Source organism: Gammaproteobacteria bacterium, from assembly GCA_013003425.1.
Classification (GTDB): domain Bacteria; phylum Pseudomonadota; class Gammaproteobacteria; order Steroidobacterales; family JABDKV01; genus JABDJB01.
In genome coordinates this window covers 1-50,738 of sequence record JABDJB010000026.1, presented here as the reverse complement: position 1 = coordinate 50,738, position 50,738 = coordinate 1, and the positions used below count along the sequence as shown (strand labels likewise).

General features: G+C 59.9%; 54 protein-coding genes. 28 read left to right on the top strand and 26 right to left on the bottom strand.

Features of this window, described 5'->3' with window-relative positions; genetic code table 11:
* Together HKN06_04480 and HKN06_04475 are read left to right on the top strand one after the other, a co-directional pair.
* Nucleotides 1-711: GDP-mannose 4,6-dehydratase (locus HKN06_04480; protein NNF60571.1), on the top strand; the 711-nt coding region annotated here is incomplete at its 5' end.
* A complete protein-coding gene (locus tag HKN06_04475; GenBank protein NNF60570.1) occupies nt 708-1,640 on the top strand; it encodes a GDP-L-fucose synthase in 933 nt (310 codons plus the stop codon). The genes HKN06_04480 and HKN06_04475, both read left to right, overlap by 4 nt.
* Here the strand turns inward: HKN06_04475 and aceK are convergent.
* From aceK to HKN06_04450, 5 genes are all read right to left on the bottom strand, one after another.
* Nucleotides 1,637-3,391 carry a bifunctional isocitrate dehydrogenase kinase/phosphatase gene (gene aceK / locus HKN06_04470; protein ID NNF60569.1) on the bottom strand — a complete coding sequence of 585 codons (1,755 nt, stop codon included), beginning with the start codon at nt 3,389-3,391 and terminating at the stop codon, nt 1,637-1,639. The genes HKN06_04475 and aceK overlap by 4 nt on opposite strands.
* 4 nt (nt 3,392-3,395) lie before the next feature.
* Nucleotides 3,396-4,694, bottom strand: a complete 1,299-nt coding sequence (gene icd, locus HKN06_04465; GenBank protein ID NNF60568.1) for an NADP-dependent isocitrate dehydrogenase — start codon at nt 4,692-4,694, stop codon at nt 3,396-3,398.
* Nucleotides 4,695-4,763: 69 nt separating this feature from the next.
* Nucleotides 4,764-5,126: an acyl-CoA thioesterase gene (locus HKN06_04460; GenBank protein NNF60567.1), complete on the bottom strand. Its 363-nt coding sequence runs from the start codon at nt 5,124-5,126 to the stop codon at nt 4,764-4,766.
* 110 nt (nt 5,127-5,236) lie between these two features.
* A complete protein-coding gene (locus HKN06_04455; protein ID NNF60566.1) occupies nt 5,237-5,518 on the bottom strand; it encodes a hypothetical protein in 282 nt (93 codons plus the stop codon).
* Nucleotides 5,519-5,571: 53 nt separating this feature from the next.
* A complete protein-coding gene (locus HKN06_04450; protein ID NNF60565.1) occupies nt 5,572-6,231 on the bottom strand; it encodes a serine/threonine protein kinase in 660 nt (219 codons plus the stop codon).
* Between the two features lie 78 nt (nt 6,232-6,309).
* Between HKN06_04450 and HKN06_04445 the strand changes: the two genes are divergently transcribed.
* From HKN06_04445 to HKN06_04400, 10 genes are all read left to right on the top strand, one after another.
* Complete coding sequence (locus HKN06_04445; protein NNF60564.1) at nt 6,310-7,230, top strand: universal stress protein; 921 nt, start codon at nt 6,310-6,312, stop codon at nt 7,228-7,230.
* Between the two features lie 71 nt (nt 7,231-7,301).
* Entirely contained in the window at nt 7,302-8,288 is a 987-nt protein-coding gene (locus tag HKN06_04440) for a GGDEF domain-containing protein (protein ID NNF60563.1), read from the top strand.
* Nucleotides 8,289-8,382: 94 nt separating this feature from the next.
* Nucleotides 8,383-8,712 carry a cytochrome c gene (locus HKN06_04435; protein NNF60562.1) on the top strand — a complete coding sequence of 110 codons (330 nt, stop codon included), beginning with the start codon at nt 8,383-8,385 and terminating at the stop codon, nt 8,710-8,712.
* A complete protein-coding gene (locus HKN06_04430) occupies nt 8,709-9,038 on the top strand; it encodes a c-type cytochrome (protein ID NNF60561.1) in 330 nt (109 codons plus the stop codon). The genes HKN06_04435 and HKN06_04430 overlap by 4 nt, the downstream gene beginning before the upstream one ends.
* Before the next feature lie 31 nt (nt 9,039-9,069).
* Complete coding sequence (locus HKN06_04425) at nt 9,070-10,203, top strand: MlaE family lipid ABC transporter permease subunit (protein NNF60560.1); 1,134 nt, start codon at nt 9,070-9,072, stop codon at nt 10,201-10,203.
* Nucleotides 10,203-10,994, top strand: coding sequence for an ATP-binding cassette domain-containing protein (locus tag HKN06_04420; protein NNF60559.1), 792 nt, complete (start codon nt 10,203-10,205; stop codon nt 10,992-10,994). Before HKN06_04425 ends, HKN06_04420 begins: the two co-directional genes overlap by 1 nt.
* A complete protein-coding gene (locus HKN06_04415; GenBank protein NNF60558.1) occupies nt 10,991-11,935 on the top strand; it encodes an MCE family protein in 945 nt (314 codons plus the stop codon). Before HKN06_04420 ends, HKN06_04415 begins: the two co-directional genes overlap by 4 nt.
* Entirely contained in the window at nt 11,932-12,564 is a 633-nt protein-coding gene (locus HKN06_04410; GenBank protein ID NNF60557.1) for a hypothetical protein, read from the top strand. Before HKN06_04415 ends, HKN06_04410 begins: the two co-directional genes overlap by 4 nt.
* Nucleotides 12,476-12,931 carry a phage holin family protein gene (locus tag HKN06_04405; protein ID NNF60556.1) on the top strand — a complete coding sequence of 152 codons (456 nt, stop codon included), beginning with the start codon at nt 12,476-12,478 and terminating at the stop codon, nt 12,929-12,931. The genes HKN06_04410 and HKN06_04405 overlap by 89 nt, the downstream gene beginning before the upstream one ends.
* 80 nt (nt 12,932-13,011) lie before the next feature.
* Nucleotides 13,012-13,611, top strand: a complete 600-nt coding sequence (locus HKN06_04400; GenBank protein NNF60555.1) for a hypothetical protein — start codon at nt 13,012-13,014, stop codon at nt 13,609-13,611.
* A gap of 39 nt (nt 13,612-13,650) precedes the next feature.
* On the opposite strand, the gene HKN06_04395 is transcribed toward HKN06_04400, so the two are convergent.
* On the bottom strand, nt 13,651-14,016 hold the full coding sequence (locus HKN06_04395) for a DUF2845 domain-containing protein (protein ID NNF60554.1): 366 nt from the start codon (nt 14,014-14,016) through the stop codon (nt 13,651-13,653).
* 80 nt (nt 14,017-14,096) lie between these two features.
* On the opposite strand from HKN06_04395, the gene HKN06_04390 reads away from it, so the two are divergent.
* From HKN06_04390 to HKN06_04380, 3 genes are read left to right on the top strand one after another with little or no spacing between them, the layout of a single operon-like run.
* Entirely contained in the window at nt 14,097-14,585 is a 489-nt protein-coding gene (locus tag HKN06_04390) for a DUF4442 domain-containing protein (GenBank protein ID NNF60553.1), read from the top strand.
* Nucleotides 14,585-15,238, top strand: coding sequence for a 2-hydroxychromene-2-carboxylate isomerase (locus tag HKN06_04385; GenBank protein NNF60552.1), 654 nt, complete (start codon nt 14,585-14,587; stop codon nt 15,236-15,238). The genes HKN06_04390 and HKN06_04385 overlap by 1 nt, the downstream gene beginning before the upstream one ends.
* Nucleotides 15,235-16,560: an MATE family efflux transporter gene (locus HKN06_04380; protein ID NNF60551.1), complete on the top strand. Its 1,326-nt coding sequence runs from the start codon at nt 15,235-15,237 to the stop codon at nt 16,558-16,560. Before HKN06_04385 ends, HKN06_04380 begins: the two co-directional genes overlap by 4 nt.
* A gap of 9 nt (nt 16,561-16,569) precedes the next feature.
* On the opposite strand, the gene HKN06_04375 is transcribed toward HKN06_04380, so the two are convergent.
* Nucleotides 16,570-17,244, bottom strand: coding sequence for an arginine N-succinyltransferase (locus HKN06_04375; GenBank protein NNF60550.1), 675 nt, complete (start codon nt 17,242-17,244; stop codon nt 16,570-16,572).
* Nucleotides 17,245-17,367: 123 nt separating this feature from the next.
* On the opposite strand from HKN06_04375, the gene HKN06_04370 reads away from it, so the two are divergent.
* The 8 genes from HKN06_04370 to HKN06_04335 all read left to right on the top strand — a co-directional run bounded on the left by HKN06_04370 (nt 17,368) and on the right by HKN06_04335 (nt 22,274).
* Entirely contained in the window at nt 17,368-17,820 is a 453-nt protein-coding gene (locus HKN06_04370) for an OsmC family peroxiredoxin (protein ID NNF60549.1), read from the top strand.
* Entirely contained in the window at nt 17,820-18,659 is an 840-nt protein-coding gene (locus HKN06_04365; protein ID NNF60548.1) for a zinc-dependent peptidase, read from the top strand. The genes HKN06_04370 and HKN06_04365 overlap by 1 nt, the downstream gene beginning before the upstream one ends.
* Nucleotides 18,660-18,684: 25 nt before the next feature.
* Nucleotides 18,685-19,416, top strand: a complete 732-nt coding sequence (locus tag HKN06_04360) for a DUF1538 domain-containing protein (GenBank protein NNF60547.1) — start codon at nt 18,685-18,687, stop codon at nt 19,414-19,416.
* A complete protein-coding gene (locus tag HKN06_04355) occupies nt 19,413-20,216 on the top strand; it encodes a DUF1538 domain-containing protein (protein NNF60546.1) in 804 nt (267 codons plus the stop codon). Before HKN06_04360 ends, HKN06_04355 begins: the two co-directional genes overlap by 4 nt.
* 13 nt (nt 20,217-20,229) lie before the next feature.
* Nucleotides 20,230-20,583 (top strand): P-II family nitrogen regulator, encoded by a 354-nt coding sequence (locus tag HKN06_04350; GenBank protein NNF60545.1) that lies wholly within the window; start codon nt 20,230-20,232, stop codon nt 20,581-20,583.
* Nucleotides 20,576-20,986: a CBS domain-containing protein gene (locus HKN06_04345; GenBank protein ID NNF60544.1), complete on the top strand. Its 411-nt coding sequence runs from the start codon at nt 20,576-20,578 to the stop codon at nt 20,984-20,986. The genes HKN06_04350 and HKN06_04345 overlap by 8 nt, the downstream gene beginning before the upstream one ends.
* Before the next feature lie 76 nt (nt 20,987-21,062).
* Nucleotides 21,063-21,413 (top strand): TraR/DksA family transcriptional regulator, encoded by a 351-nt coding sequence (locus tag HKN06_04340; GenBank protein NNF60543.1) that lies wholly within the window; start codon nt 21,063-21,065, stop codon nt 21,411-21,413.
* Nucleotides 21,414-22,274 (top strand): MBL fold metallo-hydrolase, encoded by an 861-nt coding sequence (locus HKN06_04335; protein NNF60542.1) that lies wholly within the window; start codon nt 21,414-21,416, stop codon nt 22,272-22,274. It abuts the gene before it with no gap.
* 11 nt (nt 22,275-22,285) lie between these two features.
* Here HKN06_04335 and HKN06_04330 read toward each other — a convergent pair whose 3' ends face one another.
* The 11 genes from HKN06_04330 to HKN06_04280 all read right to left on the bottom strand — a co-directional run bounded on the left by HKN06_04330 (nt 22,286) and on the right by HKN06_04280 (nt 36,068).
* Nucleotides 22,286-24,481 (bottom strand): BamA/TamA family outer membrane protein, encoded by a 2,196-nt coding sequence (locus HKN06_04330; protein ID NNF60541.1) that lies wholly within the window; start codon nt 24,479-24,481, stop codon nt 22,286-22,288.
* A gap of 96 nt (nt 24,482-24,577) precedes the next feature.
* Entirely contained in the window at nt 24,578-24,988 is a 411-nt protein-coding gene (locus HKN06_04325; GenBank protein ID NNF60540.1) for a prepilin-type N-terminal cleavage/methylation domain-containing protein, read from the bottom strand.
* A 56-nt stretch (nt 24,989-25,044) separates the two neighbouring features.
* Entirely contained in the window at nt 25,045-28,419 is a 3,375-nt protein-coding gene (locus HKN06_04320; protein NNF60539.1) for a hypothetical protein, read from the bottom strand.
* A gap of 27 nt (nt 28,420-28,446) precedes the next feature.
* Nucleotides 28,447-28,767: a hypothetical protein gene (locus tag HKN06_04315; GenBank protein NNF60538.1), complete on the bottom strand. Its 321-nt coding sequence runs from the start codon at nt 28,765-28,767 to the stop codon at nt 28,447-28,449.
* 24 nt (nt 28,768-28,791) lie between these two features.
* On the bottom strand, nt 28,792-29,259 hold the full coding sequence (locus HKN06_04310; GenBank protein NNF60537.1) for a hypothetical protein: 468 nt from the start codon (nt 29,257-29,259) through the stop codon (nt 28,792-28,794).
* Nucleotides 29,256-30,215, bottom strand: coding sequence for a prepilin-type N-terminal cleavage/methylation domain-containing protein (locus HKN06_04305; GenBank protein ID NNF60536.1), 960 nt, complete (start codon nt 30,213-30,215; stop codon nt 29,256-29,258). Before HKN06_04305 ends, HKN06_04310 begins: the two co-directional genes overlap by 4 nt.
* Before the next feature lie 8 nt (nt 30,216-30,223).
* Nucleotides 30,224-30,697 (bottom strand): type IV pilus modification protein PilV, encoded by a 474-nt coding sequence (gene pilV, locus HKN06_04300; GenBank protein NNF60535.1) that lies wholly within the window; start codon nt 30,695-30,697, stop codon nt 30,224-30,226.
* Between the two features lie 11 nt (nt 30,698-30,708).
* Nucleotides 30,709-31,269: a prepilin-type N-terminal cleavage/methylation domain-containing protein gene (locus tag HKN06_04295; protein NNF60534.1), complete on the bottom strand. Its 561-nt coding sequence runs from the start codon at nt 31,267-31,269 to the stop codon at nt 30,709-30,711.
* A 285-nt stretch (nt 31,270-31,554) separates the two neighbouring features.
* On the bottom strand, nt 31,555-34,323 hold the full coding sequence (locus HKN06_04290; GenBank protein NNF60533.1) for a hypothetical protein: 2,769 nt from the start codon (nt 34,321-34,323) through the stop codon (nt 31,555-31,557).
* 212 nt (nt 34,324-34,535) lie between these two features.
* A complete protein-coding gene (locus HKN06_04285; GenBank protein NNF60532.1) occupies nt 34,536-35,378 on the bottom strand; it encodes a sterol desaturase family protein in 843 nt (280 codons plus the stop codon).
* A gap of 45 nt (nt 35,379-35,423) precedes the next feature.
* Nucleotides 35,424-36,068 carry a hypothetical protein gene (locus HKN06_04280; protein ID NNF60531.1) on the bottom strand — a complete coding sequence of 215 codons (645 nt, stop codon included), beginning with the start codon at nt 36,066-36,068 and terminating at the stop codon, nt 35,424-35,426.
* Nucleotides 36,069-36,274: 206 nt separating this feature from the next.
* On the opposite strand from HKN06_04280, the gene HKN06_04275 reads away from it, so the two are divergent.
* The 3 genes from HKN06_04275 to HKN06_04265 all read left to right on the top strand — a co-directional run bounded on the left by HKN06_04275 (nt 36,275) and on the right by HKN06_04265 (nt 39,509).
* Nucleotides 36,275-36,928, top strand: coding sequence for a DUF502 domain-containing protein (locus HKN06_04275; GenBank protein ID NNF60530.1), 654 nt, complete (start codon nt 36,275-36,277; stop codon nt 36,926-36,928).
* Between the two features lie 138 nt (nt 36,929-37,066).
* The gene (locus HKN06_04270; GenBank protein NNF60529.1) at nt 37,067-38,665 is read left to right on the top strand and encodes a CRTAC1 family protein; all 1,599 of its coding nucleotides are present in this window, start codon (nt 37,067-37,069) and stop codon (nt 38,663-38,665) included.
* Nucleotides 38,666-38,828: 163 nt separating this feature from the next.
* A complete protein-coding gene (locus tag HKN06_04265; GenBank protein NNF60528.1) occupies nt 38,829-39,509 on the top strand; it encodes a hypothetical protein in 681 nt (226 codons plus the stop codon).
* 2 nt (nt 39,510-39,511) lie between these two features.
* Here the strand turns inward: HKN06_04265 and HKN06_04260 are convergent, their stop codons facing one another.
* Complete coding sequence (locus HKN06_04260; GenBank protein ID NNF60527.1) at nt 39,512-40,294, bottom strand: hypothetical protein; 783 nt, start codon at nt 40,292-40,294, stop codon at nt 39,512-39,514.
* Nucleotides 40,295-40,456: 162 nt separating this feature from the next.
* On the opposite strand from HKN06_04260, the gene HKN06_04255 reads away from it, so the two are divergent.
* Nucleotides 40,457-41,218, top strand: a complete 762-nt coding sequence (locus HKN06_04255) for a VPLPA-CTERM sorting domain-containing protein (GenBank protein ID NNF60526.1) — start codon at nt 40,457-40,459, stop codon at nt 41,216-41,218.
* A gap of 73 nt (nt 41,219-41,291) precedes the next feature.
* On the opposite strand, the gene HKN06_04250 is transcribed toward HKN06_04255, so the two are convergent.
* The 6 genes from HKN06_04250 to HKN06_04225 all read right to left on the bottom strand — a co-directional run bounded on the left by HKN06_04250 (nt 41,292) and on the right by HKN06_04225 (nt 48,016).
* Nucleotides 41,292-41,825, bottom strand: a complete 534-nt coding sequence (locus HKN06_04250) for a hypothetical protein (GenBank protein ID NNF60525.1) — start codon at nt 41,823-41,825, stop codon at nt 41,292-41,294.
* A gap of 60 nt (nt 41,826-41,885) precedes the next feature.
* Nucleotides 41,886-42,449, bottom strand: a complete 564-nt coding sequence (locus HKN06_04245) for an NnrU protein (protein ID NNF60524.1) — start codon at nt 42,447-42,449, stop codon at nt 41,886-41,888.
* Between the two features lie 45 nt (nt 42,450-42,494).
* Nucleotides 42,495-43,478, bottom strand: coding sequence for a glycosyltransferase (locus tag HKN06_04240; GenBank protein NNF60523.1), 984 nt, complete (start codon nt 43,476-43,478; stop codon nt 42,495-42,497).
* A 1-nt stretch (nt 43,479) separates the two neighbouring features.
* On the bottom strand, nt 43,480-44,448 hold the full coding sequence (locus HKN06_04235; protein NNF60522.1) for a glycosyltransferase family 2 protein: 969 nt from the start codon (nt 44,446-44,448) through the stop codon (nt 43,480-43,482).
* Nucleotides 44,449-44,732: 284 nt separating this feature from the next.
* Complete coding sequence (locus HKN06_04230) at nt 44,733-47,555, bottom strand: exo-alpha-sialidase (GenBank protein NNF60521.1); 2,823 nt, start codon at nt 47,553-47,555, stop codon at nt 44,733-44,735.
* Nucleotides 47,552-48,016 carry a hypothetical protein gene (locus HKN06_04225; GenBank protein NNF60520.1) on the bottom strand — a complete coding sequence of 155 codons (465 nt, stop codon included), beginning with the start codon at nt 48,014-48,016 and terminating at the stop codon, nt 47,552-47,554. The genes HKN06_04230 and HKN06_04225 overlap by 4 nt, the downstream gene beginning before the upstream one ends.
* A 144-nt stretch (nt 48,017-48,160) precedes the next feature.
* On the opposite strand from HKN06_04225, the gene HKN06_04220 reads away from it, so the two are divergent.
* Nucleotides 48,161-48,601 carry a hypothetical protein gene (locus HKN06_04220; GenBank protein NNF60519.1) on the top strand — a complete coding sequence of 147 codons (441 nt, stop codon included), beginning with the start codon at nt 48,161-48,163 and terminating at the stop codon, nt 48,599-48,601.
* A 7-nt stretch (nt 48,602-48,608) separates the two neighbouring features.
* Here HKN06_04220 and HKN06_04215 read toward each other — a convergent pair whose 3' ends face one another.
* Entirely contained in the window at nt 48,609-49,889 is a 1,281-nt protein-coding gene (locus HKN06_04215) for a hypothetical protein (GenBank protein NNF60518.1), read from the bottom strand.
* Between the last annotated feature and the right edge of the window lie 849 nt (nt 49,890-50,738).

The following is a 50,738-nucleotide window of genomic DNA, read 5'->3' as shown; positions in this document are numbered from 1 at the left end:
GAGCTGTACGGCAAGGTCGTCGAGACGCCGCAGTCGGAAACCACACCGTTTTATCCGCGCAGTCCCTATGGCGTGGCCAAGCTGTATGCCTACTGGATCACGGTGAACTACCGTGAGGCCTACGGCTTGTTTGCCTGTAACGGCATCCTGTTCAACCATGAATCGCCACTGCGCGGTGAGACTTTCGTTACGCGCAAGATTACCCGCGGCTTGTCACGTATTGCCTACGGGCTCGATGAAGGTCTGTGGCTTGGAAACCTCGACGCGAAACGCGACTGGGGTCATGCCCGTGACTACGTCGAGATGATGTGGCTCATGCTGCAGCAGGATGAGCCGGATGACTTTGTAATTGCCACCGGCGAGCAATACAGCGTGCGTGATTTCATCAACGCTGCCGCAAAAGAGCTCAATCTCGAGCTGGAATGGCGTGGCAGCGGTGTCGAAGAATATGCAGTAGTCGCCGCCGACAACGATTATCCGGGTTTTACCAGGGGCAACACCATCGTGAGGGTCGAGCCGCGTTATTTCCGGCCCGCCGAGGTCGAGAGCCTGCTCGGTGACCCGGGCAAGGCGGAACGGAAGCTTGGCTGGAAACCACGCACCAGTTTCGACGAGCTGGTCGCGGACATGGTGCAGGGCGACCTGGAGCTGGCACGCCGTGACCGCGTGCTGACGGATGAAGGTCTGCAGGTCTACAAGTACCACGAATGAGCGCTGCAAAAGGCCAGAAGATTTTTGTTGCCGGACACCGTGGCCTGGTAGGTTCTGCGCTTTTGCGGCGACTGGGCGAGGGCGGCTATACAAATATCATTACCCGCACGCGGGATGAGCTCGATTTGCTCGACCAGCGGGCGGTGCATGATTTCATGCAGGCGGAGCGGCCTGACTACAACTTCATGGCGGCAGCCCGTGTCGGCGGCATACTTGCCAACAACACGCAGCGTGCCGATTTCATCTATGAGAACCTTGCGATAGCGACGCACGTGGTCCATGCGGCTTTCGCAGCCGGGCTGAAGCGCATGCTGTTTCTCGGCTCCAGCTGTATCTACCCGCGTGACTGCCCGCAGCCGATGCATGAGGACTATCTGCTGACCGGCCCGCTGGAGCAGACCAACGAGCCTTATGCCGTTGCAAAAATTGCCGGCATAAAACTGTGTGAGGCCTTCAACAGCCAGTACGGCACGCAGTTTGTCTCGGCCATGCCGACAAACCTGTATGGTCCCAACGACAATTTTGACCTGGAAACCAGCCATGTGCTGCCGGCACTGGTGCGCAAGATCGATACCGCGGCTCGCGACAACGCCCCGGAGGTAGTGATCTGGGGGACCGGCAAGCCGCGACGCGAATTTCTCTATGTCGACGACCTGGCTGATGGTTGCGTGCACCTGATGGAAGCCAGTGTCGATGGCGGCATCTACAACATCGGGACCGGGACCGATGTAACGATCAAAGAGCTGGCCGATACTATCGCCGACGTGGTCGGCTATCGCGGCGAGTTTGTCTACGACTCTGACAAACCGGACGGCACGCCACGCAAGCTGCTTGATGTAAGCCGGATGAGCGAGCTTGGCTGGACGGCCGGCACTTCGTTGCGTGACGGGATCCGCCAGACCTGGCAGTGGTACCGGGAGCAGGGCTAGGGAGTATCTCCCGGCTGCGTGGCGTACTGATACGCCGGACGGCGGTACGGCAGTATCTCGAATACCTCGCCCGCCAGGATTCTTTCCTTGATGTCACGCCAGTAGCCGGCCGTCAGCAGTTCGCCGTGGGCGTCGCGGAACAGCGTTGCCAGCTCGTCTTTCAGTCCGAGGAAGTTCAGAAACTGCTCGGGAAACACATCGTTTTCAGCAACGTAATACCAGTCGGGCGATCCCATTTCTTCCTCCATGGTCTGCGCCTGTGGCATTTCCCTGAAGTTGCAGTCGGTCACCCGGCACAGTTCGTCGTAGTCATAAAAGATAACCCGGCAGTGGCGGGTGACACCAAAATTTTTCAGTAGCAGGTCGCCGGGAAAAATATTTGAGGTAGCGAGATCACGAATGGCCTGACCGTAGTCGAGTACTGCGCGGCGCTGTTCGGATTCACTGGCCTGCTGCAGGAAAACATTCAGCGGCGTCAGTTGCCGTTCGACGTAAACATGATCCAGAATGACATAGTCGTCCTCGAAGCGGACCGTCTTTTTTGCCTCCCTCGCGAGTTCGTCCAGTACATCATCGCTGAAGCGCAGACGTTTGAATTTCAGCCCGCGAAATTCCTGGGCATCGACCAGCCGGCCGGCCCGGTCGTGCTTGAAAACCAGTCGATAACGCTCTTCCACCTCACGTCGCGCGACAGTTTTTGAACTGGAGAAGCGGTCGCGGATCACCTTCAATATGACCGGCTGATCGGTCGGGGTAAACACGATCATTACCATGCCCTTGTCGTAGGCAGCATCGACAAAACGGTCGCCGGTATTCTTCAGGTGGCTGATGAGCGTGCGAAAACGCTCTGTCTTGCCCTGCTTGGCGCGCCCCAGCGCGGTAAAGACCTCACCGATCGGTTTAGCCGGCAGCAATGACTTGAGGAACAGCACTGCATCACGCACCGGGTCGAGGTCGACGTGCAGGTAGGAGCGTGCAAACCCGATAAGAATGCTCAGCTCCTTGCGATCGGAAATAATTCCATCGACCAGCAGGCCCCTGTCACCGTGCTTGATGGCGATCACCAGTGGCGTGTCGGCACGCGGCCCGACCATCCGGCCGATCAGGTAGGCACGATAGTCACGGTAAAAGACCGGCCGCAGGAACTCCACGCCCTGCAGCGCATAGCGTTCACCTTGTTGCGCCATGGCGGCTTCGATGGCGGCGACCGTGCGATCCACGCTGCCGCTGAAGTTGTCCCATTCAAGCTGGAAAGGGAATGCCCGCAGACACTCTTCCATGAGACTCCAGACAGAGCCGCGATAACGATGGCTGCGAATAATTGCGGAGTGTTTTGGCGCTTCGTCCGCGAGCTCCTGCGCTTCGGTGAACTCTACCTCAGGGTCAACGCCCACAGTGCCAAATATGCGGCGCGTTACGGAGTTGAAAAAAGTCTCGTGAAAAGCGCGATCGAGATAGTTGCGGGTGCGCTGCCGGTAACTGGCTTTTGCCGCCACCCATCGCTCGCGCTCGGTCGCGGCATCACCCAGCAGTGACCGCAGACGCCGCACCAGGCGGTTTACTGCACGGTCATACAGTTCGATGCGCTGTACCGCATCGCGCTGACTGCCGTGCCAGTCGCAACTGGCAAAGCGCCCGGCAGCCCGCTGGGTTACGGTGCGGAAATGATAGTTGTAGGTGGCAAACGCCTCGTCAATGAGCCGCGCACAGGCAGCCGGGCCGGGCGGTGCATTCTGGCCTGCGCCCGTCATGCAGTTACATGTTCTTGATTAACGCATCACCAAATTCGCTGCACTTCACCTGTGTCGCGCCGTCCATCAGGCGGGCAAAGTCGTAAGTGACCGTCTTGCTGGCGATAGTCTTGTCCATGCTGGAAATAACCGAGTCAGCAGCCTCGGTCCAGCCCATGTGACGCAACATCATCTCGCCGGACAGGATCAGCGAACCCGGGTTCACCTTGTCCTGGTTGGCATATTTGGGCGCCGTGCCATGAGTGGCTTCAAAGACGGCATTGCCGGTCAGGTAGTTGATGTTGCCGCCCGGTGCGATCCCGATGCCGCCGACCTGCGCGGCCAGGGCATCTGACAGGTAGTCGCCATTGAGGTTCATAGTGGCGATAACATCGAATTCACGTGGCCGAGTCAGTACCTGCTGCAGTGTGATGTCCGCAATGGCGTCCTTTATGAGAACTCGTCCCGCATCCAGGGCGCGTTTCTGCTCCTCGTTGGCCGCGGCATCGCCGTCGGATGCCCGGGTCCGTTCCCACTGCGACCAGGTGTAGGTGTGGTCCCCGAATTCTCGTTCGGCAAGGGCGTAGCCCCAGTTACGGAATGCGCCTTCGGTGAACTTCATGATGTTGCCCTTGTGGACAAAGGTGACGCTGTGCCGCTTGTTGGCAATTGCGTACTCGATGGCCGCGCGCACCAGCCGTTCGGTGCCCTCGCTCGACACCGGTTTCAGCCCGATTCCCGAGGTTTCCGGGAAACGGATCTTGCTGTACTCGTCGGGAAAATGCTCGCGAAACAGCGCGAGAAACCGCGCATTGTCAGAGGTGCCGTTTTCAAACTCGATGCCGGCATAAATGTCCTCGGTGTTCTCACGAAATATCACCATGTCGACATCGGCGGGGTTGCGCACCGGTGAAGGAACACCGTTGAACCAGCGTACCGGGCGCAGGCAGACATACAGGTCGAGCAGCTGGCGCAGCGCCACGTTCAGCGAGCGGATGCCACGGCCTACCGGCGTGGTGAGGGGTCCTTTGATCGCAACCAGGAAGTCGCGGCAGGCATCGACCGTCTCGTCCGGCAGCCAGGTGCCGGTCAGGCGATTGGCTTTTTCGCCGGCATAAATTTCCATCCAGCGGATCTTGCGGCTGCCGCCATAGGCACGCTCGACTGCTGCATCGAGCACCCGTACTGTGGCGCGCCAGATATCCGGCCCGGTGCCATCACCCTCGATAAACGGCACGATCGGGTTGTCCGGCACCTGTAATACGCCGTTCTTCAGCGTGATGCGGTCACCGTCAGCGGGAATCTCAATCTTGCCGTCTGCCATCTAATTACTCCGTGTTCTATGTGTTTTCCAGCCGTGGAACTATACCGCCTCGGTTGGTCCGTCGCACGATCATGGGCTCTGCAGCTGTTCAATGGCGTCGACTATCGCTCCGGGCAACGCTGTCTTGCGATGCGACTGGTAGTCATAGCACACCACAAGGCCGCTCCCTTCGGCAACGATGCGCCGGTCGCGATGCCCGGCCACAGCGTAATCCATGGTGAATCGGTCAGTTTCGACAGCACGGGCGCGTGCTCCCACGGCGATGTAGTCGGGGTAGCGCAGCGGGGCGCGGAAGCGGCAGCGGGTTTCGGCGAGAATCGGGCCGATGCCGGTCGCCGGCTCGCCGAACCCGATGCGCTCGAAGTAGGCCATCCTCGCGCTCTCGAAGTAGCGAAAGTAGACGATGTTATTGACATGCCCGAGCGCATCCATTTCGCCCCAGGCCACCGGTATGTTCACCAGCACCGGGTAGTCATCCAGCAGTTCGCGACACGCTGCATAGGCGGCTTCCGCGCCTGCCGTTTCGTTGCCTGCGGTCACCTTCAGGCCGTCGGGCGTTTCAGCGGCGCCGGCGGTTTGTCACGTTCGACCTTTTCGTAAACCAGGGTAGGGGTGTCACCCAGCCGGGAGTACTCGTGTTCCCGGCGCATGCGGATAAGAGCGTTGTCACGCTCGTCGATGCTGGCAAACCAGCGAAAGCTGGCCCATTCATCTCCAAGCACCCGGCGCATCGGGTCATCGGGCGGTAACGTCATGCGTACGCCGTAGACGCGTTCACTGCCGCTGCGAATGCGGCCGGCATCAGTGTTTTCACTCGTTGGCATGCTGTACCGTCAGTGTCCTGGATCCGGCATTGTCCGGCAGCAAAGCCCGCGGTTCAACCGGCCGGCCGACGATCGTCGGCCCCCTCGCGATCAGACCACCCCAGCAAACGGCGCGTGACCCACAGATACAGTGGCTTGCCGCTGATGCGCCACAACCGCGCCGATATTGCCGGTGTTGCCAGCATCTTCTTCTGTCGCGATGTCAGACCAGCGGACAGGTAGGTGCGTTTGTGCTTCAGCAGGTGGCGCACGTCCTCGCGGGCCAGCATGCGAAACAGGCGGCCGCGTTGGCGAAAACACATCGCGACCTGGAAATCGATCAGTGCCGGGCTGCCGTCCGTGCGCACCAGCCAGTTGGGCTCTTTGGCGGTGTCGTTGTGCACAACACCGGCGCGGTGAATCTGCCGCAACAGCCGCAGGGCCTCGCGGTAATACGCCTTGTCGCGAGGACCGGCTTCCTGCATTGGCGCCCCGGCCAGCCACTCGCGGTCCAGCGTGCTGTGGCTTGCGCTGAGGGAGCGCGGCACGCCGTCGATTGCCGTCAGCAGCTGCAACGCACGGTTTTCGCGTGCCGCCAGTCGCCGGGCAATCGGGCGCAGCCACCAGCGGGCCGCGCCGGCATCACGCCGGCTGAGCCACTCGCCGCCGGGCTGCTGCAGCAGGCGCACCTCACCCAACAGGTCGCGTTTCAGCAGTTTTTCGCTGTTGCTCATGTATAGGTATTTTCGCGGATATTCGCAGTCCCGGCACGTTTCTACCATGAAAAGGAAGCCCGTATTCCGGAGGGAAATGTGTTCGAGTGTATTCTTGCCGTCGCAGACCCTACTGTCGAGACCCAGAATGCAGTCAGCCGTGCCGCAGACCTGGCACGACGGACTGGTGCCCGCCTTGACCTGTTGATCTGTGACTACGACGACCACCTGGCAGGAACCCGCTTTGGCGACTCCGCCGACCTGCAGCAGGGCCGCCAGGCGTTGCTTGATGCATCGCGCGAGCGACTCGAGGGGCTCGCCGGGCCGCTGCGCGAGACGGGTATCGAGGTTGCCACCCATGCGACGTTTTACCACCCGCTGCACGAAGGCATCCTGGTCAAGGCGAGGGAGCTTGCGCCGGACGTGATCGTAAAGGACACGCACTACCATCACGCCCTCAAGCGATCGATTTTTACCAATACCGACTGGGAACTGATACGCCTTTGTCCGCAAAACCTGTTGCTGGTAAAAAACGAAGAGTGGTCGCAACGGCCGGTGATCATGGCCGCCGTTGATCCCATGCATCTTGGCGACAAGCCGGCGGCACTCGATGCGGCAATACTCGACACCGGCGAGGTTCTTGCCAGTGCGGCAGACGGTGAGCTGCACGTTGTGCATTGCTATCCGGTGTCGGCACCGGCGGCTGCCGCAGCAACCGGTACGGTCATGCCGTCGACGGTCGACCTCGAGACGCTGCGGTCGAGTATCGAATCGGCACACCGCGAGGCCCTTGAGCGATTACTGCAGGGCCGCGACATTGCCAGTGACAAAATCAAACTTTTGGCAGGGGAGCCACGCCGGCAGCTGGTCGAGGCCGCCAGCGAGCAGCATGCCGATGTAGTCGTCACCGGCGCCGTGTCCCGCGGCCGGCTGAAAAGAGCGTTTCTGGGCTTTACCGCACTGCATATTCTGGATCGGCTGCCGTGCGACCTGATGATCATCAAGCCACCGGCAACTTGACATAATTCGTCATCCGGAAATCTGTTAACTGCATCGCGGAAACTGGCCGTGGCCCCACGTAGCCTTGCCACGTGGACACTCTGGAAATCCAACCCGCTTCTGCGCCTGCGGCAGACCTGCTCGACAATATTGAGGTGCTCAGTGACCTGCGGCTGTTTCGCAGCGTCAGCCCCGATACGATGGCACTGTATCTTGAGGAGTGCGCAATCAAGTCGATCAGTGCCGGCGAGTTGCTGCTGAGCCCCGACCGACCCAACCTGCATTTCTTTGTCGTCCTGGACGGGACCCTGCAGATCCATCTCGATAGCGTGGACCAGCAGGCACTGACAACCCTGACAAAGGGTGACTGCGTTGGCGAGATGTCGATCCTGGAGAGTAAAAACCCGTCAGCCTTTGTCATGGCGGTGGAAGAGACGCAGCTGCTGATGATCCCCCACGACACGCTGTGGGCCATGATCAATGTGTCGCATGCCATTGCCCGCAACCTGCTGGTGATACTGTCGCAGCGTGTGCGCTCCGATAACCGCATCATCGCCGACAGCGTGGTGATAATGCGCCAGTACGAGCGCAAGTCCGTTACCGATGCATTGACCGGGCTGTACAACCGTCACTGGATGGAAGATATGTTCCGGCGCGAGCTGCGGCGCTGCCGTATTGGCGAAAAGCCGGTTTGCCTGATCATGGTCGATGTGGATGGTTTCAAGACTTACAACAATGATTTTGGCCACCTGGTCGGAGACCACGCCCTGTGCTGCGTTGCTGACGCACTGCGCGACCATTTCCGGCCGACGGACCTGATTGCCCGCTTTGGCGGCGACGAGTTCAGCATCATGTTGCCCGACACGACATTCGAAAATGCCCTTATGGTCGCGGAGCGCGTGCGCAAGGGCGTCGAGGAGTCAAACACGGGGCAGCTCGATGACGGGAGCGCGCCGGTGACCATCTCGATGGGCGTAGCGGAGTCCGATGCCGCAGATTCGCTGGAAACCCTGATCGAGCGAGCTGACGCCGCCCTGTACCGCTCCAAGCTGCGCGGTCGCAACCGGGTATCGCGCTGACCCGGCGTCCTCGCGGGCTGTCTTTGAGATAGCCGGCCGTTTGTATGACAATACGCCCCGGCCGTTGGCGGACGGCGCTATCCGAGGATGACAAATGACCGGCTTCTCACGCGTTGGTGCCACACTGCTGATTCTCGTGCTTGCCGCACCGGTACTGGCCGATGGTGCGGACGAGACCGGGGCCATCAAGGCCGAGACCTGTCGCGGCTGCCATGGCATCGAGGGTTACAAGAATGTCTATCCCACTTACAAGGTGCCGATGCTGGCAGGCCAGAACAAGGACTACCTGGTGATTGCATTGAAGGCATACAAGAGCGGTGAGCGTTCGCACCCGACCATGCAGTCCCAGGCAATGACATTGAGCGAGCAGGATATGGAAGAGATCGCCGCCTATTTCGCCGCGCAGGGTGGAGGTGAGCAATGAAGGCAGCAATAAAACTGTCGGCACTGCTGGCGCTGGGCCTCTGCGGCATGAATGCTGCTGCCGGCGATGTCGCGGCTGGCGAAGAAAAGGCAGTAACATGCGCTGCCTGTCACGGGGCCGGCGGTGCGGCGCCAATCAGTCCGCAATACCCGATCCTTGCCGGGCAGCACGCCGATTACCTGGTCCAGTCGCTGCTGCAATACAAAAACGGTGAGCGCAAGAACATGATCATGGCGGGCCTGGCCGCGGGACTGAGCGAGCAGGACATTGAAGACCTGGCGGCCTACTTCTCGGCACAGAGTTCGCCGCTGCGTACCGTAGACTGAAGGCCGCTGCGGCCACCGGAAGCCAGCGTTGATGCGTTCCGGCAGTAACAAGTCCACCCAAAGCGCGGCATCCGTGCGTGTTGCCGGTCCGCATATCGAATGCAGTGGTCGCTGGACGGCACTGCGCCTGGCTGCGGCGGAGCGGCAACTGCGATCCCTGCGGCCACCGCCGGGTGAACTGCAGATTGACCTGGCAGGCGTGCAGCGAATCGATACCGCCGGCGCCTGGCTGCTGCATCGTACCCGTGAACGCCTGCAGCAGCGCGGCAACAGCGTCAGCTTTTCCGGCCAGGGAGAGGAAACAGACGAGTTGCTGCAGCTGGCGGCAGAGCAGGGGTGCGAGCCGGGTAACGTTCCGCGCCCGCGTGATCCCGGGTTCCTGGAAAACCTTGGCCGCGACAGCCTCGAAGTGCTCCACGAGCAAGTCTCTTTTCTTTCATTCATCGGCCACATCACCTTCAGCGCGTTGCGTGTGCTGCTCACCCCGGCGCGGCTACGGTGGCGGCAGGTCGTGCAGGACGCCGAGGAAGCCGGGTTCGATGCCCTGCCTATCGTTGGCCTGCTGTCCTTTCTGATCGGCGTGGTGATCGCCTACCAGGGCGGTGTCGTGCTGCAGCAGTACGGGGCCGGGATATTTATCGCTGACCTTGTCGGCCTGGCAATGTTGCGTGAACTGTCGCCGCTGGTAACCGCAATCATCGTTGCTGGTCGTACCGGCTCGGCGTATACCGCCCAGATTGGCACCATGAAAGTCACCGAAGAAGTCGATGCAATGCGCACGATGGGTATCATGCCGATCGGGCTGCTGGTACTGCCAAAATTGTTTGCACTGATATTAATGCTGCCATTACTGACGGTGTTCGCCGATATCATGGGCCTGCTCGGCGGCATGGTTATGGCCGGCAGCATGCTCGACGTCAGTTTCCAGAACTTTGTCGACCGGCTGACGCAATCGGTACGCCTGCAGGACTACCTGGTCGGCGTCGGCAAGGCGCCGGTATTCGCAGCAATCATTGCCTCGGTTGGCTGTTACCAGGGTTTTCGCGTCAGCGGCAGCGCCGAAAGCGTGGGGCGCCACACCACGATCAGTGTGGTGCAGTCAATCTTCCTGGTCATTGTGGTTGACGCAATATTTTCAATCGTCTTCAGCAGGCTGGATATCTGATGACGAGTAAGGCTGAAGGCGTCGTTGTCATGCGCGATATCGTGACCCGCTTTGGTGAAAAACTGGTGCACGACGGGATCTCTCTCGATGTTTATCGCGGTGAAGTGCTTGCCGTTGTCGGTGGCAGCGGCAGCGGCAAGTCGACCCTGATGCGCGAAATGGTAATGCTGCAGGCGCCTACCTCCGGTTCGGTGACCGTGCTGGGGCGCGAGGTGACCGGGCAGTCCGAAGTATCGTTGCTGCCGCTGCGCCGGCGGCTGGGCGTCATGTTCCAGCACGGTGCGCTGTTTGGCGGCCAGACCGTTCTGGAAAACGTTGGCGTGCCACTGCGCGAACATACCGAGCTCAGTTCCGACCTGATTGACGAAGTAGCCGTGCTGAAGCTGCGCCTGGCCGGTCTCGATCCCGAGGTCGGTGCAATGTCGCCCAGCCAGCTCAGTGGCGGCATGCGCAAGCGCGCCGCGCTGGCACGCGCTCTGGCACTCGATCCCGAGCTGATTTTTCTCGATGAGCCCAGCTCGGGCCTGGACCCGGTCAGTGCGGATGAGCTGGATGATCTCATCCTGCAGTTGAAACAGCTGCTGGGGCTGACTATCGTCATGGTGACTCACGACATGGATTCCTTATGGCGGGTGGCCGATCGCGTCCTGTTACTGGGCGGTGGCCGTATACTCGGGTCGGGTACGATGCAGGAGCTTGCGCGGTCGGATGAGCCGGCCATCCAGAGGTTTTTCGCCGGTCCCCGTGCGCGCGCAGCGGGGCGGCAACATGACCAGGGAGCTGTAAGTTGACGCCAAAGTCCAGCTATGTGCTCGTAGGCCTGTTTGTGCTGATACTCGGGGTCGCGCTGATTGGCGGCATCCTGTGGCTCAGCACCGGCGGCCCACCGAAAGATTACGAGTTTTACCTTGTTTATATGCCGGAGTCCGTATCGGGTCTCAGCCTCGATGCAGCGGTCAAATACAAGGGCGTGAACGTAGGTCGGGTGCGCGATATCCGGCTTAACCCCGAAAATCCCGAGGAGGTGCGGCTGCTGCTCGTAGTGCTGCAGGGAACCCCGGTCAATGCCGATACGACCGCAACGCTGGAGGTGCAGGGACTAACCGGAGTCGCGCACGTCAATCTAAGCGGCGGCGGACCTCTGTCGCAACCGTTGGTCAAGCCGGCCGAGGAACCCTACCCGGTCATCCAGAGCCGGCCATCGTTGCTGGTGCGACTCGATGACACGGTGTCTGAATTACTCGCCAACCTGATCGAGACTTCAGCGCGACTGAACCTGCTCATGGATGAAAACAACCGCGCCGCGATCAGAGGGACGCTGGCAAACGTACGTGACATGACGGAAAATTTTTCGACGCAGTCGCAGCGCCTGGACGAGATGTTTTCAAAACTCAATGCCACGCTGAGCAATGCCAGGCAGGCCACGGAGCAGCTGCCTGCGCTGATCAGCCAGCTCGAACGTGGCGCCGCTGCTTTCGAGACCATGGCGCAGACGCTGTCCGAAACCGGTGAGACGCTGCAGACTGCCGGCAAAGACCTGCAGCACACGATTGAAGTCAGCGGCGAAGACCTGCGGGCATTTACCGGCAATACGCTGCCGGAAGCCGGCACGCTGGTTGCCGAGCTGCGCCTCACCGCGCGGAACCTGCGTCGCATGAGCGAGCAGCTGCAGGGTGACCCCAGCACGTTGCTGTTCGGGCCGCCAAAACCACCACCGGGGCCGGGCGAATGATGCGCTTTTTAATCACAACGACAATACTGTTGTCACTGACCGCCTGCGCCGTATTGCCTGGCGTCAAACCGGCGGGGCGCAACCATGTTTACCTGCTGGAGACCCGGCTCCCGGCGGTTGCCGGCGCCAGCGCGGGCTGCGGCGTTGTCGTCGTCAACCCGCCGGAAAACGCACCGGGCCAGTCCGGCGCCCAGATGTTGTACCAGCGGCACCCCAACCAGATCGAACGTTTTGCGTTTTCCCGCTGGGCAGCCAGTCCGGCGATGATGCTTGAGCCGCTGTTGCTGGATGCGTTACGCGTTTCGGCCCGCTACAGCGCTGTGCTGTCATCGCCGGCACCGGTGAGCGGCGACTTGCGGGTGGAGAACGATGGGTTGTGGCTGATACAGCGCTTCGATGACGAGCGTTCCTTTGTCGAATTGCGCATGAGTTCACGTATCTATGCGCCACGCCAGCGCCAGTTGCTGAACGCGCGTAACTTCAGCTATACGGTGCCGGCCTCGGAACAGACGCCGGACGCGGGCGTGGCGGCAGCTGACAATGCTGTGCGCCGGCTGCTGCAGGATTTCAGCGAGTTTGTCGCCGCGGCCGCCACCGGTCCCGACGGCCGCTGCGCAGGAGAGATCTGAGGTGCCAGGGCTGATTGTGCGCTGGCTGATTGTCGCACTCAGTCTTCTGGTTGCTGCACGGTTTGTCCCGGGTATGCGCATTGACGGGTTCGGCACGCTGATCTTCGCTGCGATGTTGCTGGGGCTGGTCAACGCCATCGTGCGCCCGATTGTCGTCCTGCTGACGCTGCCGATAACGCTGATTACCCTGGGGCTGTTCCTGCTGGTTATCAATGCCGGCATGCTCGGCCTGGTGGCCTGGCTGCTGCCGCAATTCAGTATCGATGGCTTCTGGGCGGCCGTATTCGGGGCGCTCCTGGTTTCCCTGACCAGCTGGCTGGCCTCGGGCTTTATCGGCGACCAGGCCAACTACCCGGATGGCCGCTGACACGAATCCGCGGCTTATACCTATTGCAAACCTGAAGATTTGTGCTATCAGTTTGGCAACCACAATCGTCAGGAGCAGGCATGAAGGTAATAATTTCAATCGTATTGATCACGCTGCTGGCACCGGCGTCGTATGCGGCCAGTCCCGCCGACGTCGCCGCTGCGGCCCGGCTGATTCAGCAAACCGCAAAAATGCTGGAAAAATATGCTGCGGCCGGTATCGAGCTCGAGGCCCCCGAGCCGCGCGCCGATGCCGAGGGCAAGTATGTCAGCCCCTACATGTCGTCCGGTGACAGAACCGCGTGGGCCGACAAGGCGCTGCAGGCATCGGTTGGCTCGGCAGCAGGCAAGGAAGCGGGCAAGAAAGCCGCCGGCATGCTGGCCAAGAAGGTGCCATTTGGCGGACTGATGGGAAAAAAAGTGACCGACAAGGCAGGGTCACAGGGTGCCGTGATGGCTGCCGGCGGCTGGGAATTCATTCGCGAAAATTCCGATCTGTCATTCGATAACGCCGACAACACGGCGGTTTACCTGCACGTCACTCATGCGGGCACGGCCGGCTATGAAGAGGCGCTGTCGGCTGCCTTCGACATCTATCCCGATCTTAAAAAGCGCTACAGCGGTGCAATCAAGAAAGCACAGCAGGAAGCGCGCAAGGCGCAAAAAAAGAAGAAGAAATAACAGCGGCACACATAACGCCCGGCATCAGCCGGGCGTTTTTCAATGGCCGTAGCGCAGTTCCCTGATATCCACCAGCCGGCCGTTTTCGAAGCGTAGTCGGCGCATGAAACGGCGTGTACCGAAGTTATAAGTCCATTCCTCGATATTGATTTCGACCGGAACGTTGGCAACGTAGCGCTGATTCCGGTGACGGTAGGAATAACGATACGGGTAGTGGTATACGGGCCGGACCCGCACTTCGGTCCAGTGCTGGCGCGCAGAGGGTTCGCCACAAATGTGATAAACGTGGCTGATGTCATCGCCCTCGATGACTATGCGGTTGCCACAGCGGAATGCCTCGGCCGGGCCGGCATAGGCCGCCGCGGCTACGAGGGTGATAATCGCTGTCAATGTAGTGCCACGCATACCCGTATTGTAGCGTCTGCTGGCTGAATCGCAGCTGAAGCAGGCGACCGCGGCGTTACGCTCCGTTACAATCGCCCGCTATGAACAGCGCCACCACGACACCGCCAGTCCTGGCGCTCTACCGACGTCTCAGTCGCTGGCCCTTGGGCCACTGGCTGTTTACCCGCGCGTTGTGCTTCAAGGCGCCGTATTTCGCGACGATCCGTCCGCTGTTCACGGTGCTGGGCCCTGGCCATGCGGAGGCACGAATCCGCAAGCGTCGCCGGGTCGAAAATCATATTCACACCGTACATGCGATTGCCATGGCCAACCTGTGCGAGCTGGTAGCGGGGACGATGACCGAAGTCACGGTTCCGGTCAGCATGCGCTGGATACCGAAGGGCATGTCGATCGACTACCTGGCGAAAGCGACTACCGACGTAAGCGCTGTTGCGAAGATCGATCCGTTGCCTGCTTTCGCCACGGCAGCTGACCTGCCTGTTACGGTCGAGGTCAGCGACACTGCCGGAACCGTGGTGGTGCGTGCGGTGATAACCATGTACGTCTCGCCGCGTCACAAGGGCGCCTGATGCCAGCTGCACTCGAGTTCTTCTACGACTTCATTTCGCCAAACGCCTACCTGGCCTGGTGCAGGATTCGTCGGATCGCTGCGCGTCATGAGGCAGATCTGGTGCTGCGCCCGGTGTTGTTCGCGGCGTTGCTGGAGCAGCATGGACAGGTCGGGCCGGCGGAAGTTGCGCCAAAGCGCGACTGGATGGTGCGCAACTGTCTGCGCAAGGCGGCCACCCTGGGCGTGGACCTGCAGGCGCCACACTCGCACCCGTTCAACCCGCTTGCAGCATTGCGTCTCGCGCTGGCTGCGCCCGGCGACCAGCGCGAGGCTGTTACAGAGTTGCTGTTTACAGCCGCGTGGGCACGGTCGCGTGACATCAGCAGCGTCACGGCCCTGAAGTTGCTGCTGGAGGAGAGTGGGCACGATGCCGGGCTGCTCGAGGCTTCCGTATCGCCGCAGATCAAGCAACAGTTGCGTGAAGCTACAGCAGCAGCCATAGACATTGGTGTGTTTGGAGTGCCGACGGTACGGGCAGACTCCGAGCTGTTTTTTGGTTTCGATGATTTGCCCTGGCTGGAGCGTTATCTGCAGGGTGATGACCCGCTGGACGAAGAAAGCTTTGCCAGTTGGCGTGAGGTCAGCCCGTCAGCGTGGCGGGCGCGCCGATGATCGACCGGCCGCGGCTGCGGCGCATCATGACACTTTCGCTGCCGATTATCGGCGGCATGATGTCGCAAAACGTCCTCAATCTGGTTGATACCGCCATGGTGGGAATGCTGGGCAATGCCGCGTTGGCAGCAGTCGGCATGGGCGGCTTCGCCAACTTTATGTGCATGGCGCTCATCCTGGGTATCTCTACCGGGGTGCAGGCGATGTCCGCCAGACGCAAGGGTGCCGGCGAACTCAGCGAAACCGCCCGGCCGCTCAACGCGGGCCTGCTGATGGTGCTGGCGGTCGCGCCCGCGTTATCAGTACTGCTGTACATCGCGGCGCCCTGGTTTTATCCCTTGCTCAATGGCGACCCCGAAGTAATCGAACCTGGCGTGCCTTACCTGCAGATGCGTCTTGCCGGCATCACATTTGTCGGTATGAATTTCGCTTTTCGCGGCTTCTGGAATGCCATTGACCGCTCATCGGTCTACATGACCACCCTGATAGTGATGCACGTCTGCAACATCTTGCTGAACTACATGCTCATTTTTGGCAAGTTCGGGGCTCCGGAGCTGGGTGCCACTGGTGCCGGTCTTGGAACCACGTTGTCGACACTGCTTGGCACCATCATTTATCTCACGCTCGGCTGGCGCCAGTTGCGGCCGCAGGGTTTCCTGCACGGGCTGCCGTCACGCACCGAGACCTGGAACCTGCTGCGTCTGTCTTTGCCGTCCGGGGTGCAGCAGCTGTTTTTTTCCACCGGATTTGTAGCCACCTACTGGATTATCGGTCTGGTCGGCACGCGCGAGCTGGCAGCGGCCAACGTGCTGATAAACGTCACCCTGGTAGCAATACTGCCGGGACTTGGCCTGGGGCTGGCTGCCGCGACCCTGGTGGGGCAGGCGCTCGGTCGTGACGATGCAGTCGATGCGGAGCAGTGGGGTTGGGATGTAACCAAAATCGGTGTGTTGCTGATGACTGCGCTTGGTCTGCCAATGTTGCTGGTGCCGGACCTGATCATGACCGCATTCATCCATGACGCGCAGACTTTGGACGTCGGCCGCCTGCCGATGCGCATTGTCGGCGCGACGATGGCCATCGAGGCTGTGGGGATGGTGCTGATGCACGCATTGCTGGGGGCCGGTGATGCAAAACGCGTCATGGTGGTCGCGATAACCACACAGTGGGCCATTTTCCTGCCGCTCGCTTATATGGTCGGACCCGTGCTCGGGCTCGGGCTGGTCGGCATCTGGATCATGCAGGGCATTTATCGCATCATGCAGGCGGCGATATTCCTGCGTTTCTGGTCGCAGCGCGGCTGGGTGTCGATCAAGGTCTGACGGGCGAGGCTATTCCTTCAGCTTGATGTGCAGCCGGCCATCGCTTACTTCGATCAGCTCGACGCCTTCGGAAAACGTCTTCCAGAAGCCCTCGTTGCCGCCAAATTCGCGCACCAGGTCGACGTTTTTCAGGTTACCCAGCCAGGCATTCGGTATCGGAACGCCCATCATGCTGATGCCCTTCAGTATGACAATCGGACGACTGTTCTCGAAAGCCATCTCGACGCCCGCCGTAACGCGGAGAGTCTTGCCACCCATGACAGGAAAATCATCGGCCAGCGGTACCAGCAGCTTCGCACTGGCAAGGTTGCTGGACAGGTCTACGGCAAGCCTGTTGGCCAGGTTGGTATTGCGGGCGATCAGCGCGTTGAGTTCACGCTCTTCGAAAAATATCTCTCGCTTCGCGTCATCTTCGCTGTAAGCCTCCACAACGAGGGGGTCGCCCCCCGAAACGGCAACATTGCCATCCAGGCTCTGCAGGCGCTGCAGTTTGCCTTCCAGCACCTGCTCTTCTTTCTGGTTGAGTTCGACTGGCCGGAATTCTGATGGCCACAGGTACCGCTTGAGAACAAATGCGGTAATGAGAGCCGTTACCAGAATGGCCAAAAAGACGATACCCAGGACCTGCAGTCCGCTGAAGCGGCGTTTGGGCGCGGGGCTGTTCATGGTTGTTGCAGTATTCATGGCCTAATAGTGCGGTCGTCGCGGCCTGGCATAAAGGTAAAATTATTAACTTTTGCAAACATCAGCTGGTTATAATGCAAACGATTATCGCATGACCAACTTAAACAGGGACAGGGAGGATCCATGTCCGTACACAAAGCGACGATAGTCTGGCGTCGACAAACAGATTCATTCGACTATGCAGACTACAATCGTGACCACAGCTGGGATTTTGAATCTGTCCAGGTGGCAGCATCGTCTGCGCCGGGATTTCTCGGCGACGCTGCGCGCGTAGATCCTGAAGAGGCATTTGTCGCCAGCCTGTCGTCATGCCACATGCTCACGTTCCTGGCCCTGGCCAGCAAAAAGCGGTTCGTCGTAGATGCCTACCGCGATGAGGCAACCGGCGTGCTGGCAAAAAACGCGGATGGCAAGCTGGCCGTGACCCGCGTGACGCTCCGGCCTGTCATCGACTTCAGCGGTGACCGTCAACCGGATGCGGCGGCGATAAGAAAAATGCACGATCGATCGCACGAAGAGTGCTTTATTGCTAATTCTGTCCGCACCGAGGTCGTCGTAGAAGTCGCTGGCGACTAGTGATCGCCAAGCTCGTACTGATCGTTGCTCTGCTCGCAACGGGCGTAATCGTCGCGTGGTTGCTGCTGGCTCCACGCTGGCGCCGCGCCAGAATCGACCGTGTCCGCAGCGCGGGTACGCCCCCGGATCACTGGGAAGAACTGTTGCGCCGGCGCATGCCCCAGTTTGCCAGGATGAGCCCGACAATCCGTGCGCGATTGCTGGCCCAGATGCAGGTCTTCCTTAGCGAGAAGTGTTTTGTTGGCTGCAACGGGCTCGAGATTACAGAAGAGATGCGGGTTCTGGTCTCTGCGTGGGCGGCGCTGATGAGCCTTGGCGCATCGATCCCGTACCCGACATTGCGGCAGATACTGATTTATCCAGACGCCTTCCTGGTGCATAAAGAACACGAGGACGAAAACGGCGTTGTAACCGCCGGCCGTGAGGCGCTGAGCGGCGAATCGTGGTCACACGGCAAGGTAATTCTGTCGTGGGCAGATATTGATGCGGAATCTGGCCGGTCTGCTGTTGGTAATGTGATCGTGCACGAATTTGCCCATCAGCTCGATGCGCTGGACGGTGCCATGGCCGGGTCACCGCCGATTGCTGATGCCGCCGCACAGCGTGCCTGGGCGGAGGTGTTTGCGGCTGAGTACGAGGAAATGCAGCAACGGCACCGCGACGGTGACTACGAAACCGGAGCACTGGACCCGTATGGTGCGACCGAGCCAAGCGAGTTTTTCGCGGTAGCTGCAGAAGCATTTTTTTCGACGCCAAACGAGCTGGAGCGCCAGCACCGCCGTCTGTATAGCGCGCTGGCACGGTATTTCGCGGTCGATCCGCGTGAATGGGAGACATGACACTGAAGCCCGGCATCCATAAACAATGAAATCTGTGCTGCAGTTCGCCAGTTCGATGTTCGGCAGCCTGCGCGACCTGGCACCGATAGTGCTGGTTGTCGGCTTTTTCCAGGTTGCAATACTGCGTCAGCCGGTGCCCGACTTCGTCGGGATTATGGTCGGTTTTGTGCTGGTATTGGTGGGACTGAGCCTGTTTATCCAGGGGTTGGAAATCGGCCTTTTTCCTTTGGGCGAGTCGATGGCCCATGCATTCGCGCGTAAGGGTAGCGTGCTATGGCTGCTGCTTTTTGCCTTCGCCCTGGGTTTTGGCACAACTATCGCTGAGCCTGCACTGATTGCTATTGCCGGAGAGGCGGCAGAAGTTGCCGCACAAGCGCAGTTCATAGCGGCAGACGACGAAACGATGTCGCGCTACGCGCTGGAATTGCGTCTTACCGTAGCGCTCTCTGTGGGTATTGCTATCGTTATCGGGGTTTTGCGGATTTTGCGTGGCTGGCCCATCCAGTACCTGATTATCGGTGGCTATGTGCTGGTCGTAATTATGACTTCGGTTGCGCCACGCGAAATTATCAGTATTGCCTATGACTCCGGCGGTATAACCACATCCACCATTACCGTGCCGCTGGTAACAGCGCTGGGTATTGGGCTGGCCAGTTCCATTCGCGGGCGTAATCCGATGCTCGATGGATTCGGCCTGATTGCCTTTGCTTCTCTGACGCCAATGATATTTGTCATGGGCTTTGGCATGCTGCGATGAGCGAATTTATCTCCCATGCACTAGGCGTACTCGTCGGTACCATGCGCGATATCGCGCCCATTGCGGCAATAATTATCGGTTTCCAGGTGCTGGTGCTGCGGCGGCGTATCCCGAACCTGCGCCGCCTCATGCTGGGTTTTTTCTACGTGCTGCTCGGGCTGGCGCTATTCCTGATGGGCCTCGAGGAGGCGCTGTTTCCGCTGGGACGGAGTATGGCGGCTCAGCTCACGGACCCGGCATTTATCGGCGCGGCAGCGGGCTGGGCCGATTATTACTGGGTCTACCTGTTTGCATTCGCCATCGGCTTTGCTACGACCATCGCCGAGCCTGCCCTTATCGCCGTTGCAATAAAGGCGCACGAAGTATCCGGTGGCGCAGTCGGCCCCTGGGGTCTGCGGATCGCGGTTGCCCTGGGGGTGGGGCTGGCGATCATGGTTGGTTCATGGCGGATCGTAGTCGGTGCACCGATTCACTATTTTATTATTACCGGGTACATAGTGGTGGTAATTCAGACAGTGTTCGCGCCACGCATGATTATCCCGCTGGCCTATGATTCGGGTGGTGTGACAACCTCGACCGTCACTGTACCTTTGGTGGCCGCACTGGGCCTCGGCCTGGCCGAGAGCGTGCCCGGGCGCAGCCCGCTTATTGACGGTTTTGGTCTTATAGCGTTTGCCAGCCTTTTCCCGATTATCTCGGTAATGGCGTACGCGCAGATTACGGAAACATTGACCGCACGCGAACGGCGCAAAAAGCGCGACCGGGAAGCTGCGGAAGAGCAACAGGACAAAAAACTGTAGTGGAGGAAAGCTGATGCACTTCAAATTACTGGTGGTATTCGTCGATGACGAGCATACCGATGCGGTAATCAACGCCGCGCGGGAGGCTGGCGCCACGGGCGTGACAGTGGTAACAAATGCGCGGGGCGAGGGGCTGACGCCAAACAGGACGTTTTTCGGCCTGTCGCTGGAGACACAGCGTGATGTGCTGCTGCTGCTGGTGGAAGAACATCGCAGCCGGCATATTCTTGAGACTATCGGCGACGTGGGGAAGTTCGAGTCAGCTCCCGGGACCGGTATTGCCATCCAGATTGATGTTGAAGATGCCGTAGGTATCGCACACCAGGCCGAGAGCCTGGCCCAGCAGGTGGGAGGGGAATATGACTAAACGAGACATTCAACGTGTTGAGGCAGTCATGCGCAGCGCCTATGTAGTGGTGGACGGCATGGAGACTGTTGCCGATGCGCTGACAAAAATGAAAGAAGCTCGGTCGGCGATGGCGATCGTCAGCAAGCGCCATGATGACGACGAGATCGGTCTGGTGCTGCTGGCCGATATCGCAAAGCAGGTTTTGGCCCGCGACCGATCACCGGACCGGGTCAACGTTTACGAGATCATGGCCAAGCCGGTGGTCTCGGTACGACCCGAAATGGACATACGTTACTGCGCCCGCCTGTTCGAGCACTTCGGCCTGTCCTCGGCGCCGGTAATGCGCAACAACAAGGTGGTCGGCGTAGTCAGCTATAATGAGCTGGTACTTGAAGGGTTGTGGCCAGCCGCGTCTGACTAGATTTGTGGCCTGAGCTTGACCGGGCACTTCCCTGTGCAGTACGTTGATTGTACGGAAGTTTTACCTGGAGCCGCCGGTGAGTGCCGAACTGGACCGGATACGCAGCGTCTTGCTGGAGCGACGTGCCGAACTGCAGCAACGCGTCAAGGCCATTACTGACGATGTGCGCCATACAGCCGGGCCACTGAGCTCGGATTTTGCCGAGCAGGCGGTTGAGCGCGAACATGAAGAAGTACTGGATGCACTCGGTGAAGCGGGGCGTATCGAATTGCGCCAGATCAGCCGCGCGCTGGCACGCATTGACGCTGGCGATTACGGCAGCTGTGCAGCATGTGGCGAGCAAATCCCCTGGAGCCGGCTGGAGGTTTTGCCATTTTCCGACCAGTGCGTGTCATGCGCTGAGGAAGCCGACCGGCGGCGTCCCTGAATGCCGCACCAGGTAAAGAGTTTTTTTGATCCTGAGACGTCGACCTGGACGCACGTACTGTCATGTAGCGCCTCATCGCGCACAGCGATTATCGATCCGGTGCTCGATTACGATCCTGACAGCGGTCGGACTCGTACCATTGCTGCTGATGCGTTGATCAGTTATGTGCGTGACAACAATCTGGTGGTCGACTGGATTTTTGAAACACATGCCCATGCAGATCACCTCAGCGCTGCGCAGCATGTCAGGGCCAGCGTAGGCGGGCAGATTGCGATAGGCACCGGCATTCGCCAGGTGCAGCAGACTTTTTGCAGGTTTTTTAACCTCGGTGAGCGGTTTCCGACTGACGGTCGCCAGTTTGATCGGTTGCTCGAGGAAGGGGAGAAAATCAGGTTGGGTGAACTGTGTCTGGAAGTGATGGCCACACCAGGTCACACCAATGACAGCATTAGCCTGCTGCTTCCAGGAGCAGCTTTCATCGGGGACACCCTGTTCAGTCCGGGTTACGGGACCGCGCGGTGCGATTTCCCGGGTGGCGACGCAGCCGGTCTGTATCAGTCAATCCGCAAGCTGTTGTCGTTGCCGCCCGAAACCGTGCTGTACCTGTGTCACGATTATCCGCCCGCCGGAGAAGAGCCGCGTGCGGCGGTCAGCGTAGCGGAACAAAAGCGCGACAATATCCATGTAAATGACGGTGTAACGGAGGCGGAATTTGTCGCCATGCGTAGCGAGCGCGACGCCGGCTTGCCGGTGCCGCGTCTTCTGCTGCCGTCAGTCCAGTTCAATATTTCAGCCGGACAAAAGCCACCCGCCGAAAGTAACGGCGTCAGCTATCTGAAAATTCCTCTTGATCAGCTCTAGACCGGCGCGATTCAGTCAAATCCCTGGCCGAGCTGGAAATAAGCTGCTGAGCGGCCGCCTTCAGCGATGCCGTAGGCCAGGTACAACGGTCCGATAAAAGTATCGAGGCCGAGAAACACGCTGCCGGCAAGCCGCATGTCACTGAAACCGATCGCGTCAGAGTCATCCCAGACATTGCCCAGCTCCACAGAGACACCGGCATAGATTGGGACACCAAAGGCGGTGGCCTGGTCGAGCCGCCGGTAGTGGGCGAGGTCCACCACACCGAAATGCTGGCCACGCAGCTGGCCGTTGCGGAAGCCTGACAACCGGAACAGGCCACCCAGGTCGAACAGGTCCTGCACCTCACCGGTCGCCCGCAGATTCGAGCCGGCCTGGGCGGCAACCACCCAGGTCCCGCGCCCCTGACTGGCTGCCCACAGCGAACTGAAAGCTACACGATCACGATTGGTATCGGCGCCCAGCCCGGAGCGAAAGCCATCCCAGCCAAGCTGGGTGCGCCAGCCGGTACGCGGGAAATTATCGTCGTCCAGCATGTCGCGGACAAAACGGAGGCGGATGCTGCCGCTATCGAATGAATTCGGATCAGGGTCGTCGGTGCCAACACGGCGACTGATGCGCCCTGTTTCGCGCCACAGTCCGAGACGCAGCTCGCCCCAGTTGCCAAATGTGCGGCCGAAGTCGAGACCGGCGGCTGCACGATTCAGCTGTAGTGTGGCGATGCGCTTGTCGTCGGCAAACAGGTCTGTCTGTATTCGCTGCAGGTCTAACTGGGGAGCAACGAAATAAAGCCAGTGCCGGTCGAGCGGCTGGTAGAACTCGGAAAACAGCCGCGGGTTTGTACCAACCTGCAAATCGCTGCGCAATTCAGCGCCACGCTTGTTGATGCCGGTCCGGGTATACCGCGCGGCGAGTGTGTAGCTGCTGGCGCCATCGAGATCGTCGACGAGCCGCGCGCCGAAATTCAGGTAAGCCGGCCCCCAGGACTTGTCGATAGCCGTGACCTGGAGTCCGGCGCTGCCATCGGGTTCATCAACGATCTGGTAATCGACAATTTGGAATGTATTCATGCCGTAGAGGCGGCTGATGCTGTCGTCGAGCCGCTGCAGATCAACCGGACCCGGTTCTATGTCCAGCTGGCTTAGCAGTATGCTCTCACTGACAGAATCAGTACCGGTCACGCGAATATCGGATATTACCGGTTGCCGGTGTTGCTGCTTTCTGGTCGCGGCGAAAACCGAATACTCTGTTTCCGGCACGCTCAGCCGTGCCAGCGCCGCCGCCTCGAGCCATGCGCTCTCGGCACCCACGTCAATCGCCTGCGGCGCCAGATCAAAATCCGTCGAGCCCATGCTGCCCAGGTCGGGGACGATGACGATGTCCTGATCGGACAGCGTGGCAAGTTGCGCGTTGGACTCACGGATTACCAGGATAGTCAGCAGCTGCCCGGTGATATCGACCGCCGATCGCAACTCGTCGCGAGCCAGCAGCGGAAACTGTATGTCGACAACAATCAGGACGTCGGCGCCAAGTGATCGGGCGACGTCGATTGGCAGGTTGTTGGAAACACCGCCGTCGACCAGTAGCCGGCCCTGGTAGTCAACGGGTGCGAACGCCCCCGGCACTGCCATGCTGGCTCTCATTGCCGTTGCCAGGTCGCCGCTGCCCAGCACTACCGGGGCACCGGTTTCTATGTCCGTCGCGACCGCCCGAAACGGGATCGGCAGCTGGTCAAAATCGTCGATATGCTCAACTGGCAGGGTTCTTGCACGCAGCAGCAGGTTCATTTTCTGTCCCTGCACCAGGCCTAGTGGCAGATGCACGCCGTCGCGGCGCAGTCCCAAATCAAAGTCGACCAGGAAACTGCGGTCGTCCTGTTTGCGCCTGAACGACAACGCAGAGCGCCCCGGATCATCGTCAAGATTGTCATTCCAGTCGATCTCGTTGACCAGGTCGCCAAGCTCATCCGCGCTATAGCCCATGGCGTACAGCCCGCCGACTACCGCGCCCATGCTGGTGCCGGTGATGATATCAACCGGTACCCGCAACTCCTCCAGAACTTTAAGTACGCCTACGTGCGCTGCGCCACGAGCGCCGCCGCCACTGAGTACCAGGCCAACTTTCGGTCTTTCAGTTGCAGCGCTGGCAAGGGTGGCCGCCAACAATAACAATGGCACACAGGCGTGCCGCAGGCTGAACAGGTTCATCGGGTGCGCTCCTTTGGAAGCGCACGATATTAGTGCATTGAAAAGCCGGCGTCATGACTGGCATGAGGCCGGCTGTTCAGCTTCTGCAGGGGGGGGTTACCTCCAGCAGAGATCCTGTGGCAGCGCATCGGAATCGAAAGCGAGTCGAACGCCGGCGGCTGTGAGGACGAAGGTCTTGCAGGTGGTGTCGGCAGCCTGTGGCCCGCTGGTGGCCGCTGTTGCCGTCGCGACAAAAGTATTGGCGTCGTTGGAGGTAACTGCCAGCGTATACCAGCCGTGTTCGGTAGTCGGGCTGCCAAGTTCTGCAAATGTACCGTAACGGCTGTTGGCAAAGTAATACTTTTCCTGCTCGGCAGCCAGGCGAAGCAGGGCTGACATTGCATCAGTGCGATGCGAGCGACGCATGTGATTCTGGTAGCTGGGTATAGCGATCACCGCCAGGATAGAAATAATGGTGACCACAATTGCCAGTTCGATCAGGGTTACGCCACGTTGCGATTTATGCATCTTGCTTCCTCGTAAAAATAACGCCGCCCGCCAGTCGGCGGGCGGCGAATTCGGCTTTAGTTATCGCCGTCGGCATACCAGTAGGTACGGACCGGCGATGTGCAGATGGCCGGGTCGAGTACGTCGGTACCGATTACCATGGCGACGTCGGCGATACCGTCACAGGGGTCGACGGCGCACACTTCACCCGGCGGACATGGCTCTGGCTCCGGCGGCTCGGTAAATACCAGTACCGGTTCCGGCGGTATCGGGCCCTGTGTCGGCACGCAGCGGCCGTCGCAGTCCGGGTTTCCGGTCGGGCCATTGGGGTCGTACGGGTCGCCGATCAGACGTGGTGATCCTGAACCGATGGCAACAGAGTAGGCGCGGGCGCCACCCAGTGCCGCAGTCGGGTTGCAGGTCAGCGAGCCCGGGTTCTCCGCCACATAGCTGGTGAAGAAGATACGGCCGTCCGCTGTGAGCGATTTCGCCAGCACTTTTTCTTTCGTGTCGAGCGTGATGCGCCAGCCCTTGAACCCGGCAAGCTGGTCCGTAGACGGGTCGAGGTTGGTCGTCACGTCGTAGAAGTCAGCATCGCTCGCCGAGTAGTAGGTTACATCGCCGTTTGTGTCACGCGCCGGGGCGAACACGAACGGGTCACGCAGCATGTAGAAGCGATCGGTAATATCGGCGCCGGCTGTACCTACCGGGTTGGCGCGATGGCCTGTGCCGAAGGATACCGAGAGGAAGCTGCCGATGTAGTCGTCAGCCACCAGCGCCACGCTTGGCGGGTAGTAGATGCGGCGGTTGCCTGCAGTGCCGTCGCTACCGATGTCGGCGATTATGCCGCCGGTGACCAGCTGGCCACTCGGGCCGGCCGCGTTATTGATATCAAAGCGCCACATCTGGCCGGCCGTATCGCCAACGTAAATGCGGTCGTGCAGGTTGTCGCCGTTCATGTCGATGACCCGCAGGTCTGACGGGATGCTGTTGGTCATTGCATCGAGCTTGAGATTGGCAGTCGGGTTGTCAGCGGAGTTTGATGCCCACCACAACAGGCTGCCGGTCAGCGCATCGACCATGTATATAGCCCGGCCGACATTGTCCTCGACGCTGGCGCCGGTCGCATCCTGGCGAGTATCGTAGCCGCCACCAAATACCAGTACGTCCCTGACGTTGCCGGCGATCTTGACTTTGGCCGGGGTCATTTCCGACCAGGTCTGGCCAAGTTCGCCGAACAGGCCCTGACCACCTTCGATTGTCCATGCCAGGCGCGGGTTGGCCCGGTCGGTGACCTCAACCGCATAGTAGTTGCGTCCGCCTCGGCGCATACCAAAGTAGATAAAGGCACGCTCGCCTGCGTCCACGACGCGGTTGCCGTTGTCACCGTAGATCAGGTAGCTCATCTGGCCGTCCAGTCCATAGAACTTGGGCGGATTATTGCGCCGGTTATCCTTCAGGGTATCGAGCCGTGACAGCATTTCAGCCGGTATGAACGAAAACAGCTCCATGTTTTCAGCCGCACTCGCGGTCGGGTCGACGGCGTGGAAATAGCCATCGTTGGTGCTGTAGAACAGCGTCAGGTCCGGATCCGTGGTGCTGCCGCCCCATGACATGACAACCGGGCGGGTATGCAGCGGGTCGCCAAGTATCTCCAAGGGCTGGTCCAGGTCGTCGACGCCGCGCGCCCAGCGCAGGAGCTCGGTGCGCTCGGCGGCCGGAACATCCAGCATCACGTCCGTGAGTGCCAGGTTATCCTCGTGAACCCTGTTGGCAGCAGTAGCCAGCGCGACGTTTGCAGTTGCGCCGCTGGTAACGGTGTACACGTTTCTGTTGGCATGAAGGCGGCTGGCAAAGCCACCGGCGGCCGTGTCGAAGCCATCCGGGTCGCCTATCGTCCAGTAGCTCTTGGCGTCGCCGTAAAACGTGCCGGTGTCCGGGTTGATTGCCGGCCGGTCGGTTGCATCATAGATGGTCTTGTCACCACCCGTGTTATCCAGACGGTAGCGCTTGACGTTGCCCGGCCAGTGGGGTTCCTGGGCGGGCCGGAACATCGAGATGAACAACTCATCACGGTGGGTCAGGCGGTTGAAAGTGTTTACCGCAACAGCAGGGGCGGTAAAGGTGCTGTCACGCTCGATAATGTTATCGAGAATCTCGGTAAACGCAGTGGCCAGCTCGTCAGCGCTATCGGCCTTGTAATAGGTCCCGCCACCACGGTTTGCTGCATCCTGCAGAAGCTGTTGATCGGTGTGGAAACCAATAGTAAACACGTTGGCGTTCTGTGTGCCCTGGAGGTCACTATTGAGGTCAGAATTCTGCAGGTAGGCTGCCATTTCATCAAGACAGTTGCCCACACACGCAGTCTGCCCGGTAGCATCCTCGAAGCCTGGCAGGCCGGCAATCTTGGTGTTCGCGCCGGTATCGGAAGTCGGTTCGCCGTCTGTCAGCAGCACCACATAGTTTTTCTGGCACTGGTTAACGATCGGGCTTTTGTAATCGTCCCCGACTGTCGCATCGCCGGTGCTGGGCTCGAGCGTGCCGCCATTACCACGCGCGTCGGCGCCGTAGTCCATCTTGTCGCCGCGCAGGTACAGCGTTGCTTCATACATGGTTTCTGACAGCGGTGTCGAGCCGCCATCATCATACGCATCAAGGGCGTTCGTAACCGGTGTGAACTCGGTGGCAATCGGCGCAACCGCACGGGTCACCTGGCCGCCGCGGCCCCAGCGGTCAAAACGCATCATGCCGACGTTGATGTTGGATGTCTGGCTTAGCGTGTTACGGCCGACGATCTTCACAACGTCCAGCCGGTTGACCGTGTAGTTGCTGGGATTATTGATGTAATTCATGTAGTTACCGCTATATACGGTGTAGTTTGGCTCGTCATCCCAGACGACGTGCGTGGGCCCGGTTACCTGGATTGAGAAGGGGGCAAATTCCTCTTCAGCGGCATAGACCTCGATGTTACTCGAGCCATCGCCGTGGCGACCGGTGTCTGCCTTACACTCGACCATCCAGCTGTTTTCATCTTCGTCGAGGTTATTCCAAACACGCTTGTCGGGCTTGTTGTCATCTTCGTACTGCTGCATACGGTCAGTGAAAAAGCCCGAACTGGCCAGCGCCTCGTTGCCTTCCTGGCAGACGAAGAAGTCGGCCCAGACCCACTGGTTGGTGGAGCAGTTGGGCGGTGTCGTCCCGGTGGTCCAGTAGACCTTGTTGGTTTCGCAGCTGCCGTCATAGGCCGTGGCAGGCTCATAGGGGACCTCCCAGTCGACCTTCGAGCCCATGCTGCCTGATGTATCAATGATGAACAGCACGTTGGGCTGGCCTGAATCAAGCGAGAGTCCCTTGAAGATCTCGGTATCGTCGGCCAGAGCCGGCTGGCCGGCGAGGGCGCCCAGGGCAAACCCGGTCAGCACCATGCGGAGTTTTTGCCATTTACTAAACATATCTATGCCTCTTTCAGGAAATCTTGCTCAGCGCATCGCAACGATGCGGGTGACTACGCCACTCTCGACGCGATAGAACACCGTGCCGCTTCGTAGCGTTGCCCGGTTCAGTGCGTCCAGCGGAAGTACCTGGTCACCCACGCGCAGCTGCGTGGTTGGGGTAATCTTCAGGCGGACTTCGTCGCACTCGTCGCAACGCTTGATTTTCAGCGTGCCCTTGCCTTTTTTCGAGACACGCACGTTGAGCGTGTCGAATTCTGCTGCTTCTTCGAGCAGCACCATTTTTCCGGCTGAGGCAGTGCCCATGGCGAGTGCCAGCAACAGGGATATGAGAAGTTTGTTCAACATGTCGTGTTCTCCGAATGTCACAAATTAAAGGCTTGGGCCGACTACGTAGTAGCCCTGGCGGTGACTGGCGGCGGCACCCTTGGCCGCAGTTGCCACACCGTTGGTTTCGAAATGAAATGCGGCAAACGAAGTCGCGCCGCCCAGCTGCCAGCCGGTAACACCGGTCAGGCCGAGGTAATTAGTGGTAGCCGTCGCCGTTGCCACCCAGTCGTTGTCGGGATCGCGGAAATCGCGATTGGTGTTGACGGCAATAATCGGCATGGTGCCCGGTGCATTGAGCGGCACCAGGTCATTACGTGTCAGCTCCGCTTCGACAATGGATTCGGCAGCTTCAAACGCACTGTTCTGGAATTGCATGTTGCCTGCCATGGCCAGTTCCAGCGTAGCCGTGCTCATGCCTACCACTGCGATGATGGTCAGGACCAGTAGCAGCACCAGTGAAACCACCAGTGCGGCACCGCGCTGGTTGATGGGGTTATTTCGATTGATCATGTTCCAAGTCCATTGCGAATGCGGAGCGTTTTGGACAGCAGCATGCGCCGAAAACTGTCATTCGGTTCAACCTGCCGGTCTGCGTACTCATAGGTGGCACCATCGGTATAGTCCAGGTCGACACGCTCGCCGCGCACTCGTACCCAGGCGCGATTGGCGATGATGGTGGCGCCGGCGATCGCCGCGCTGCCGGGATTTACGTAGCTGTTGACCGAGCCGGTGCCATCGGTATCAATACCCAGCTGCACCTGCAGGTCCTCGACACCGGAGATCAGTTCCTGGTTGACCAGCAGCGGGCCGTCACCGAGTTCGAGCCGGTTCAGAGCCGGAATTCCGACCCCGGCGGAGGAGTTGGGGCTGACATAGTAGGCATTGACCTCAACTTCGTGAATCGTGTCGGCAGCGCCATAGCCAGCCGGTATTGGCATCAGGCCACCGACGAAAAGTTCTGCTGTTAGCGCGTTTGAAATGATGTAGACCCTGCCGTTGACAATGTTTGCAGGGGCAGTAGCTGTCGCCGCGGCGTGTCGAACGACGAGTATGTCCGTGCCCGGCAATCTCGCGGTATCAGGAATACAGGCCGCAAACGGATTGGCCGCGCCCAGCTGGTCCTCGTTGGCTGCCTCGATACGACGTGTAACATTGGTGAAATAACCCGCGTAACAGTCGTTGGCCGGTGTCATGGCGGCCGGCATCGGGTTGAGCGCATCGCCGGTACGGCGGGAGATTGAGCCGGCTTTTTCCGTGCGGCCCCAGAACCCGGCAAGTCGTATGTCCGGCGAAATCGTGTCAACGGCAAAGCGGCCGTTCTCCTGGATGCGCGCCATCCGCTCTGCAAAAGTGTGTGCGTCATGGCTCTGGATGTGCACTGTGAGCGCGCCACCAACCAGTACGACGCCGATGGCCATTGCTACCAGCAGTTCGACCAGGCTGAAACCAAGATTGTTAGCAGGCATTGGGTTCCTCATGGCTGCACCAGCAGCGAGACGGTGTCGGCGACGCCGTTCTCGGTCCAGTTCAGCGTTATTGTGAAAGTCGGCGCTGCGGCGCCATCGCTGATAATCACGCCCGTTGGTGAACCGGGCAGGCCGGTTTGTGCGTTGACCAGCTTGCGTTTCCACAGCCAGATGTCGTGCTGGGCCATCAGCGTAGGGGTGCAGGCCACAGTGGGATTGCCAACCAGATCGTCGGCACAGTCGTTGTTTGCGCCAGCATCAGCGGCGGCGCTGACATAGTTGCCGGCCTGAGCGCCAATCCGGTTGGCGCGCATTTTTTCGGCCATGTCGGTGGCCAGGGTCATCGCCTTTGTGCGCAGCGTCGCAGTGCGACCGTTACGCAGCCCCTCGACGTGTAACGATGCAATGCCAAGCATGCCAACTGACAACACCACCAGGGCGATCAGTGTTTCCAGCAGGGTGAAGCCTTGATTGTTCTTCATCAATGGGTTCCTCAGGAGGTCGGGCAGGCCGGGGCTGCCGGCACGTCGGCACGCTTGCGTACCTGTGGACGGCCGGTGGCGGAGATGCTCATGACGCGTGCAAAGCTGTCGCCGCGGGCATCGCAAAACACCAGGTCGCCGGCGATCGGGCCACCGCCGACCAGACGGGTATAACCAGACGGCAGGTAAGACACGTAGCCGGGCAGGTTGGTTGAGGCGGTTGTCACCTTGCCACGCACCCACTGCTGGAACTGCACGACGGTGTCGCCGGCGGCCGAGTTAAAGGTGGCGTCGTCGGCCGTATTGGTAAATACCAGCAGGTTCGTGCCGTCGGCGGTGCAGGCCGGATTGCCGGACACCAGCTCGGCCGGACACACGGTGACCCGCAAACGGCGTTTGACCGCTTCGGAGCGGCCCGCGAGCAGTGCCGTGACGATACTGTTGGTCGACGCGGTCATTGCGCCGTTCTGCATCGTGGTGGTGAAAGTCGGCACACCAACGGCCATCAGCAGGCCGGCGATGGCTATTGTGTACAGTAGTTCGACTAAGGTAAAACCGCGCGATTTGTTCATGCGGCGCAGTCTAGAGAGGACGGCGCAACGGCACTGAGAGACAAATCACAAAAGCCCGGCCGGCGCCGCATTGACGCGATAAGCGGGCCGCAGCGGTGGATAACCGGTAGCGCAGTTTTACTTAAAGACGATGCTTAACAGGGCGTCACAGGCGTCGCGCTGGTGTTTGCGCACGGTCCCGGGTGCTTATGTCGAATCTGGTCACTGATGATTTGCGTGTGAAACAGGCAAAAAAAGACCCCGCCGAAGCGGGGTCTGTTAGTAGTACAAAAGTACCTGGCTGTCTTAGCGAGCCGCTCTCCTGTTGCGAGGCGTCGGCTTGCCAGCCACTGCCGGCGGCACACAATCAGCAGAACCCGGCCCCGGCGGCAGCAGGAACAGCTCGCGGAAGATCGCGAGATCCTGCAGACCGATGGCGCCGTCACCGTCGAGATCCGCTTGCGGCAGATTCTCATACACACCGTCGCCCGCAGAAGACGGGAAGACGGGGCGCAATGCGGCCAGATCGTTCAGACCTGTGGTGCAGTCGTTGTCAAAGTCACCATCACACCGGTTACCAAAACCGTCGAGGTCGGTATCGTTCTGGTCGGCGTTGGCAACTTCAGTGCAGTTATCAACAGCATCCGACACGCGGTCGCGATCCATATCACCGATGGCACAGTCATCTGCGCGCAGTGCGACGTTGTCTACCTGGGCGAACCAGGAGTATACGCCGGCGTACTCGAGGCAGACATAGATCGACTCATCGCCAAACTTGACGTTCTCTCCCGAAATCGGATCAATCAGTGGGTCACCGGCTGCGTTGTTGAGCACCAGGCCCGGATCCGGGTTGACGAACGAGTGCAGGTCGACGATGTAGGTCGGCGCCGGGATCTGCGAGACCAGGGTGGTCGAATTCTCGTCCGGAATCAGGCTGCCCAGAAGAATATTACCTTCCGGATCGGCAATCGTTGCCGCATAACTACCCATCGAGAAGACACTCGGGAATGTATTGCCGACCAGGATACGCAGTTGCTCACTGTCGGTGTCAAAGTCCTGAGTCGCGGTGTCGTATTGCGCCATCAGAGTCAGGATCGGCGAGGTGGTCGACGACAGGTCGAGTGATGGCGTGCACAACCAGGTGCGGGTCTGGCATGCAGCCGTCGGGTCTGCGGCGTCGAGGCAGGCGGCCTCGGCATCCGGAGCGGCCAGCGCCTCGGCTCCACCGTCAGAGTCGGCGCAGGCCACCTCACCCGAGGTACCCATCAGGTTGCCGCCCGGCCAGTTGGCCACAGATAAGTCAGCCGTGCCGCAGCCGCTCGGGTCGCCAACTGCGGTCCACTGGTCGGCAGAGGTTGTCCAGGTATTGGGTCCGGACAAAGTGCCCGCCTCGAAAGTGGTCATCACACCAAGCGTGCCGTCGTTGAACTGTTCGGGCAATCCGCCCGGGCCACGTCCGGCCGGGGTTTCGCACAGCGTGTCCTGCTCGACGCACACCGTGCTGAGCGGGGCGCGTTCGGTCGCCAGGTCGTAGCTGATGGCGATGTTGTCGACAAACTGATTCGAGTTTCCGGCATTGGTGGCAAACGTCTCGCTGGCAATCTCAACCGTGTAGGTTCCGCCAGTGTTGTACGGGCCGCCGGGTGCTGTCGTCAGGTCGATTACCTGGCGCAGGTACACGCCGGTTTCTGCGCAGAAGCGCTCGTACACCGTATTGCTCGCGCCGCCGTCGTCGATAATGTTGACGCGCAGCACGTCAGCAGTGCTGTCGCAAATACCGACCAGCAGGTCGAACTCGAGCGTCGAAGCGCCTGTGCTGATCACAGTTTCCTGGCTCAGGGTCTGGGCGTTGGCTGCAGCCACGCCACCAAACCAGGCAAAGAAGTCGCCGTCGTTAGCCAGCGCTGCACCACAGGAACCTTCGGAGCAGATCGGATCAAAAACCGTACCGGTTTCGGCCCAGTCAGGATTCGGGCCGCCCTGTTCCAGGCCGCCGTCGATGATGTCATCGCCGCGCAGCAGTGCACCGGAGGCAACGTCAAAGCCGGTGTCGACCAGCGTGTTAAAGCAGGTATGCGACAGTTCATCGAGCACACAGGCAGTACAGCCATCGCCGGCAACAGAGTCGTCGCCATCGTCGCAGATCTCATCGCTGGAGACGATGCCGTCGCCGCAGACACCGACATAGCAGTTACTGGGCACTGCCGGAATCGGCTCTTCCAGCGGTATGTCGATGCGGAAATCATCAACGAAAAGGTTCACTGACGTTCCGACGACGAAATCATATTGAATGTCGAGTAACACGTCGGTGCCGGCAAACGCGGAGACGTCGATGCTGATCGGCCGCCAGGCATACGTAAAGCTCGATTCACAGACCATGGGGTCGTCTGTGACGTTGCTCCACTGCGTGACACCGTTAATTGCAACCCGCAGTTCTGTCCCGACTTCGCCGCATGCCGGTGCGTTCAGGGAGACACCCCACCACGCGAATTCAAGCATCGTGGCGTCAGCCGGAATAGATACTGTCTGTGAAAAATTGTCCTGCAGGCCAGCCGGGTCGGTCGTAAATACAAGGCGAATCAGGTTCTCACCGTCGAAAGCATCCGTGTTGAATTCAGGATTGCCTGACGGCCCCGAGCTGAGGTTGGAAAGATCCCACGAACCGTCATTGAGTTCGAAGCTGCCGTCAGCAACGGCATTGGCCGTGGTGATTTCCGCAATCGCTGCGGTACAGTCTGAGTTGGCGTCGATGGTACAGGCAGTACAACCGTCGCCGGGCATGCTGTCATCGCCATCGTCGCACTCCTCACCGTCATCAGGTGAGCCGTTGGGGAGGCCACCGGCGCAAAGGGTGCCGCCACGTGTCGCCCGGTTTTCACCGCGTACCGCTTTGAGGAAATTGCGTGAACGCTCATTTCCGGACTGCATCGCGGCATTGCGTGTCAGGCTGGAGCCTTTCTGCACTGCCGACTGCAGGTATTCATTCGCATTTGCCGTACCGAACAACGCGACGAGTGTCGCCGCCATGCCGATACAGACCAGCCGCGAGGCTGATATACCTCTGAGTAACTTCACGTTGTACCCCCCTCATGTGGTGAGAAGCTAGTTATTTAATCAGGTTGTCTTATTATCACCGGCGCGCTGCCGGCCGTTATTTCTAACCCGCTTAGCATAAGTTACCGACAGTTGAATGCAAGCCGACAGATGCATTCTGTTAACTTGAGGTTATGCATCATGCTGTACAGGCTTGGTGACATATTGCATACAACTCCCTGTTAAAAAAGTCGTTATTCCCTAATTGACTGCTGCCCGCGTGGCGCTGGCTGCCAGCCGGGGTGGCGCAACAGGAAGCCGGCGGCCTGGCGAATGCCTGTGGCGCGGCGCAGGTCGCCGAACAGGGCACGCCATTCGTGAAAGGCGATACGCAGGGGGTTAAAAGTATCGAGCTGGTGGATGATGCCGTATTTCACCGGTGCATTTTCGGCGGCAAAGGTGCCGAAAAGCCGATCCCAGATAATAAGTATGCCGCCATAGTTTCGATCGATATATTCCGGGTTGGTGCCGTGATGCACCCGGTGATGGGACGGGGTGTTGAGCACCCACTCGAGTGGGCCGAGCCGGCCAATGGTTTGTGTATGAATCCAGAACTGGTACAGCAGGCTGATCGCCTGCTGCGTCAGCACCATTAACGGGTGGAAGCCGAGTAGCGGCAACGGCAGCCAGAACACCATTCCGGTAAACGGTGTGGTCCAGGACTGGCGCAGCGCTACCGCCAGGTTGAAGTGTCGACTTGAATGATGATTGACGTGCGCCGCCCAGCCAATGCGCGATTCGTGATGGAAGCGGTGAAACAGGTAGTAACAGAGGTCCTCAGCGAACAGCAGAAGCAGCCATGCCCAGGCCGCGCTGGCCGGGATGTCGAACAGGCGGTACTGGTAAACGGCAATAGCCGCTGCCAGGCCGGCGCTTTTCCAGGCAAGATTGATCAGTACATTGCCGCTGCCCATCGCCAGGTTCGCCAGGGTGTCGCGCTGTTCGTATAGCTGCAGACCCTGAGTGCGCCCGGCCAGGTACTCGGCGCCCATCAGCAGCAGGAACACCGGAATCGCATAAAGAATGAGCGCATCCATCGGTACCCGTTCTACACCGGGGCCGCATGATGCGCCAGCGGGTGATCAGGCGACGAGATTTACCAGCGATGTGGCGTCGTCGGCCGCCTGATAGGCCCGATCCAGGCGGCCGGATGTGGCCGTACCGGACTGCGCCTCGATTCGTTGTTGCGCAATCTCTGCGCTGGCCTCGCGCGCCATTGCAGCTGCCCGGGCAGCCACCTGCCGGTCCTGCGGCGAAGGGTCCGCCGGCGCAAGAGCAGCACGTCGCACCTGCCGGGCCTTGGCCAGAGTTGCCTGCGGGTCGCCGGCAACCTCCGCGGTATCGATCGAGACTTCACCACCGACCGCATAGCGACGCCCGTCAGGGCCGGTTTCATAGGTGAAACTGGCGCCGCCGCGGGCATGCGCGCCGGCAGCAGAGAGGTGGGCCTGCTCGTGCGCCCTGACCTCGCGATCACGCGCGCGCAGTTCGCGCAGTTGTGATTGTTCTTCCGCGGAAAAACTGCGATTCAGGCCGAGCGGCTTAGCGCCCCGCACGCTCTTGTCATCGCCCGCACCAGTGGCGGCCACGGCATCGGGTTGCGCCGCACGACGCGGCTGCAGCGGGTCGTTGCTGCCTGCGTTGCCGCTGACCGCAGGCAGTCCAACGCTGCCGCCAGGCCGTGCGGCTATATTCGCGTCGATCCTGTTTGCGCTGACTGCGTCCATGGCTATCTCAGAAAGATGGCGCCGTCCCTGGCGCCGGTTGTCCGTCCCTGTCGCGAGAATCGCGATCCACCGTCCATGGCAGACATGCGATTTAACCCTCACTCGGTTATACCGGCCGGCGCGAACAGAACTTTAGAAAATTTATTGCCGCCCTTTGCGACATAACGCCATATAATTTGGGCTCAACCGGGCTACGGATGATCCTCATGCGCCGACAACCGCATATCCGCCGCTATCTCATCAGCGGCGTTCTGACACTGATACCGCTGTGGGTCACCTGGGTGGTTGTCAGTATTGTGTTCCGCCAGCTGTCCCGCGTTGGTCTGCCATGGGTACGTGTGGTGGCCGGGCGTATCGACGAGGATGCACCGCTGCTGGCGCAGCTGTTGTTGCAGCCGTGGTTCCAGAGCGTGCTCGCTGTCGTCCTGACGCTGTTTTCGATTTACCTGCTCGGCCTGCTGGTCAGCCAGGTCGTCGGACGGCGCCTGGTGACGATGTTTGAATCCATCGTCGCCCGGGTGCCCGGTATTCAGACCATCTATGGGTCGGTCAAAAAGCTGATCGCGGCGCTGCAGCGCAAGCCGGACGGCGTGCAGCGCGTAGTGCTGATCGAATTTCCTTCGCCACAAATGCGAGCCGTCGGCTTTGTAACCCGAACCTTCACCGACCCGGAGAGCCGCATCGAGCTGGCTGCCGTTTATGTGCCAACAACGCCGAACCCGACCAATGGTTTTGTTGAAATAGTGCCGGTTGAGAAACTGATACCGACACCCTGGACGATGGACGAGGCGATGAACTTTATAGTGTCTGGTGGTACAGCCGGCCCGGACACTGTCCTGTTTAACCGACCGGCCGTCTGACCGGTTATCGTCAACTTCGGCGTCGCTGCCGGATTAATTGGTTACACTGGTATGAGGGTTTCTGCTACCTGACATAACAAGAACATTATGATGCTGCGTTTATTGACTCTACTGCTTACCCTGCAGCCTGTTATCTGTTTGGCTGCACCGCTCGTTTTCAGCGAGCAAACCGCCGGCGCGGGGCTGAGCTTTGTGCACGATCAGCCGCTGGGGCACCGCGCTGGCCCAATGGCCGGTGGCGGGGCAATCGGCGATTTCAATAGCGACGGCTATCCGGACCTTTACGTGATTGGCGGCGGCGCAACCCCCGATCGGCTATACATCAATAACGGCGATGGGACTTTCAGCGATCAGGCAGCGCGCTGGGGGATTGCCCGCCCGCATCGCGGTGTAGGGGCGACGGTTGGCGATTACGACAACGATGGGGATGACGATCTGTTCGTCTCCAGTTTTGGACCAAGCGACGAGCAGCCCGGGCCCGGTCATCACCTGTTATACCGCAACGATGGCAATGGCTTTGTCGATGTCGCTGTCGCGGCCGGTGTGGCCATGACAACTGAAAATTTCGAAGACGGCTACGGTGCGGCATTCGGCGATTACGATCTCGATGGCGATTTGGACCTGTTTGTGGGGGCTTGGCACAGCCGTCCGGTGCTGGGGGCCAGGCTTTTTCGTAACGAGGGTAACGGCAGCTTCACTAACGTGACGAGCACCTCCGGCGTGTTCCAGGACAGCACCCACGCCTTTGGCGCGGTGTGGGCAGACATGGACGGGGATCGTTTTCCTGAATTGCTGGTGGCCGGCGATTTCGGCACTAACCGTTATTACCGCAACAACCGCGACGGTACTTTTACTGAACTGGACCCGGGTAGCGGGCTGCCCGCAACGCAGTGGAGTATCGGTAATGCGCACAATGGCATGGGTACTGCTGTTGCCGACTTCAATCGTGATGGTCTGCCGGACTGGTTTATCACCGCAATCTGGCCGACCTATGCTTTCGAAAGTGAATTCTGGGGCAACGGGCTGTATATCAACCACGGTGACCATATCTACAGCGAGATGTCTGCGGCAGTCGGCGTCAACGACGGTGGCTGGGGCTGGGGGACCAGCGCTGTGGACTTCGATAACGACGGCTGGACCGACCTGGCGATGACGAACGGCTGGCGAATCTACGATCCGGTTACTGGCGCAAACTTTGTGAACGAACGCAGCTACCTGTGGCGCAGCTCGCATGGAGCGCATTTCGCGGAGATTGGTGAGAGCGCGGGCCTGGCGCATACCGGCGAAGGCCGCGCAATGCTGCATTTCGACTACGATCGCGATGGCGATATGGACCTGGTCATTTTGTCTAACGAAGAGCCGCTGCGGCTGTATCGCAACGACATAATTTCGGCGCCGCACGCGCCGGCAGACGCGAACTGGTTGCAGCTGCGCTTCGACACGCACAGGAATCCACGACTGGCGCCACAGGGCATTGGTGCGGTGGTAACGGTAAAGGCCCGTCGTGATACCCAGGTGCAGCAGGTCACCACGGGTGGAACCTACCTGGGCCAGAGTGAGCAGGTGCTGCATTTCGGGCTTGGCAGGGCACGCCGGGTGAACCGGATTACGGTGCACTGGGCAGACGGCAGCACCACGCGACTGCGTGGCATCCGCGCTAATCACCGTGTCACGGTAACTGCACGTTGCAGGCATGATCCGTCAGTGCGGCCGCGGCCGGGCGATTGCCGCCGCTAGATCCTCCCCGCTGTCGGTTTTTTTTACCGCCGCCAAATTAAGTTAACACCTCGCGGGTAACGAAACTCCAGTTGCCTCAGTCAGTTGTGCGTCATGGCATCGTTCTTGCTTTTTTCTTTGCAGAAGCCGCGATCTGGCTGCTTTAAGTTAACCGGGCAATGCGATGAAAAAGATCAACAACGAAGTGATTATTCTGGCACTGGTGTTCCTGCTCGGTGCCGCGGCCGACAGTGCGCTGGCATCGACCGCCTTTGGTACGTACGAGTTGAGTGCCGCGATGGCCGATGCGCAGTACTACGCCGGCAGCGGTGATCATGCAATTACCATCAGCGGACAGGATTACCTGTTTACCGGCGCGGACGGCACGCTGATCGAATACGACGACGGTACGGCCATGTTCAGCGGCTACGCTCACAGTATCGATGATGCCGGCAGCGGCTACATGGTAACCCTGTCGTTGTCTGGCCGAACGGCCATCGCTCCACCGGACAGCCCGAAACGGGAACTGATGTCCGGCGCTTACAGTGACAACGGCGGGCCGGTCGATACCGGAACCTGGTACTACTACACGGGCTTCAGCGGCACCTTCGACGGCATCGGAGCACTGGCTGGCACGACCCTGATCATCACGCAGCGTGGCCCGGCATTCCAGATCGGTTTTGGTGCAAACAACAAGAACCTGAACTTTGGCGCCTCGGCCTGGTTCTGGGCGGAAGATGCCCAGGGCAACAGCAGCCGTGGCGATATCAATATAGATATGGCAGTGGTGCCGATCCCGGCTGCACTGCAGCTGATGATCTCCGGACTGTTTGCGCTCGGCCTGGCGACACGGCGGCCATCCTGACCCTATTTGCCGCTGAAGCGCGGCGCGCGTTTTTCTACAAAAGCGGATCGCCCTTCGCTGAAATCGTCACTGGCAAAACAGGCCGCCTGTAGTTCAGCTTCCCTGCGATAGGTTTCATCGTATGTGTGGCCCAGCGCAAAACGCATCGCTTCTTTTGTCCGCGCCAATGCCAACGGTGCACGTTGTGCCAGTTCGTCAGCCCATGCCAGCGCATCTTCGAGTGCGTGGTCGGCCGGTGCCAGCCGGTTGACCAGTCCCAGGCGCAGCGCTTCAGTGGCAGGGAGGCGTTCAGCTTCGATTGCCATCTGGTAGGCGCGCCGGTAGCCGAGCTGGCGTGCCAGCAGGAAATTGGCGCCACCATCGGGAATCAGGCTGATGGTGCTGAACGGGCAAAGCAGAAAAGCATCGTCGGCCATGACCGTCAGGTCACAGACCAGCGCCAGCGACAGGCCAATGCCTGCGGCCAGCCCGGTTACCACACTAATGACCGGCTTGTTCATGGTGATGATGGCATCGAATGACGGTTTGTACTCGTTCATCAGTACCTCATTGATGTCGAGCTGTTCGATATCATCCTTGAGGTCGGCGCCGGCTGAAAAGGCGCGCCCCTCACCGTTGATAACAACAATGCGGACGCTGTCGTCAGTTGCCATCTGCCGCAGCACAGTTGCGAGTTCTTTTCGCATGGATGAATTGATCGCATTGAGCGCAGCGGCACGATTCAGCGTCAGCAGCGCAGTCCCGGGCGACGGCCGCTGCAGCGCTAATGTACTAAATTGATTCATATGTATTGGGCCAGGTGTAAAGGTGGTCACATTTGTACCACGAGAGGGTAAAAGAGCGTAAAGACAAAGTCAGTCAGGTACTTATTTACGGTAAACTGCGAACACGAGCGTGGGAAACACGCCTGCTAAAAAACACAAGAATATTTCCCGAGGGACATAATAATGAAGAGATTTATCCTGGCCGTTACCGGGCTGGTGGCAATTTTACTCAGTCACGGTGCCGCAGCTACTCCGGCAACACTCCTGTCTGAAACTTTCGACGGCGTTACCAGCGGTTACTCCGGTTCGGATCCACGCCGTTTCGGTATACCCGACATCAGCAATTTTGGTGCTGACAACGACTGGTTTGGTGCCAGGTTCGAGGCGCCGGACAATGGTACGCCGGCTCACGACGTCGGCGTACAGCAGTACGGCGGCAGTAGTAATGGTTCACCGGTGGGTATTGCCGAGGACGATGGCGGCCTGCTGATCAGCTTTGATGCCAGCATGTACACTGACATTACGCTGACATTTGACTGGCGTACTTTTTCCGCCGGTTCGTACGACCGGCTCGTTGTCGGTTACTTCGTCGGTGATCTTGCGGCAGGGCATCCAATCGGTTTTGTAAATGGCCAGATCGACCTGCGTCCGACCAGCCATGGCGGTCCGGCTGACGGCGTCTGGAACTGGGAAGGCGGCGGCTGGACCGAACTGCTGCGTGCCGGGCCAAACAACAACTTTTCCACCGCGACGTTTGACCTGGCAGCCGCTGCTGGTGAATCGGAAGTCTGGCTGGCGTTCTGGCTGGATGGCGGCGAGGGCGACTTTGCCAAGATCGACAATATTCGCGTCACTGGCGAAACAGCGGTTATCCCGGTGCCAGCCGCAGTGTGGCTGATGGCATCCGGCCTGCTGGGCCTGGGTGCGTTGCGTCGCCGCAGCTGAACCTCGTACCTGCGAAAACGCAAAAGCCCCGCCTTCGAGCGGGGCTTTTTTGTGCCGGCCGTGAAGCGACTGCTCAGCGGTCGGTCAGCGCGCGCGCCAGCTGCTGGTAGCTGCTCTTCAGCTGCGGCCCGAACAGTGGATCGCGTGCGATCTCGAGCTGCTCGTTGAGCGTGTCCCAGTCGTGGTGGCCGAAGACCACCTTTATAATGGGAAAAACCCGGCCTTCTTCGATGTTCATGTGCGCCCGCAGGGTATCAACGTATGCCGCGCCGGTGGCGGGCAGTGATTCCGGAATCCCGGCGCGGGCCTCTGTCAGCAAGCTCAGAAACTGTGTGCCGCTGCTACCCAGCAATTCGTGCTCGGCCGACAGCTGATCGACGATCTGTCGGGTCTCCGGAGCCCGGCGCACCAAAGCGGCGAAGACGATGTCCTCGGTTGGGTGATGGTAAATGTCGGGGTAGGCGGTCATGTAGCGCATCGCCTGGTGAGCCAGGTCAAGCCTGGACAGGTCACCACGGCTGGTGTGGTGCAGCGCTTCCTCGATCAGCTCGAGAAGGCGCGCCACATTGACGTGGTCTTCGTGCAGGGCTTGCATGATCGGGTGCATTGCGAGGCCATTACCGCTTAGCGCTTGACCAGTATACGCCTGCAGGCCGTTTACGTGTTGCTAGAAAGGCAGTGCGGCCCTGCCGGTAAAAACCGGGTGCAGCCACCCGAGTGCTGCGAAAAGCACAATGCCGCCGGCCACGGCAACAATGTCGGCGGACCAGGTTGCGGCTACCGGAGGTCGTGGTCCGTCACGACGATTGATAAGAAGCATTTCCAGGATTGCCCAGACGGCCAGTGTCCCGAACAGAAACAGTGAGCGGCTCTCGCCATTGACAAGCAGATGGGCCAGCGCCCAGACGACGACACCCGTCAACATTGGATGGCGCAACATCTGGCGGATATGCCCTGGTGCGTTTGCAGCAACAAGCAACACCAGGGCGAGCAGCATCATTACCGGCGTCAGCAGGTAGCCCCAGCCTGGCGGGGCGTAGAGAGAGACTGGCGGGCTGTTGCGCCAGCCGAATACGATCAGGACGAGGGACAGCAGTATCAGCGCCGAATAAAAAGCCCGATAAACCTGCGCGCCGAGCCCCGCGCGCAATCGCTGTCGCTGCTGTGGTGCGACGCTCGTAAACAGGTGAACGAGCGACCACAGCAGCAGGCCGGCGATCAGTAAGAACATGGCTGGTTAAGGTGGTGCGGAGCCGGGCGCCCCGGGGCCTGCAGATCAACCAGCCTGTCGGCCCGGCCGGTCTTCGTCATCCGTGGCCTGCTCAAGGTTAAGCGTCTTGAGCACGGTGTATTCCTTGAGTTCGCGTGCATGCATGAAGATTACCAGTTCGCCCACCAGTCCTACAGCAAAGAGCTGTACACCCAAAACGGCCAGCACCAGGCCGAGCAGCATGAGCGGTCGGTCCGCCAGGGCCATGGACATCACCAGCCGCTGGAATATTGTCAATGCCAGTACCGCGACACCGGCAGCGATTGAAACCGATCCGGCCATACCGAAGAAACGCAACGGTCGCTTGGTGAACTTGACCAGGAAAAATACGGTCAGCAGGTCGATCAGCCGCTTGATATAGGTCGACGGACCGTGCACCCGCAGCTCTTTATCCTGCTGTGCCTGCGGCAGGCTGACTTCGACACAGCTAAATCCACGCTGGCTGGCAGTGATAGGCAGGAACCTGTGCAGCGCGCCGTAAACGGGAACCTCTGTTGAAACAGTTTTTCGTAGCAGCCTGACGCCGCAGCCCAGGTCTCGAAACGGCAGCCCGGTCATGGCAAGAACGGCGCGATTGAACAGCTTGTTGCTTATCCGGTTGAGCAGGTGGCCACGGATCGGCCAGCGGCGGGCGGAGAGCAGGTCGTGCGAGCCGGCCTGGTCGAGAAGCTTGTGCATGCTGGCTGGCTCGATCTGCAGGTATGGCGGCAACGTCAGCAGCCACTCGGAATCGGCGGCATCGAAGCCGATGGATAATGCGGTGCTCTCGCCAAAGGCGTGATTGAGCTTGATCACCCGCACGGCAGGATTGCTTGCGGCTATTGCATCGAGCGCAGTCGCTGCGGCGTCATGACCACCGTCGACCACGAATACATAGCTCAGGTCCTGCACGTGCGGGCGCAGCGCTTCGTCGTAAGCGGCAAATACCTCGTCCATGTTGCCGTGTCGGCGTGAAGCAATGGTGACAATGACGGTCAGGTCGTTAAGCACGCTATTTCTCCGCTGCCGAATCAAGTGCCGTCAGTATTGCCATATCACCGGGGCGCCTGCCCGATGACCTGGTAATCAGTTCGCTGATCACCCCGCAGACCACCAGGAAAACCGCGGCGCTCAGGGAGACAATCAGTACGCCACTGGGCAGGACAATAGAGGCGCCCGCGCCTGAGGACCAGATTGCGGTGACCCACGCCAGAGATGCGAGCACAAGCAGCACGAATGGCAGCGCAAGCAGGCTGAACCAGAGCAAAGGCTGGAAGGCAAACGCGGTGATCATTTTTATCGACAGCAGGTCAAAGATGACTTTGTAGACTCGTGACAGGCCGTATTTGGACTCGCCAAACTCCCGGGCGTTGTGACGGACTTTGCACTCGGTGATCCGGGCGCCGGTTATCGAGCTGAGGGCGGGTATGAAGCGGTGCATGTCGCTGTACAGCGGCACTTTTTTGATGACGGAGCTGCGATAGGCTTTCAGCGAGCAGCCATTGTCCTTGATTGGAACACCCGTGACTTTGCCGATGATCCAGTTGGCAATCCGTGACGGCACCTTGCGGGTAATGAGTTTGTCCTGGCGGTCAAAGCGCCAGCCAACGGCAATATCGGCATCGGTTTCGACACAGCTTACGAGCTTTTCGATGTCACGCGGGTCGTTCTGGAGATCACCATCCATCGTAACCAGTATTTTGCCAGAGGCGTGATCAATGCCGGCCGCCATGGCCGGTGTCTGGCCGTAGTTACGACGAAACCGGACGACCTTTACCTGCGGATCGATCGCGGCCAGTTCTTCGAGCCGCGCGTAAGTCGCGTCGGTGCTGCCATCATCGACAAACACCAGCTCGTAGTGCCCGGCAAAACGCGAGTGATCGAGGGCTGCAACGATTGCCTCATGCAGCCGCCCCACGTTCAGCTCTTCGTTGTACAACGGTGCGATTACCGACAGGAAGGGTGTGGTGGTATTTGCCATTTATAAACCGGACTGAGTGATCACGAACGCCGTGACGGCCAGTGTAGCGTAACCGTCAATGCGAGCTGACGCACCCGTTGGTTACATAAAGTGGCGAGCTACGGGCAGCCGGTGTCTCAGCGGGCCATAGCAGTGCGGTAAGGGCGAGGGGTGTGAGCCGCTGTGAGGTGTCTGACCGCGCGTTGGCAGGCAAGGCGGCGCGGCTCCGCGCCGCCTGCCAGCCATTCGCGGGAAAAGGGGCAGGGCTCCTCCTGAAAGAGGGGGGGAGGAGGAGCCCGTCCGCTTTAGTCGATCAGGCCACTGGGTCCGGGCTGGCCGCCAAACTGCTCGCGCATGATCGCCAGGTCGAAGGTGTTAACGACCTCGTTGCAGTCCAGGTCAGCGTCCTCCCCGGGGCCCTGATTGCCGAAATCCGTTCGCATGACCGCAAGATCGAAGGTGTTGACTATGCCGTCATTGGTCAGGTCGGCATCGCAAAGGTTGCCGTAGCCATCACTGTTGGTATCACACTGATCTGCGTTGGAAATTGCCGAGCAGTTATCACAACCGTCGCCAATACCGTCCAGATCGGTGTCCGCCTGTGACGGATTGAAGGTGACCGGGCAGTTGTCAGCAGAATTGCTGATGCCGTCAATGTCGAAATCGTTGGGCGACCAGTCGTATGACCGCGTGGCGTCGACCGTGCGCTGGTTGTTAAAGTAACTCGCGACCGGCATGCCATCGAGCTCGGCCTCAGGCTGGGCCAGTGCGAAAGCCACAACAGAGCGAAACGCCGGATGTGGATTCAGCGCGGGATCGATACCCATCGCTGCGTAGGGCACTTCGATAACGATGCTGTTCCCGAGGCGGCAGTCGCCCGCAACCACGGTGCCATCGGCGCTACTGTAGTTCGAGCGCTTGATGCTGCCGCTGGCGTTGCGTGCCACGCCAACCGGCCCGTAAAAGCAGGTCGGTGACGTATCGCCGAGGTTGAATTCCATGCCGGCCGTGTACACCTCTTCGCGCGTTCCGCCCGCCGTTTCGTGGACCACCTCGAAGCGCGTGACCCACAGCGCCTTCTGGGTGATCCGCGGATCGCCGACGCCGTAGGTTGGGTTCAGCGCTGCGTTCAGGTTGCTCAGGTCGGCAACGTTGAGCGTAACCAGGACGCCATCGGTGGTGGCTCCCAGGTTGCTGGCCAGCAGGTCGAGCGCCGGATGAGTCGGACCCTCCGCTGTGCCGGCCTTCGGATAAGTTGCATCGCCCAGCGGATCGGTGACCTGGTTCATGCGTGGCAGCGTGTTGTTGATGGTTTTTCCTGCCAGCATCGATGCTCCGGCGATCTGTCGCGTCGACATGATGTATGGCTGCGGAATCTCAGTGGCAGGATCGACTGGTGCCTGCGCGTGCCGCCCGTTGTCGGCGAAGATGAATACCATCGATCCGTCGCTCTCGTCGATATCAACCTCGTTGAACTCGAGCAGCGAGCGATCGCCCTCCGGCACCGACAGGTTGCAGCCCAGACCGCTGGTGCAAATTGCATTGAAGTGCAGTGGTGTATCGGTCACCTTGTACTGGATGTAATCCGGCTGGGGGTCGAGAGCGTTCAGCGACTGTGACAGGTACAGGTCCCAGACCTGGCCATCCGCGCCATCGGGGCTGGGCGCATCGGCGGTCGCGTTGTACAGGATCGCGACGCGTCCCGGCGATCCGGCAACCATGTAGGGATTGACCGCGAGATCAGAATCACCGGGCAGATTCACCCGCACGGGCGAGGACCAGGTGTCGCCGCGGTCGGTCGACACCGCAACGTGCACGTCAAAGGAGCCGCCCTCAATCCAGCCGTAATAAAGATTACCGTCTGTGTCGATGGCTAGCGTCGTGAACACGTTGCCGACGTCGCTGTCGCGGTTCGCGACCGTCAGCGCATCGAAAGTGTTGGCTACCGGGTCGTAACGACCGACCTTGGCCACGCTTCCCAGGTAATAGGCCTGATACAGGGTGCCGTCGATCGGATCCACTACTGGATTGCCGGTCTGTGACACCTTGTTGTTCGAGAAGCCAAAGAAGTCTGTAATCTCGCCAACCGGATCGTAGGTTGCTCCGGCATCCGTAGTGGCATAAATCTGAATAGCCGTTTCTGTCAGCGGGTTGCCGCCGATCAGGCCGCGACGAAATGTAATGTAGGCATCGATATTGGGGCCGGTGCCGTCGGCGAACGGTGAGGCCACGATCCACTGCCGGTCCTGGATCGGCTGCAGCGGATTGGTGCCATCCACTTTGGTGCAACTCATCGTCTGAAAATCGTCGCCTGAGTTACCGACAGTGATATTGATCAAGGCGGCCAGGTCGTTGACGTAGATCTGACCGTTGCGATCGATGACTGTGTCGGAATCGCCGCCACCGTCGATCTCCTCGCACGGACGCGGGCGCGGTGCAGCCAGCGGATCCTGCACCAGCTCAAACGTGTGGGCGCCGTCACGGCTGCGCCACCACAGACTGGTCGCGTTCGAAGTGCCCCACGGGGCATCGCCTATAACGAGCGGGCGGCTACCGTCCGCCGGCAGCACCGGCGACACGTCGATCGAAGGCTCACCGGTATGGAGCTGCGAGTCCATCAGCGTCGGTGTCGCAAATATTGAACGTTCATTCGGTGGGGGAGACGCCCGCAGCGGAGCCTCCGCAGCATTGATGAGCATTGCGGTGGCCGCATAGCTCGAGAGCGGTGCGGTTGTCGCCCATGCCTGCACCACGACCTCGTAAGTGCCGGCTGGAGGATTGAACAAGGCAATTTTTTCGTTCGAGCCCGATGAGCCGGAGCTGCCGGCCTGGTTGCCGGCAGGATCGAACACCTGCATATCGTAATCGTCCTGGTCAGGCGTGGGCCCGGTCGAATCCATCTCGATAATCACCTTGTACGGCGAATAGGACGGCGGCACGATGGTCAATTCGAAGGTGTCGCAACTGGACGGGTCACAGGCCGCCGGATTTGACGAACTCGGGGCGCCGGTCCACATCACGGTGGTCGATGCCTCAGATACCGTGCCGACTGGCGGCGTTGCGGCATATGCAGCTGAGCAACAGCTTATAAGGGCCACAGCAGCTGAAAAATTTCTGAGCTGATTCATTGTTTCGATCTCCAGTTTCTGATGGCGGCGATCAGTTCATCGACTTCGTCGCTCGTCGCTTCATAACGTTGTTCGTCAACCCCGCTGCGTAACATCTCGTCGACTGCGTCCAGGCGTCGTTCGTGGGCGGCGGCCAGCAGGTTGATGGCGTCGATAAGGGCTTTGTTGCGGGTGTATCCGGCGTAGGTGACGCGGAGTTTCTGCACCTGAAAGCGTGCCCGACCATCGACGATCGGGCTGTTGCCCCGCGCGTCCATGCCCTGCTGCAGGCGGGCAATGATGCGGTCTGACCATTCATCGATCTGGCCGTGCGCATTTTCCACGTAGCCAATCGCCTTCAGGTCCCTGGCGTCGATCCCGGCGGCCTGCAGGCTGGCAGCGACCGGGTGCAACGGTCCCGCCGACGCGAACGAGGCCGGCATCAGCAGCAGCGCCAGCAGAAATGGCAGACAGATTCTCATGGACCGTCTCCGGCGTTATTGTCACGGCGTATTGTCGTGAGCACTCCACCTGTCTGCCATGAGGGTAATCACCCAGAGACGGTTGCCGTATTCACCCAGTTCTTGTGGTCAGGCTGCAGAGGGTTTGCCTTGAAGAGTTGGGTGGTGCGGAAAAATGACTGGAATGTCACCTGCACCCCGGAATTTACCGGCCTGCCGCATCAGAATATCTGCGTAATCAGGCCGGCGAACTATGCAAACATGAACACAGCACGCTTTAATCTAATATTCGAGGGCGAGGTAGAGCCCGGGCATGTGTCGGATGATGTCCGACACGCACTCGAGGAACTGTTTAACTTCGACGCCGAATTGCAGGCAGCGTTATCTCTCGGGCAACCTGTTTTTCTCGGTGAGAGTATGGACGCTGCGACGGCCAATACTTTCAAACAGGCACTGGCCGGTGCCGGCGCCAGAACGCGACTCCAGGCGGCCAATACCGAAGATGAGACCGACCTGACCGACAGGCGATCCGCACAGCGTCGGCTTCGTGCCAAGCGCCGCACGCACGCTCGGCCCGTTACGCGGCTCGGCCTGCGGCGTGCCTGATGCGCCGCTAATAAGCTGCTGTGCAACCGCTGGCGCTTGGTCCAGGTTCACTGGGAAAGAACGTTCTCGCTATCGCCAGGTCAAGCAGGTTGACCGCACCATCACCGTTGAGATCTGCGTCAGCATCATCGGTGAGGAACACCGTCCTGAACATCGCAAGATCCAGCAGATTCACAATACAGTCGTTGTTGAGATCAGGATCACAGGCATTGCCGATGCCGTCGTTATTGGTGTCACGCTGGTCAGCATTACCGATAGTTGCGCAGTTGTCGTTACCGTCAAGAATTTCGTCACCGTCGAAATCCTCGGCGGAACTCTTCACCAACGCCGCGGAAGAAAGGCTGCTATCGAAAATACACGGGGCGAACGCAGTAACAATGTCCTGGACACACTGCAGACTCTCACCGAAGTTGATGGTATCTGAAAATCCTTGCGGACCAAGACATGCCTCCGGAAATCCCGGCTGCAAAAGAACCTGGAAGGCCGGTGTTGGTGCAGCAGTCCTCCAAAGGGTTCCGGTACCGCGGGTCACGAGGCATCCGTTCAAATCCACCTCTGTTGCGTTTACCAATTGAAACAACATCCAGCACGGGCACGCCTCGATACCTTGACCCGCCGGACCTTCAGGACCGGCCGGCCCTTGTGGACCCTCCGGACCGGTCAGGCCTTGCGGACCTTCAGGACCGGGCAAGCCCTGGGCACCATCGGCACCCGGCGGACCGGTCAGGCCTTGTGGACCCTCAGGACCGGGCAAGCCCTGGGCACCATCGGCACCCGGCGGACCGGTCAGGCCTTGCGGACCTTCAGGACCGGTCAGGCCTTGCGGACCCTCAGGACCGGTCAGGCCTTGGGCACCATCGGCACCCGGCGGACCCGGAGGTCCGGGAGGCCCCGTTGCTCCCTGCAAAGCTTCGGGACCAAGCCCTTGAACTGTCGAAGCGTCGTCTGCCTCGAACGCGTAACTCACTTTGGTAAGTTGTCGCCGTGGCACCATCTCCGCATCACCCGACACGGTAATACCTATCCACAATGGGCCGTCGAACGTGCCTGGAGGAAACGGATTCAGCGGATTTCCGAGCAGGACCGAGAATAACCCCTGATCCACAGGAACGGTCTGCATGTCCGTCCATAGTGGAATACCCTCTATCGGCACGTTATAGATCGAAAATGTGATCGTCGATACTCCATTGACGGGTGAGCCCGATGCATCAGCGAGATAGCCCTGGTAACTCAGGCTGTCGGGCACCGCCGCTTGGCCGGGAATAGAAAGACAAATGCTGAAGATCACCGCGGCAATGATTGCGGCGGCAAAAGTTGAGCGTGTCATTACAGTGTCTCCTCAAGGCGTACGCTGCGCCCCTCATCTGCCCATACTGAGAACGTACGCCGCTGCTTCGCGTGGATCAATCAGGGCTTACCGAATTGGTGATGCTCCGCAGTATTCGGCTGCATTCGACCTTCCAGTGACTATTCTTTGATATGAACCGCCGAGGAAAAAATGCTCTGCAGCAGAGAGGGTCGCCATGTCTGTGAGATTGTGCATGGAATAATCGTTGGTTTCCTTGCCACACCTGATCAGCTGCATTACTGCCCGTTTCCGCCAGTTTCGGTGCCTCAATAACGAGACGAAAACGCAACAACAGTACTGACTGATTCGCGTGCGCACGTTCAGCGCATGGCACTGCTCGGGAAAGCCGGGGAACGGTGCCAACGAAACGGTGCCGGTGTTAGCTTACTCAAGAAAACATGGCTAACGCCGGAGTGACGCTAGCAGTTGCGAAGCAACGGCGGATAGTTTTGGTGTCGCTTCGCGACCGATTCGATTTGCGTGTGTAAATACGCGCAGGAGCGCCCTTCGGGCGATTGCGTCGCTTCGCGACCGATTCAATTTGCGTGTGTAAATACACGGCTCGGCCTGCGGCCTCACGGCAGTGTCGCTGAAGCGACGGATTTTATTTACGCGTGTAATTACGCGCAAAATTGGTCGGGGTGAGAGGGTGAGGCGGAGATAGGCGAAGCGCCAGCTTCGCCCCGGCGAACGCCCGAGCGCATGCAGGCCTCGGCCTGCGGCCTCGCAACAGGAGTCGCTCCGCGACCCGTCCGGTCTGCGTGTCGGGATACACGCAAATCCGGCCGG

Excerpts from the sequence above, each read along its gene's own strand:
- HKN06_04475 (NNF60570.1), top strand. The coding sequence starts at position 708 with ATGAGCGCTGCAAAAGGCCAGAAGATTTTTGTTGCCGGACACCGTGGC.
- aceK (NNF60569.1), bottom strand. The coding sequence starts at position 3,391 with ATGACGGGCGCAGGCCAGAATGCACCGCCCGGCCCGGCTGCCTGTGCG.
- icd (NNF60568.1), bottom strand. The coding sequence starts at position 4,694 with ATGGCAGACGGCAAGATTGAGATTCCCGCTGACGGTGACCGCATCACG.
- HKN06_04460 (NNF60567.1), bottom strand. The coding sequence starts at position 5,126 with ATGGATGCGCTCGGGCATGTCAATAACATCGTCTACTTTCGCTACTTC.
- HKN06_04455 (NNF60566.1), bottom strand. The coding sequence starts at position 5,518 with ATGCCAACGAGTGAAAACACTGATGCCGGCCGCATTCGCAGCGGCAGT.
- HKN06_04450 (NNF60565.1), bottom strand. The coding sequence starts at position 6,231 with ATGAGCAACAGCGAAAAACTGCTGAAACGCGACCTGTTGGGTGAGGTG.
- HKN06_04435 (NNF60562.1), top strand. The coding sequence starts at position 8,383 with ATGACCGGCTTCTCACGCGTTGGTGCCACACTGCTGATTCTCGTGCTT.
- HKN06_04430 (NNF60561.1), top strand. The coding sequence starts at position 8,709 with ATGAAGGCAGCAATAAAACTGTCGGCACTGCTGGCGCTGGGCCTCTGC.
- HKN06_04425 (NNF60560.1), top strand. The coding sequence starts at position 9,070 with ATGCGTTCCGGCAGTAACAAGTCCACCCAAAGCGCGGCATCCGTGCGT.
- HKN06_04420 (NNF60559.1), top strand. The coding sequence starts at position 10,203 with ATGACGAGTAAGGCTGAAGGCGTCGTTGTCATGCGCGATATCGTGACC.
- HKN06_04410 (NNF60557.1), top strand. The coding sequence starts at position 11,932 with ATGATGCGCTTTTTAATCACAACGACAATACTGTTGTCACTGACCGCC.
- HKN06_04405 (NNF60556.1), top strand. The coding sequence starts at position 12,476 with ATGCTGTGCGCCGGCTGCTGCAGGATTTCAGCGAGTTTGTCGCCGCGG.
- HKN06_04400 (NNF60555.1), top strand. The coding sequence starts at position 13,012 with ATGAAGGTAATAATTTCAATCGTATTGATCACGCTGCTGGCACCGGCG.
- HKN06_04395 (NNF60554.1), bottom strand. The coding sequence starts at position 14,016 with ATGCGTGGCACTACATTGACAGCGATTATCACCCTCGTAGCCGCGGCG.
- HKN06_04390 (NNF60553.1), top strand. The coding sequence starts at position 14,097 with ATGAACAGCGCCACCACGACACCGCCAGTCCTGGCGCTCTACCGACGT.
- HKN06_04385 (NNF60552.1), top strand. The coding sequence starts at position 14,585 with ATGCCAGCTGCACTCGAGTTCTTCTACGACTTCATTTCGCCAAACGCC.
- HKN06_04380 (NNF60551.1), top strand. The coding sequence starts at position 15,235 with ATGATCGACCGGCCGCGGCTGCGGCGCATCATGACACTTTCGCTGCCG.
- HKN06_04375 (NNF60550.1), bottom strand. The coding sequence starts at position 17,244 with ATGAATACTGCAACAACCATGAACAGCCCCGCGCCCAAACGCCGCTTC.
- HKN06_04370 (NNF60549.1), top strand. The coding sequence starts at position 17,368 with ATGTCCGTACACAAAGCGACGATAGTCTGGCGTCGACAAACAGATTCA.
- HKN06_04360 (NNF60547.1), top strand. The coding sequence starts at position 18,685 with ATGAAATCTGTGCTGCAGTTCGCCAGTTCGATGTTCGGCAGCCTGCGC.
- HKN06_04355 (NNF60546.1), top strand. The coding sequence starts at position 19,413 with ATGAGCGAATTTATCTCCCATGCACTAGGCGTACTCGTCGGTACCATG.
- HKN06_04350 (NNF60545.1), top strand. The coding sequence starts at position 20,230 with ATGCACTTCAAATTACTGGTGGTATTCGTCGATGACGAGCATACCGAT.
- HKN06_04345 (NNF60544.1), top strand. The coding sequence starts at position 20,576 with ATGACTAAACGAGACATTCAACGTGTTGAGGCAGTCATGCGCAGCGCC.
- HKN06_04335 (NNF60542.1), top strand. The coding sequence starts at position 21,414 with ATGCCGCACCAGGTAAAGAGTTTTTTTGATCCTGAGACGTCGACCTGG.
- HKN06_04330 (NNF60541.1), bottom strand. The coding sequence starts at position 24,481 with ATGAACCTGTTCAGCCTGCGGCACGCCTGTGTGCCATTGTTATTGTTG.
- HKN06_04325 (NNF60540.1), bottom strand. The coding sequence starts at position 24,988 with ATGCATAAATCGCAACGTGGCGTAACCCTGATCGAACTGGCAATTGTG.
- HKN06_04320 (NNF60539.1), bottom strand. The coding sequence starts at position 28,419 with ATGTTTAGTAAATGGCAAAAACTCCGCATGGTGCTGACCGGGTTTGCC.
- HKN06_04315 (NNF60538.1), bottom strand. The coding sequence starts at position 28,767 with ATGTTGAACAAACTTCTCATATCCCTGTTGCTGGCACTCGCCATGGGC.
- HKN06_04310 (NNF60537.1), bottom strand. The coding sequence starts at position 29,259 with ATGATCAATCGAAATAACCCCATCAACCAGCGCGGTGCCGCACTGGTG.
- HKN06_04305 (NNF60536.1), bottom strand. The coding sequence starts at position 30,215 with ATGCCTGCTAACAATCTTGGTTTCAGCCTGGTCGAACTGCTGGTAGCA.
- pilV (NNF60535.1), bottom strand. The coding sequence starts at position 30,697 with ATGAAGAACAATCAAGGCTTCACCCTGCTGGAAACACTGATCGCCCTG.
- HKN06_04295 (NNF60534.1), bottom strand. The coding sequence starts at position 31,269 with ATGAACAAATCGCGCGGTTTTACCTTAGTCGAACTACTGTACACAATA.
- HKN06_04285 (NNF60532.1), bottom strand. The coding sequence starts at position 35,378 with ATGGATGCGCTCATTCTTTATGCGATTCCGGTGTTCCTGCTGCTGATG.
- HKN06_04280 (NNF60531.1), bottom strand. The coding sequence starts at position 36,068 with ATGGACGCAGTCAGCGCAAACAGGATCGACGCGAATATAGCCGCACGG.
- HKN06_04275 (NNF60530.1), top strand. The coding sequence starts at position 36,275 with ATGCGCCGACAACCGCATATCCGCCGCTATCTCATCAGCGGCGTTCTG.
- HKN06_04265 (NNF60528.1), top strand. The coding sequence starts at position 38,829 with ATGAAAAAGATCAACAACGAAGTGATTATTCTGGCACTGGTGTTCCTG.
- HKN06_04260 (NNF60527.1), bottom strand. The coding sequence starts at position 40,294 with ATGAATCAATTTAGTACATTAGCGCTGCAGCGGCCGTCGCCCGGGACT.
- HKN06_04255 (NNF60526.1), top strand. The coding sequence starts at position 40,457 with ATGAAGAGATTTATCCTGGCCGTTACCGGGCTGGTGGCAATTTTACTC.
- HKN06_04250 (NNF60525.1), bottom strand. The coding sequence starts at position 41,825 with ATGCACCCGATCATGCAAGCCCTGCACGAAGACCACGTCAATGTGGCG.
- HKN06_04245 (NNF60524.1), bottom strand. The coding sequence starts at position 42,449 with ATGTTCTTACTGATCGCCGGCCTGCTGCTGTGGTCGCTCGTTCACCTG.
- HKN06_04235 (NNF60522.1), bottom strand. The coding sequence starts at position 44,448 with ATGGCAAATACCACCACACCCTTCCTGTCGGTAATCGCACCGTTGTAC.
- HKN06_04230 (NNF60521.1), bottom strand. The coding sequence starts at position 47,555 with ATGAATCAGCTCAGAAATTTTTCAGCTGCTGTGGCCCTTATAAGCTGT.
- HKN06_04225 (NNF60520.1), bottom strand. The coding sequence starts at position 48,016 with ATGAGAATCTGTCTGCCATTTCTGCTGGCGCTGCTGCTGATGCCGGCC.